This is a genomic window from Olivibacter sp. 47 (genome assembly GCF_030372825.1).
Taxonomy (GTDB): domain Bacteria; phylum Bacteroidota; class Bacteroidia; order Sphingobacteriales; family Sphingobacteriaceae; genus Olivibacter; species Olivibacter oleidegradans.
In genome coordinates, this window is record NZ_JAUCNR010000001.1 from 3,808,542 (window position 1) to 3,866,212 (window position 57,671).

Consider the following 57,671-nt stretch of genomic DNA (forward strand, 5'->3'; position numbering starts at 1 on the left):
CCCCAAAGAAACCATACATTAAAAGAATCTAAACCCCTCTTATGCCAACCTTTTTTTGAAAGGGAACCGACCACCGAACACATTGAAAAGAGATCCAACTATGACCAATATATTGACCATAAACTAATAAAGCTACTTTCTGGCAAACAACCACAACCCTCAGATATCCTAGCACGTTTTTTCGTCCGTTATGGACTAAAGGAAACGCTAGACCTTTTGGCCTCTCTTAAAAGCGAAACTTCTGATCGCAATGAAGCCGTTAAGTTCAAAAGGGATTTAAAGCACCTCCTTTTCGCCCTATATACCATCTTTAAAGAAGAAACTTTACAATCATGTATAAAAAAGAAAGGAGACTGCCATGTCAAATAGGTATCTCCTTTACACTCGATTATTTGCACAAAAGCATTTTAATAGCAAACAGCTCTACAAGAACCTAATAAAGTCGCCCGTCTAATACTCTCTTTTACTCTCACTTAACAAACAATTTAATCGTAACCAGCCTAATGAGTAAAAGAAATGAACTTAAATTTCATAATGGGATTTTTATGCCCCAACCAATTTAATAACACGCTTATCTATCAATATAACGAACTGTGTTTGTTTGCCGCCACGGATGAGCAGGCTCTACTGCGACATAAAAATGAGCCTGCCGCCAAGGCGGTCCTTATTTTAAGCGACAACATAGCATCACGGAAAGGGGGAAATGTAAAGTGAAGATATTTCTCATCTCTCTAAGCTTTTTCCTTGCTAGTTATATAGTAAAAGCACAGGATTACCCAATCAGAGGGACGATTCGCTCGTCTAAAGATAGTACCTTTCTAATTGGAGCAACTGTAAAAATAGATAACGGTGTTACCAAAACAGATCAGAAAGGGAATTTCAATTTTATTGCCGATGAAGCAAAAGGGTTTATCCATATCACATTCACAGGTTATCAAAGTAAAGATGTTGAGTATGATGCCTCATCCGATTTATCCTATGATATCTACCTGTATCCGAAGGAAAATGCTTTAGACGAAGCGGTAGTGATTGCATACGGCCAAACGACCAAACGCTTGAATACCGGAAGCGTAGGAAAGGTTACAGCGGCCGAAATTGCAAGGCAACCTGTTGCAAACCCAATAGCTGCGATGCAAGGTCGTATTCCTGGAGTAGAGATAACACAACAAAATGGCCGTACAGGTGCTAATTTTAACGTTTTGATTCGTGGACGTAACTCCATAACAAATGGTAATGAGCCTTTATACCTAATTGACGGTGTGCCTTGGCTGAGCACAAGTCTTTCAAAAGTTGCTGGTCCATCTGGTTCCCAAAGTCCGTTCAATAGTTTAAATCCACAGGATATTCAGAGTATTGAGATATTAAAAGATGCTGATGCAACAGCTATATATGGAAGCAGGGGTGCCAATGGCGTAATTCTTATCACTACCAAAAAAGGTTCAATAGGAAAAACAATAGTCGACTTAAATGCCTACACAGGTGTTAGCAAGGTTGCCCATACCATGCCTTTAATGAACACGGAACAATATCTGGAAATGAGAAAGGAAGCCTTGACCAATGATGGCATCAATCCTACAGAAGCAAATGCTCCAGATGTCCTCCTATACGACCAACTACGGTATACTGATTGGACGAAACTTCTTATCGGCAATACAGCAAAATTTACTGATATTCAAACGGCACTGTCGGGAGGTAATATAAATACCCAATTCCGTTTGGCAGGAGGATATCGGAGAGAGACAAATGTTTATCTTGGAAATTTTGCTAACAAAAGAGGCAATGGTCAATTAAATCTCACGCATAGATCAGAAGATAAAAAACTACGTGCTTCCTTAACGCTTAATTATTCCAATGATAACAATTTGCTACCATCCTCTGATCTTATGTCAGGGATTTATAGCGCGCCTAATTTAAAAATCTATGAAGAAGATGGATCATTTGCCTGGAACGAAAATGGTTCTGCAAATCGAAATAATCCAATTGCCCAAACTTTGCAGACTACACAAACAATAACAGACAATCTTGTTGGCAATCTAAACCTAGAATACGCTATTGCAAGAAATTTTCAGGCAAGAATTAATGCCGGATATACTTTTATTCAAATGGATGAAACACAGATATATCCTCTAAATTCTTTTATCCCATCAGCTACACGAACCAGTGGACAATCTCAATTTGCAAATTCTCAATTAAGGAGTTGGATCGTAGAACCCCAAATTAGCTATAACAGATCTTTTGATAAACATAAAATTGATATTCTGGTTGGCGTGAGCTGGCAAAAAGAAAAAAATACAGGAACCAGCATCAATGCAAGTAATTACAGCAACGAATCACTTTTGCACACGACTTCCGGAGCAGGAAGAATAACCACTTCGGAGACATATAGTCAATATAAATATCAGTCTGCATTTGGCCGGATTAATTACCAGTATAATGGCCGTTACCTATTAAACCTAACGGCAAGAAGAGATGGGTCTTCACGGTTTGGGCCTGGTAGGCAATTTGCCAATTTCGGTGCAATAGGTGCAGCCTGGATTTTCAGTGAAGAAAACTGGTTAAAACAAGGATTTTCCTTTGTAAGTTTTGGAAAAATCAGAGGGAGCTTTGGGCTAACTGGCAATGATAAAATAGGAGACTACCAGTTTATGAATATTTATGGTAGTGCCAAATATCCCTATGATGGAATCAGTGGATTGATAGCTCAACGACTATTTAATCCCAATTATGGATGGGAAAGTAACCGTAAATTAGAACTAGCCTTAGAGTTAGGTTTTTTAGAAGATAGAATTTTAATCTCAGGTGGCTGGTTCAGAAATAGAAGTGGAAACCAATTACTGCAATATACCCTCCCATCTCAGACCGGCTTTTCCAGTATAACGAGAAACTTACCTGCTAGAATCGAAAACCGCGGTTTAGAGTTCGAGATCAATACGATCAATATAGTTCGAAACGATTATAAATGGAATACATCTTTTAATTTAACATTATTCAGCAATGAATTATTGGAATTCCCTAATCTGGAAAATTCAAGCTATGCTGCCAAATATTCGATAGGAGAACCATTAAATATCGCAAAAGTTTATCCGTACAATGGAGTTAACGTTGAATCTGGCCTTTGGGAAGTTGATCTACCGTTCGGACGAAATGTCGCCATGGCACTTGATCCAAAATTTTACGGGGGATTGGATAATAGTTTTATCTATAAAAATTTCCAGATCGATATCTTCTTTCAATTCGTAAAAAAACATGGATATAACTATTTATATTCTCTACCATCGGTACCTGGTGCATCCAACACTAATATGCCTGCCAAACTTCTTGAAAGGTGGCAGGAACAGGGAAATGTAAGCCAAACACAAAAATTTACTACAGGTGGTGCAGGGGCTACGGCTTGGAGCAACTACAGAATGTCCGAAGGCGCGTTCACCGATGCCTCCTTTCTCCGCTTAAAAAATGTTAGGCTGAACTATAAACTGCCAAAGAAGATGATATCGAAATTTGCCCTTCAGAACTTAAATCTTTATATGCAGGCCCAGAATCTATTAACCATTACCTCTTACAAAGGTAACGATCCTGAAGTTATAAGTTTGGGAGTTTTACCGCCATTAAGGAGCTTTTCAATCGGAATAAATTTAACCTATTAGATATAAAAGAATGAAAATGAGATTATGTATATTTTTGTTTTTTGCCAATTGTATTTTGCTTGGCAGCTGTAATGATTTTGTAGATGTTGATACTCCACCTAATCAGCTAACAAGACAATCGGTCTTCATTAATGCCACCTCTATAGAAGCAGGGTTGGCAGGGATCTATAGCAATCTTTCAGGTATTAATCATTCCTTAAACGCTGAAATGCATATAGGAACCTCCCTTTATTCTGATGAACTACATTATTCAGGATCATTACAGCAATATCTGGATTTTGAAGCTAGCGCTATTCAGACAAATAACACCATCATCTCAGGCGTTTGGGCAGATACATACCAAACTATCTACTCAATAAACGACGCTCTGGAAGGAATAGCTAACTCTCAGCTTGCCGAGAGTATTACCAATCCCTACATCGGTGAACTGAAGTTCCTTCGCTCTTTCTGTTATTTTAACCTTATAAATTTATATGGAGATGTCCCCCTCATCACAGGAGTGGACTTCGAAATAAACAGCAGTTTACCCAGAACTCCCACTAACGAAATATATGATCAGATTGTTATTGATTTAAAAGATGCACTTACTCTTTTACCAAGGCTATATGTAGGGAGCGAAAAGAGAAGCAGGCCTAATTATTTTGCGGCATGTGCATTAATGGCAAGAGTGTCTTTATTTATGCAAAATTGGCAGGATAGTTATCTTTTTTCATCTGAAGTAATAAACGATGACAACTATAGTTTGGGAGATTTATCACAGGTGTTTTTAAAGGATAGCCCAGAAACTATCTGGCAACTGATTCCTGTTACAACTCCATATAACACAAATATTGGAAGATTAACAGTTCCGTTAAATGTAAACAATAATGCAATACCCGATTTCTTTCTTTCTGACAATATGTTGTCCAATTTTGAACAGAAGGATTTAAGGGCTGCTAACTGGATAGGTATAAAGACAGTAAACGAGCAAAAATATTATTTTCCGTATAAATATAAAATCAACACGAGTAGTGAGGTAACAGAATTTCTTATTGTGTTCCGTTTGGTTGAACAATACCTCATAAGAGCAGAGGCTTTAATAGAACAAGGTAAGCTTCCCGAAGCCAAAAGAGACTTGGAGATTGTCCGGTCACGAGCGGGTTTACCACCTCTTACCATAGAACTGGATTCGGAGAAGTTAAGGTCAGCTTTGATGCATGAAAAAAAATTGGAACTATTTCTTGAATGGGGTTTGACGTGGTTCGACAAAAGAAGATTGAGACAGAACAATCTAGAAGACTATTGGCCAATACCTTTAACGGAGTTAGAACGGAATCCTAATCTTGAACAAAACACTCAATATTAACCTTGAAAAAAACAGAGATATGAAACAGGCAATTATAGCGGTCTGCGTTTTAACCATTTTTTCACTAGACCCATTTAAGGGATATGCCAAGCAAATGGCTAGAGAAGATACAATTCGTGAAAAAAGAATAGAAGATATATTGCCGGAAAAACTTGATCTAAAATTGTATAATTCTAAGGATGAAAGCATATTATCCGGTTCTTTAAAAGGTAAGTGGGTCCTTTTAGATTTTTGGGAGACGTTCTGCGCGGCATGTATTAATTCTATGCCACACCATACTGCATTGAGAGATAAATATAAAGACAGTTTACAGATATTTTTGGTTACTAAAAGTAAATCGTCACAATTGGATGCTTTTTTAGGACATAATCCCATTGCGTCTAAATCAAACCTTCCTTTTATCATCGAGGATACGATACTGAATAAACTATTCCCCCATAGAATAATTCCCCATGTGGTATGGATAAATCCAGAGGGTAAAATTAAAGCTATCACCGGTGGAGAGGAAGTTACTGAGGATAATTTGAATAGAATGATGGAAGGAAATACAATCCTAACCATAAAAAAAGATGATGTAAAATGGGATTATAGGAAACCAATTGGCGGGCAGAACAGTGATGATCAAAACACGTTAAGGAGGTCTGTTCTAAAGCAATATGATCCATCTATTGGTTCTGCTATTACCTTTAGGACGTATAAAGCTACGGCAACCGATGGCAATTATAACCATGTTTATTTTTCAAACATCAGACCTATCCAAATGTTCTACAACGCATTTATGATCAGAGAGGGTGCGGTAGGAAATCTTAATCCGAACCGGATTATAACAAAAGTAAAAGATTCAAGCATATTTCTGCAATATTCAAATGCTAATTTAGAAATGCCTTTTTTCCCTATGAAATTTCCATATATGAGGTGGAAAGATCGAGCAGGTTATCTACAGGAAAATAGTTTTTCTTATGACTTGATTATTTCTAAAGATTTGAGTTCCAGATCGTTCTCTAAAATATTAATTGACGACCTTAACCAGTATTTTCCAATTAAAGCTAAAGTTGAAAAAAGGGATCAACTTTGTTTAGTAATTTTTGTAAAAGATGCAGAAAAGGCGAGCAAATCCCTGAAATCTACATCAGAAGAAAGTACATTTACTGTTGACGGCGAAAAGATTTTCTTCACCGGAAAACCTTTTAGCGCTTTTATTGCGGAAATGAAACACTTTAACGCTATACCAATAGTAGATGAAACAGGAATTGAGTACCCCGTTGATATAACGGTAAATTTTTCAGAGTCTAAATATTTAAACCGAAAACTGGGTTCTGTAGTAAATATGGAAACTTTTGATTATGACATTTTTAAACAGGAGTTGAATAAATACGGACTGGATTGCAAAAAGGAGAAAAGAAAGGTTGAAATGTTAATAGTTCACGATTGATCGGGCAGATCTATAGGGAGCTTATATATTGCAAAATAATTGTTATTGTACAATATATAAAGAACTCCTTTTTTCACAATCATATTCTTCGCCAGTTTATTCTGTATAGTTGGGATGTAAAATGACCCAACATATTTCGCAGAACACACATTATAAATATCTATCGGGATATTTTGCTTATAAAGTTTGGGATCTTCATTGTCTGCCTTTAGGTTTGAGCAGACAAATAGAAATTCTCCGGATAGAGCAGCTGTCTGATTGGTAGTTAAAATTGACTTATTGGATATAGAAGGCTTATAGGAAATGGTATCGATTGTATTAAATTTACTGATAAGATTTAAATTGGTATCGAAGCATATTATATTATTGCTATAATAATGTACGTAGGAAATTAATTTGGTCTGAGGATCAAAACGGAGTATACCGTCATTGCTAAAACCTCCATCGTTACTGGCAAATGAAATGTTTTGCTCAACCTTTTTGGTGTTTTTAGATACATTTATTTTAACAAATCTTTTGTCTTTATTATCCGAAGTAAATTGACGCAAAATATAGGTTTCCTGTGATAAGGGAATACCATAGGAAAATTTTCCACTTTTTATCGATTTGAGGGTATAGTTGTTATTTTTCAAATTCCCTAGAATAATGTTCTGATTATTTCCCTGAAATACGTAAAGAATTTCTCCTCTTTTAAATATACCCGTAATTGGAAAGTTTAAAGCTTTGGATTCAGAATGTGTTAAGAAGTTCATTTTTGACACCTGATTATCCTTAATATTGTAGCTCACAATTAATCCATTTTGAGAGGCTGAAAAATAAATTTTATCAGCGTTGATTGAAAGAAGCTGAGATAAGCCCAAATCAGATTTCCATAAATTAATTCTCGTAGGATTGGAACCTATAAAAGTTCTGTCGAAACCGTTTTTTGTTTTATTGGGAAGATCAGTATTGATATATAGCAATACAATTGCCATGAAACCTAAAAAAATGGAAATGAATATTTTTGTAACTACTACCATCACTTTTTATCATTTGCGAATCAAAGGGGTAAGGAGTTTTCCTTACCCCTTTGATTTAAAACTTACTTGCTGACGGAGTCCAGAGTACTATATCGGTTGGGTTCTCAGTATTTTGAGCACATTCCCGAGTATCTCCTGGACATTCATCTTCTAACTGTGATTCATCAACTACCTGTCCGAAGTCTGGGTGGCTCGAATCGGTTATTTTATACTGATCCTGTTGAACGACCCGTGATGAATTAGCTTCTGCGTTGTTCGCATAAAAATAAACTGTAGTCGCTAGCCCTGCTGCGAATACATATCTGAATACTTTTTTCATCGTATTGAATATTTGGTTAAAAAATAAATGATTATTATGCTAATAGGCAAAGTCCCTCTTTTCCAATTATGGCGGAACGTGCGGAAATATGTTCAACAATTTTTTCATGATCTATTTGTCTATCTTCTTTTGTTTGTTTTCCTGAATTATTACTCCAATGGTTGTGAGCACCAGAAACACGATATTGAATATTAGATGCTGTTGCCAGGAAAGAGATTCTATGGCTGCCGAACACAGGCACGATGTAAAATAGCTGTAATGCACGAGCATGTATATGTAAGCCGTAAATAAGCTCATCAAAAACATGGATATATATAGCGCCTTTAATCTCCATTTATCCAAGCCGAGCATAACAGCAACAATAGCTTCTATAAGAGGGGTTCCTACTGCTACAATCAGGGCATAATTCATCAAAAATGGGGATTTGCCCAATTCGCTATAAAACCTTTCAAAACGTATGGTTTTGTCCATAGCAGTAAGACCAAAAAGAGCTATCAACAAAACGCAGATAACCTCTATAGTTACCGTTTTCCATCCAATGTTTTCCCGTTGTTGTGCCAATACTATCATAATTAAACCGGTCCTGCAATTACTTTCATGATCAGATTCCAATGATTCTACGTTCTTTTCACTATCTATTTATTCGCGTTTTATATCACCAAAGTTAAGCTCATCCCTTAAGGATTGAATGTCCAAAATTTTACATGCACCTGTAAAATTTTGGACATTCAGCTATCAACATTTTTTATTATAGCTCGGTTAACTAATATTATACAATGTCTGTCTGGATATTCCCAAAAAAGAAGCCTTTTCAATCTGGGAAAGCTTTCCAAAAGCGTTTGAATAACGAATGGATACCTCTTCCAGACGTTTTTCCGGAGGAAGACAGGAGAGCCGATAATTTTGGTCTTCCATTTTTTTTAAAGCTTCTGCCAAAAAATATTGCACCATAAACCGTGCATCGCCGTGCCTGTTGCAAAGTTTGATAATATCCAAGGTGTTCAGAACATAAGTAGACGACGGTTCAAGGAACTGAACATATATTGCCTTGTCCTTATTTTCTCCAAAAATATTATTCCCGCAAATGATTATCTCCCCTTGCTCCCATAGGTTGCATACCTGCCTTTTCCCGTCAAGCGGGCGAAAACCGACAGCAGTCCCTTTATGGAGGAAGGGGATTTCCATCGCAGGATTTTGCTCTCGCTGCCATAAATCGCCCTTTTCAAAATACCTGATCATCAATAAGTCCCTGATCTGTTGACGGAAATCATTTTTCAACATTCTCTTGTTATCCAGAATATCAAAGAAATCTTCAAACTGCATATCATCTGACGGTTTAACTGTTGATACTAATAAAAACGGAATGCGTAAATCCGTCAAGTGGCAAAAGTTAAAAATGGTTCAGCTTACCACGGGTTTATTACTGCTGAACACTATTTAAAGCCAGTTTTTCGGGTGGTATAAAGTGGCATCAATTTGTCATCATCATAATCTTCAGTGTAACTGAAAGGGGGCTAAAAGCAGTTCAAAAATCTATTTTGGTTATCGGCAAAGAGATTACAAAACAATTCTATTAGCGGCAGCAATTTTAGGCTTAAGCGTTACTAAATATTTTAGTAACAAGCAGCTATTGGCTTTAGCAAAAAACACCTTTTACCTTACGCTGGTTAAATATTTTATTATTTTCTACTGAAATGAGTTCTATTTTGATAGAATTCCGCACTGACCATCGAGTTTTCCTAATGGCACTTAATAGGGAGCCAAAAAAATGGAGGCGAACAATGCCACAATTTTTTGGTGTTAAGGTGCGTGATTGCCTGATTTCGCGTATGGAAGCGGTTTATCCCACCACTTTATCCACTTTTTTAAAAGGGAATCAAGTCTTTTTTTTGTCCTGAGTTCTGGGTTTTACTTAATATGGTGGATATGGGAGCGATTTACTCTTTTAAATGGTTGGACAACCTGATCATCAATAAACTTTCAGCAGCGGGTTCCGCAGTCACTCCCCTAAATCGGGAAGAAGTTATACTGGTAGCCAGAACATTGGCCGAAAATAAAGAAACACTGCCATTTGAATTTCTGCAAAAATTATTATCGCTTAAAAATGAGCGGCAATGCAAGCGTTTGGTTAACCGGTATCATCTTCAATTTGTACTGCTTCGGGAACATATCAGACGTAATCTAAAACATACGAAAACAACCTATCCGCGGATTTATGAATTGAATCGTTATGCCGAGGAGTTTGTAGAATATCTGTTATCTCTGATTGAAATGAGATTTCCAAACTATCTACGTAATGACTCGCCGGTATCGGATACATTCAGGAATATCACGGTAAGCGGTCTGAAAAATCTTTTAAAGAAAGTTAAAGAAAAGGCTTTTTTTAGACATGAACCCATCATTGATCGGATTGTAATCCCATCTGCAATATCAACTCTTGAAAACAAAGAGGTGACCTTTGGTCAATTGAACTATTGGCAGGAAATGCTCGGGGGACTGTTGTCTATGGAGGCTATACAGCAAATTTCCCATTTCAATACCCTTGAAGAATTTTTGATCAATATGAATTTCAACCATGCACATTTCGTCTCCTATTTACAGCAAAAGATTTTGAAAGGAGCAAAGAATAACATTGATGGCCGAAAGTATTTTCGGGAAATAAATATACGAAGGGATATCTATTACTCTAATACTCATCAATCCCTTCATAGAATTATGCATAACTGGTTTACACGGAATCCGTATACCCCCATGATTGAAAGTTCATCCGTCCCGGCCGTAAAAGAAAGTCCACTATCGCGAAAAACAAAGAATACAAAGGTGATTCTCAAACTTTCTGTGGATCAGTACGGTATTCTTCTGCGGGCGGCCGATCAGACAAAACTACTCGATGCACCATCCTTTAGCCACGTCTGTGAAACAATGGCTCCGATATTTGCAACAGCAAATCAGGAAGAAATCTCTGCGAACAGCCTAAGAAGCAATGCTTATCCAACAGAGGAAAACGATAAACTGGTTACTATCCGTTCGCTGGAAAAAATGATCCGATGGATCAGGGAGTGTTGAAAAACAGTATTTGGTATAGATGATAACAAACTATCGATTAGCCAATCATTTTAAACTATGGATGAAATATTCTTTGATTTACCGCATCAAAGCCTTTCTGGCCCCCTCATAAGAAACAATATCTTTATCTCTGAAACAGACTGCCAAACCATCCCTCAGCCAGCTTTTGCACGGTTAGGTAAGATTTTAAACAATATTGTTTGCTAAAGATCTAAATAGGAATTTATAAATAGAAAAACTCAATATTATGCCTACAATACTTGACAGCTGGTTTCTCTATTCAACCAAAAGCAATGGCAAAAACATCTTGTTTGCTAAAATTATTAGTATTAGTTTTGTTGTCCTAATTTGTAATGATATGGTTATGATGTCAGAAGATAAGCGTGCGTTGATAAGCAGGTTGAAAAAGGACATGTTACTCTGGCAGGGATTAAAGCCAAAAGAAAGCCAAGAGGACAGTATTGGCCTTGGACCAATGGAAGAGGCTTTTCCGAACGGCATTTTCCCTAAAGGAAGCGTGCATGAGTTTATCAGTACGAATCGGGTAGAAAGTGCCGTTTCATGTGGCTTTATGAGCGGGTTACTGGGCAATCTGATGAAGAATGGTGGCGTTTGCATCTGGATCAGCAGTTTCAAAGCGCTGTTTCCTGCATCACTTAAAACATTCGGCGTAACGCCGGAACATATCGTTTTTGTCCGTATGAAACACGAGAGAGATATTCTTTGGGCAATGGAGGAGGCGCTTAAGTGCGAAGGACTCGCTGCAGTTATTGCCGAGATCCATAAACTCGATTTTGTACAATCACGTCGCCTTCAACTGGCCGTAGAGAAAAGCAGGGTTACAGGGTTTATACTTCGGCATAATCCACGTTCGCTGGATTCCACGGCCTGCGCTGCACGGTGGAGGATCACTCCCTTACCAAGCAAATTAAAAGAAAACATGCCGGGAATCGGCTTTCCGCGTTGGGAAGTGGAACTGTTAAAAGTGCGTAACGGCAATCCGGGCAAATGGCAGGTGGAATGGTCGGCAGATGGACTGATTCCGCTGCGCAAACAAAGCCAATCAGAAAATAGGTCGCAACGGATTCAGCATTTAGGATAAAGATGATGAAAAGACGATTTGCTTCGATATGGTTTCACCACCTGACCACAGATTGGATGACAGTCCGTAGGCCTGTATTGAAGGATGTTCCCTTTGTCTTTGCCGCTCCCGTACATGGCCGGATGGTAATCTGTGCCGCCAATCCGGTAGCGGAACAACAAGGGGTCACCCGCGGTATGGTAGTTGCCGATGCCAAGGCTTTCCTTCCATCGCTGCAAGTCATCGATGAACGTCCAAGGCTATCCGAAAAACTGCTTAAAGCGATCGGTCATTGGTGTATACGTTTCACACCAATTGTTGCGCTGGATGATCCTGACGGTCTTATTCTGGACATCAGTGGCTGCGCCCATCTTTGGGGCGGGGAACGGAAGTACCTGAAAATTCTCGTTTCAAGGTTAAAGGAGCGCGGTTATGATACCCGCATGGCCATAGCCGATACCATCGGTACCGCTTGGGCTATTGCCCGCTTTGGCAAGGTAAAACCGATCATTGAAAGCTGTGACCAACTTGACGCCCTGATGCCCCTACCTCCTATCGCATTGCGGCTGGAACCGCATACGCTGGAGCGATTGCAACGTTTGGGATTAAAAACTATCGGAGGCTTTGCCGCGATGCCGCGTACTGTTCTGCGCAGGCGCTTCGGTGACACATTCCTGTTACGGTTGGGACAGGCTCTCGGCTATGAGGATGAATTTATCACATCTTTAAAACCTATCATTCCTTATGAAGAACGGTTACCCTGCCTGGAACCAATCAGCACGGAAAAAGGAATAGAAATAGCTCTTCAGAAATTGCTGGAAAATCTCTGCAAACGCTTGTCCGGCGAAGGAAAAGGGTTGCGGGAAGCTTTGCTCAAGTGCCACCGTATCGACGGAAAAATGGAACAGATCAGCATCGGCACCAACCATGCAACGGCTAATGTGCCGCATCTCTTTAATCTGTTCGCATTGAAGATATCACAGATAGAACCGGCATTGGGTATTGAACTGTTTATACTGGAAGCTCCTAAAACAGAAGATGTCGATCCCGTACAGGAGTCGATATGGAGCAGCCGAACAGGCATGGAAAATACCGCAATAGCAGAGCTGCTGGATCGTTTAAAAAGCCGCGACAGCTCATGCGAAATCTCCCGTTATTTGCCGGATCAGTATTATTGGCCGGAGCGGTCAGTGAAGGAAGCATCTTCCATTAAAGAAAAACCGATTATCAATTGGCCAACGGACAGGCCACGACCAACACGACTGCTATCTATACCGGAGCCGATTACGGTTACCTCTCCCATACCGGATTATCCACCTATGTTATTCCGCTATAAGGGGAAAATGCACACCATCAAAAAAGCAGATGGTCCCGAGCGTATCGCAAGGGAATGGTGGATGGATAAGGGCGAACACCGGGACTATTATTATGTCGAAGACGAGAAAGGCCAACGTTTTTGGTTATATCGCTCAGGCCACTATGGGAGCAGCCAGTCCGGCCAATGGTTTCTGCACGGTTTTTTTGCCTAGCTTATGGGATACATTGAATTACAGGTAACAACTAATTTCAGCTTCTTACAGGGAGCCTCGCATCCGGATGAGCTGATGGAACAGGCTGCGGAATTGGGATATACCGAAATCGCAGTTACTGATCGGAATACTTTAGCGGGTATTGTCCGTGCACACATAGCCGCAAAAAAACACGGCATCCGTCTTATTCCGGGCTGCCGCCTGGACTTATTGGATGGGCCCAGTTTATTGGCCTATCCGACGGACAGGGAAGCTTATGGACGGCTATCGACACTGCTCACGGTGGGCAACCTGCGTACAGAGAAAGGCCAATGTCATCTATATAGAACTGATGTTTACCAACATAGTGAAGGCATGAAGTTTATCGTCCTTCCGCCCGACAAACTCACCCCCTCATTTGAGCTTGAAACCGGATATATGCAGCACATTCAGGAATACCGGGAAATGCTAGGACATGCGCTTTATCTTGGAGCAAAACGCCTTTATAGGGGCGATGATGCCAAGATGCTGTTCCAGCTCAACCAACTGTGTGAACGACTGGACATCGGGATGGTTGCTATTGGAGATGTATATTATCATGTGCCCGAACGGAGGGAGTTACAGGATATCCTGACCTGTATCCGTGAGAAATGCACCATTCATACCGCAGGTTTCAAATTGCATCCGAATGCAGAGCGTTATCTTAAACCGACGCAGGAAATGGAACGGTTGTTCCGTCAGTATCCTGACGCCATTTATCATACCGGAGAGATTGCAGCAGCATGCAGGTTTTCACTCGACAGTCTTGAATATGTGTATCCCCACGAGCTGGCTCCAAATGGCCGTACACCACTGGAAGAACTGGTCTACCTGACGTGGAACGGTGCCAGAGAACAGTTCGGAGAGGATATCCCTGAAGCCATTCGGGATACCATAAATATGGAACTGGATTTTATCGAACGGAAGAATTATGCTTCGTATTTCCTGACTGTTTATGATTATGTGCGCTTTGCACGGGAAAGGGGCATCCTTTGTCAGGGCCGTGGCTCTGCGGCCAACTCTACCGTTTGTTATTGTCTTGGTATAACATCAGTAAATCCTTCGAAATTCAGGTTGCTCTTTGCCCGCTTCATGTCCGATGCGCGGGACGAAGCCCCTGATATTGATGTGGATTTTGAACATCAACGCCGTGAAGAGGTAATCCAGTATATCTATGAAAAATATGGCCGCAACCGTGCAGCAATTGTAGCCACGGTAACGCAGGTACATTCGAAAGGGGCGATACGGGATGTGGCAAAGGCGATGGGATTATCACTGGATGCCGTAGGCCGGTTGTCGGGCATTATCAGCAGCCATTGGGATGACCATATCGATCTGGAAAGATTGGCTGAACAGGGCTTTAATCCCGATGATCCGCATTTACGGAAAGTGCTCGAATTGACGCATCAATATATCGGATTTCCAAGGCAGCTGGGTCAACATACCGGAGGCTTCGTCATTACGCAGGGTAATCTCCATGAACTTTGTCCGCTCATCAATGCCCGGATGGAAAACCGTACAAATCTGGAATGGAACAAGGATGATCTGGAAGCGTTGGGTTTTTTGAAGGTTGACGTATTGGCCTTAGGCATGTTAACGTGTATCCGGAAAGCTTTTGATCTTGCCAAACAACATTATAACCTGGATCTCACTTTAGCAAACATACCGCAAGACGATTCTGACGTATACGAGATGATAAGTCATGCCGATACATTAGGGGTATTCCAGATTGAAAGCCGTGCACAGATGTCGATGCTGCCAAGACTAAGACCAAAAGTATTTTATGATCTGGTTATCGAGGTAGCCATTGTCAGGCCCGGACCGATACAGGGAGATATGGTACATCCTTACCTTCGCCGCCGCAACGGCGAGGAACCGGAGGACTATCCTTCGGAGGAAATCAAAAGTATTCTTAAGAAGACGCTCGGGGTTCCGCTCTTTCAGGAGCAGGCCATGGAAATCGCCATCGTAGCCGCTGGATTCACACCGGCAGAGGCAGATGGGCTCCGGCGCAGTATGGCTACCTTCAAAGCAAAAGGACAGGTATCCGCATTCCATAAAAAGATGGTAGAAGGTATGGTCAGAAAAGGCTATACCGAAGACTTTGCCAATCGCGTGTTCAGGCAACTGGAAGGGTTCGGTAGTTATGGCTTTCCTGAGAGCCATGCCGCCTCATTTGCCCTGCTGGTGTATATCTCTTCCTGGCTGAAATGCTATTATCCCGATATTTTCGCCGCTTCCCTACTGAACAGCCAGCCCATGGGCTTCTACCAACCTGCCCAGATCGTTATCGATGCGAGGAAACACGGTGTAAGTGTATTGCCTGTCGATATCAATCATTCCCATTGGGACAATACATTGGAAGGTGAAAGAGGCAGACCACACGCCCTGCGGTTGGGTTTACGTCAGATAAAAGGTTTTCGGGAAGAAGATGCTATTATATTGGTAAAAGCGCGGTGTAAAGATTATACTTCCATAACTTCCCTGATGGATGCGGGCCTATCCTTATCCGTAATGGAAAGGCTTGCAGACGCGGATGCTTTTCGCTCGCTCGGTATTGACCGTAGGCGGGCATTGTGGGAGATATCAGCATTGGCTGACAGACCAATTGCACTTTTTGAAGGACAACTGTCCGAAAGCGCCAGAGAAGGACAGATCGAATTGCCTTTGATGACCGCAGGTGAACATGTAGTCCATGATTATACCACTACAGCCCTTTCTATCAAAGCACACCCTGTCAGCTTTCTTCGTGCAAAACTGGATTTACTGCATGTGGTGCCAACGGAAAAGTTAGGTCTGATGAAAAATGATATGCCTGTAAAGGTTTGTGGGCTCATTACCGTGCGCCAGCGTCCCGGCACGGCAAAAGGCGTCCTGTTTGTCACCATAGAGGATGAAACGGGCTTTGCCAATCTCGTAATATGGGGAAAGGTTTTTGAACAGTATCGGAAAGAAATCCTCCGGTCGAAACTGTTTATGGTAGCGGGTAAAGTACAGCTAGCGGGGGAAGTCATCCATGTGGTGGCTCAACGCTGCTTCGACATGTCCGGATTGTTAAAAGGCCTGACAGACGATAAAGATGGTGCGAGCGGTGCTTTCCATAAAGGACGGAACTTTCAATAGTACTGATCAACTGAACTTTGACACAGTTGCCGTTTATTTCCATCGCATATCTTATCAGCGCAAAGGTATGGTTTCAAACAAGTTTATAGATTACAGACAGTTTTATGGAATTTCTATCTCAACTTTCTTCTTTTCCAGTAGAGCGAGTAGGCAATGGCATTTACACTAATAACAGCTACCACTAAAGCAAATTGGATATTCCGAGTAAGGTCCTCCTGATATATTATCGGAACTAAGTGTCTTGTAATGAAATCTTCTTCGTAGGTTGAAAGCCCAGCATGATAACCAAAATAATTTCAAGCGCAGTAAGGGGGCATATCACGCCTGACGATAATTCCGCGTATACACCCCAAATAACTGAGGACGGATGTAGAATACTGATCCACAAGCTTTTATTTAGAAAAAAACCGCCAATAACAACAAAAAATATAAATAACAAATGGATGATTACCGTAAGTTGCGTGAGAAAAAGATAGATATATTTTTCCATCGGCTTTAGCTTTAACTATTGTAAATATCGACACTCTTTCCCAAAAAGGGAAAAACGTTTATAAAGACATTGTTCAGGAAAGTCCTTCCCTCGAAATCTTATGATGAATCGTCCCAGATAACATCACTATATTTAAGGTCGCCTTTACTTCTCAGTACTTCACTTTCCAGCTCCGCACCGAACAGAAATCTTCCCCTTGCAACCTTTCTACTACTTCCTGCCAATCCATAACTTAATCCATTTTCGTGGAACCATATGGATTATTGGTATATGCGCAACCAATGGCACATATTTTTTACCCCCTCATAATATAAAGATAATTCCCTGATTTACAAAGGATACAGGGATACAATTTTAGGATACAGCAAAAGTTGTATCCCTGAGCCGTTTCTGCTCTTGCCACCTTTGTTCCAACAAAACGAAGCAAACAAAAAAGTTATGTTAAACGGAATCACCTGGTCGGAGTATTTAACGGCATTGTTCATAGCAGTGATTATTTATTACCTGCTTATCGCCTTGCGGTACTATCCGAAAGAACTAAAGCGCTGCCTTTCCGGAAAGCGAAAAAGAAACGAAGAACAAGAAGAGGATTTTGATACAGAAAGCGGGTCTGCGACGAAAGCGGATGAAGTACACAACCTTTTTTCGGATGAAGAGTCAACTGAAAAAGCCTTTGCTTCTGCCGAAGAACTATCGAATCAGATTCGGATTACCGTAAGGGAGGCTGTTGATAAAAGCCTATCCAAAGATAATCTCTGCTTATTGCTTGGTACCTTATTGGATGACTATCCACAGTTCCGGGACAACGCTTTTCAGGTTGCTATCAATAACGTGATCAATACCGAATTGGAAAAATACGGTTCCGTCCCCCTCAGTGCTGTAGAGCTAGATGGGTTGTGGAAAGAGGGAAGCTGACGGAAGCCCGCTCCGTCCCCTGCCCTATCCGGCAGGGGAAAACGGGGCAAAGCGCAGGAATTTAACCTTTAACAAGTGAAGTATGGGAAAGTGGAGAAAGATGGAAAAGGGAAAACTACGTGCAGTAATGACAGCAGCGCTGGTTGTAATGTTTGTGGCAGCTGTAAAAGCGCAGAGCGGATTGGATGGCATTGAACAGGCCAATACGGAAGTGAGAGGATATTTCGATGCGGGAACAAAATTGATGTACGGGGTGGGCGCGATGATCGGTTTGATCGGCGCGGTCAAAGTGTATCAAAAATGGAACGGCGGAGAGCAGGACACGAATAAAGTTGCGGCCGCCTGGTTCGGAAGCTGCATCTTTCTGGTTGTGGTAACCACGATTATCCGCTCGTTTTTTGGGATCAATTAAAGTGATTTATGCAGGAAATATTAAAGGAACGGTTATACAGCTATCTGGTGGACAACAGGGTCGACCTTTTTCTGGACTTGCAGCACAAAGGCGGGCTGAAGGAGTACCTGAACTCAAGTGTGTCGGCCATTGCACCGCAGATCAGGGAAATGCAGGAATCGGGAGAACCCGATCTGTACATCGAGGAATACTGTATGGATGAGCTGACCAGGAAACTGCGTCCATCCCCGTTCCTTTACCTCTACCGTGTGCTGGAAGAGGAATTCGAAAAGGATTTTTACCGCATGCGTGAGGATGGTATCCTCACCTATGAGCTGATCAATATACTCGGCTGCTGCCGCGACATTTTTGACCGAAATGCCTTTTCGGAGGAAACGGAAGAAGACCGTTACCTGCGGTATGAAATTACGGGCGCCGTCGGGGATTATCTATCGGGATCATAAACCAGAGCATTGGTGATGGAAGGGAAAGTGCGATATGGGATACAATGTAAAGGAGAAACTGAAAGATAACCTGGCGGCTATCCGTATAGCTTTTGACTACCGTAATGGCAGGGTACCTGCAGCGGATGATGCAGCAGTATTATCGCGTTACAGCGGCTTCGGGGGGATTAAAGCTGTCCTCTACGACTGGAAGGACCGCGAAGACTGGATGGAGCAGATTCCTTCGGAAAGGGACCGGGAGCTCTATCCGCTCTTGGATGATCTCCATACGGTACTGAGGGAAAATTTTACCCCGGATGAATGTCGCAGAACACTTTCCTCCCTTAAACACAGCGTCCTAACCGCTTTTTATACGCCGGACTTTTTTCCGGAAATCCTTTACGGAACGATGGACAAGCTGGGTATCAGCCTGCGGAATATTTATGAGCCAAGCGCAGGAGCGGGCGTCTTTGTCGCCGGTGCTGTAAAAATGGTACCTGAGCTTGAAAGCGTGACAGCTATCGAAAAAGATCAGCTGACGGCAATGGTGCTGGAAGCATATGCCTCTACATTTCCCGTAAATGTACAGGTTCAGGAAAAAGGTCTGGAAGAAACTTCCCGTGAGGAGAACGGTCGGGCTGATCTGGTGATCAGCAATATTCCTTTTGGAAACTTTTCGGTGTACGATCCCCTGGTAACGGATAAGAACCTTACCGGAAGGATCCATAATTATTTTTTTGCCAAAGGCCTCGATAAACTGAGGGACGGCGGGCTTCTTGCCTATATCAGTACGGACACCTTCCTGAACAGTCCGCTGAACCGTGCCGCCCGGGAGCATTTATTCTCCCGTTCTGATCTTGTCACCCTTGCCGTGCTGCCTGAGAACCTGATGCGGGATACGGGAAATACCGACGCTCCCTCCCACCTGATCATTGTCCAGAAAAACAACAATAAGAAAGCCCTTACGGAAACGGATAAAATCCTGTTGGAAACCGTGAGCCGGGAAAATGACTTTGGCGGCTATACGCTCAACCGGTACATAGCCGAGTATAGTGATATCATTTTGGGTAACCGGATGGTTGAAGGAAGAAACCAGTATGGCGAGGCGCACCTTAAGATCCTGCAGGAGGGTGAGATCAGCGGTATCAGCAGGCGCCTTGAGGCTCTTCTGCTGGACGGTTTCGGTAAAAGATTCGAGAGAAGCCGCTACGAAACCGCTCACGACCCCGTTGAGTCGGCAAAGGTTGTAAAAGAGGGTAAAAAACTTACCTTTTTACCGCCGCCCGAAGGTGGTAACAGGGAGCAGGTAACTGTACAGCTCGGGCTTTTCGATATACCACGGGAGGCTCCCGACAGATCTGCCGCCTATCTCAACGAGCTGGACAGGGCTTCGATGCGGGCGGATACGGCCCGTATCATTGCCACCATTAGGACTCCCGAAGAAAACGATCATGAAAGCGTTGTGCTAATTACGGCACAGCAGGCAAAAACGGGCAGATATCTGTACAGGTTATTTTCCAACCTGCGGGAGATCACCTTCCGCTCGATGTGGCACAGCGGTAGGAGCCTCGGCCCTGAACTGGAAAGACTCCGTAACCTTCTTTCGGTTTACGGCAATACCTTCCGTTTTGAGGGTGACCGGAGCCTGGAAAAAGCTTTTGGGCTGTCTGAAAAAAAAGAGGATATCTTCCATGGTCTGCAGCCTTTCCATAAAGAAGGGATGCCGGTTATATACGAAGGGCGGATCGTCCGACTGCTTAAGCCGGATTTTGGAAAGGACCGTGCGGGTTTTGAGCCACTGGAAGTCGATAAAAACAGTCTAGAAGCCGCTCACGCCTATATCGGCGTGCGAGACAGCTACCTGCGTCTAATGGAGCTGGAAAAGGCAGAACAGGAAACCGGCTATGTCCGCAGCGAACTCAACAATCTGTATGATCGGTTCGCCAGCGAACATGGACAGCTCAATTCGGCGCAGAACAGGCAGCTGGCGACGCTGGATCCGGTATATTCGCACCAAGTGTTTTCCTCTCTGGAACGACGGGAACACGACCGTTTTGTCAAGGCCGATATGCTGGACGGTCCGCTCGGTGCGGACCATGATTTCCACACAGAAGATCCGGTAGAGGCACTGGCGGTTAGCCTTAACGATAAGGGAGGCGTCGATCTTGATTATATTGGAAAGCTTACGGGAAAAGAGCAGCACTTGCTGATCGCGGAACTCAAAGGTCATATCTATTTTGAACCCGGAGAACGAAGATGGGTAACAGCAGATAGCTACCTCAGCGGCAATGTGGTTGCAAAACTTAAAGTAGCCAGGGAGCAGGTATCAGAAGAGGCAGAAACCCCTTTTCTTGCCGACAGTCTACAGGCCATTGAAAAGGTGCAGCCCGAAAAGATCCCTTTTGAACTGCTGGATTTCAACCTTGGGGAACGCTGGATACCGCAGGAATACTACAGCCGTTTTGCCTCCGGCCTTTTCGGAACACCGGCAACGGTCAGTTATTACCGTTCGGTGGACATTTTCAAGGTTGAGATTCCGGATGCCAATCTGGCCGTGACCGAAGAGTATGCGATCAAGCCCAAAAGTGGCAGGACAATGTACGGCTACACGCTTTTCGAACACGCACTGGAAAACACCTTTCCCTCCTTCAGTTACCCTATTGCCAATGCCGAGGGAAAGGAAGTGCGGGTCCCCGACAATGAGGCCATCCAACAGGCGCACGAAAAGATCGAAAAGATACGGGACAGGTTCCTGTTGTTCATGAAAGAGCTCCCGGGTACCGAAAAAAAAGCGATTGAAACGGCCTATAATGAACTCTACAATTGCTACGTCCTGCGGAAATTCGATGGTAGTCACCTGAAATTTCCCGGGTTAAGCAGAGACGCGCTGGGAATAGAGGATCTTTACGACTCCCAAAAAGATGCGATATGGCGTATCATCCAGTCCCGGGGTGCCCTGATCGATCACGAGGTCGGTCTGGGGAAAACACTAACCATGGTAGTCGCCAGTCGAGAAATGAAACGATTGGGTATTGCGCATAAACCGCTAGTTCTGGCATTGAAGGCCAATGTAGCCGAGATTGCCGTTACTTATCGGAAAGCATATCCCAACGCCCGAATACTTGCCCCCACTGAGAGTGACTTCGTACCAGCCAAAAGAACACGGCTCTTCCACGAGATTCGTAATAACAACTGGGACGCTGTTATTCTGACCCATGACCAGTTCGGAAAGATATCGCAGTCACCCGAGATCCAGCAGCAGATTTTACAGACCGAGCTTTTCAATCTGGAGCGGGATCTGGACGCCATGGAAAAAGGTAATGGCAGGACCGGCAAGCAGATCATGAAAGGATTGGAGATCAGGAAGAACAATCTGCAGAACCGTCTTTCGGAGGTTCAGCGCAGTATGGATAACCGCAAAGATCAGGACATTTACTTTCTGGATATGGGCATTGACCATATTTTTGTCGATGAATCCCATAAATTCAAGAACCTGACCTTTTCCACGCGGCACGATCGCGTAGCAGGTTTGGGGAACACGGAAGGTAGCCAGAAAGCACTGAATATGCTCTTTGCCGTACGCAGCCTCCAGCAGAAGTTCCAAAGTGACCTCTGTGTCACCTTCCTGTCGGGTACACCGATCAGTAACAGCCTGACCGAGCTTTACCTGATCTTCAAATACCTGCGCCCCAATGAGCTTCAGCGGCAGAACATTTCAAATTTCGACAGCTGGGCTGCCGTTTATGCCCGGAAGACCACCGACTTTGAGTTCTCAGTGACCAATGAGATCATTGCCAAGGAACGTTTCCGCCATTTTATCAAAGTGCCCGAGCTCGCCCTGTTCTACAATGATATTACCGATTACAAAACAGCCGAGCACATCAAACTCGACCGTCCGCAAGTGGACGAAGTGCTCGTCAATATCAAACCTACACCCGAGCAGGAAGCGTTTATAGCTAAGCTGATGAGCTTTGCCCAAACGGGGGATGGAATGCTTCTGGGTAGGGAACCCTTAACGGAAACGGAGGATAAGGCCCGCATGTTGATTGCGACCAACTACGCCAAGAAAATGGCCGTGGATATGCGCCTGATCAGTCCGGAATATGAAGATCATCCCGATAATAAGGTCAATACGTGTGCCCGTAATGTCGCTTTGCTTTACGGGGAAACTGCTGCATTCAGGGGAACACAGCTCATCTTTTCCGATATCGGCACACCGGGTAATAAGGGGTTCAACGTATACGATGCGCTCAAAAAGAAGCTGGTGGAAGATTTTCACATTCCGGCTTATGAGATCACTTTTATCCATGACTGGACCGACCGGAAAAAACCGGAGCTGTTCCGCAAGATGAACAGCGGTGAGATACGCATCCTGATAGGCAGTACCGAAAAGGCCGGTACCGGCCTGAACGTCCAACGGCGGATGACAGCCCTTCACCATCTGGATATCCCCTGGACACCAAAAGATCTGGACCAACGTGTGGGCCGTGGTGCCCGTCAGGGTAACGTGGCCGCCAAGGAACACAAGGGAAACAAGATCAAGAATTTCATTTATGCCGTTGAACAGAGCCTGGACAACTACAAGTTCAATCTGCTCAAGAACAAACAGCTGTTCATCAGCCAGATGAAAAATTCCGGTCTCTCGGTAAGGAGCATCGACGAAGGTGCTTTTGACGAGAAGAGCGGCATGAACTTCTCGGAATATATTGCCATCCTGTCCGGAGATACCACGCTACTTGAAAAATCACGTGTGGAGAAAAAGATCACCGTACTGGAGAACCTCCATCACTCCCACCGGCAGGAACAGGCTCGGCTGCGCTATGAACTGGAAGACCTGCAATCGGAACATGAAAAAACCGGTTCCACGCTCGAAAAGCTCAGGGCGGATGAAAAACATTACAGCGAAAATCTGCTCCGGGATAAGGACGGCACCAAAATGAACCCTATTCAGTTGAGTGACCTGAGTGCGGGTGATCCGGAAATCATTGGAAACGCACTGATCAAAATCCATTCGGGCTGGAAACCGAAAGGAGGTTCGGGAGACCGTGAACAGATCGGCTCGCTGTACGGTTATGATCTTTACGTGCACCACCACTGCGAAACCAATGGTTTCGGGAAAAATGGCTGGACGTACCGGTATTTTAACACACTTTACGCCGAAAGTCCCGCTACCGGGATACGCTATACGTATTCGGGCGGAGAGCCCAACAGAGATAACCCGAAAACCGCATCACGCTATTTTCTCAGTGCTATTGACCGTGTCGGCAAACTCCGCGAGAAATCTGAGACAAAATATAATCAACAGGACGAAAAGCTCAAAGGCCTTGCCTCCCTGATGGAGAAACCCTTCCAGCGGGCCGAAGAGCTCGCTGCACTGAAAGAAGAGTTAAAAGATCTGGAGGAAAGACTGACAAAGAAAATGGAAGCCACACAAAAGATCCAGGAAGGAACGGAAGTTTCCGACAAAAAGCAACGGGAAGATATGGATGCGCAAGTACCTGTCATTCCTCTGAAAAAGGAAGAAGAACCAGCAGGACGTAAGACTTCTGCCGTACGGTTATGACACAGTACCCTTTAACTATAAACAGCCATGGCAAACAGTGTATACGAAATCAATAAAGGGGTAAATGCCCCGGTAGAATTCAAAGGTCTGAAAGCACAGTACATCTGGTACCTTGGAGGACTGATCGTTGTGCTTCTTATCCTTTTCGCGATACTTTATATGGTCGGTATCCCTTCGCTGATATGCATTGTCCTTACCGGCGGAGGTGGCACACTTGCCGTCATGCGGATCTACAGGCTATCGGAAACCTATGGGCCACATGGCCTAATGAAACTGACGGCCAGCAAAAGAATACCTAGGGTAATCAGGTCAAACAGCAGGAAAATATTCAGACAGAGAACCGGTGGTCCAAATGTTAACCGTTAGCAAAAAAAGATGGAAGAGCAAAAGAGAATTTTCTTAGCCGATATCCTGTTTAGGATTGATCCTATTTTCGGACGCTTCATACAGGTAGGAAATCCCGACAATGAGATCCATTTCGACAGCTTACAGGATCGATCAGGTTACTACTCGACGGTAATCGACAAGGCCAAATTCCAGATTGACCCGGCAACGGATGGGGAAACACCAAGCGAAATCCAAAAGATCAATATTCCAGAGGCAGTTATCTATGGAGAATATGAAGAAGGTTCCGACTATGCGCAGAACTTCAACAAGGAATATATCCCGGAGTGTAATATCCGATTGGTCGACAGAGAAACACTGGCGGAACTGGAAGAATACCCATTGACATTTAAACACCGCCACCTTCCCACAATCGATATCGGCGGATTTGAATATGAGATTGATGTATCCTTTGATGTACTAAGACAAAAAGAGGACCCGCTCTCCGTGATCGAGTTCTGTGATATGGAAAAAGAGGAACAGGGATATTCTTTTGTTTTTGACAGGGAGAGCCAACTAATCAATTATTTCGAAGAGGGCGTTGAAGACCGGATCAAAATCCATCTGCCTGAAATGGTCGAACTTGATCCTGAAGGGATGTCGCTTAAATATGGTGTACCGGTAGAAAAACTACCGGAAAAGGACAAAGACCTGGAGTGCAGCCACCAAATGATCCATCATAGGATACACGAGGGGAATCTTTCGGTTATCCGCATTGTTGATAAGGACTATTATGTTGATCTGCGCATGGGTCAATTAAGGGCAACTGATCAATTCTGGAAAACGATTGATCTAAACCGTACCGAAGAAGCACGTGATTCATCATTACTTTTTGCCTACAACTACCATCGGCATGAGCTGGTGGACATCGACGAAAATATCACTGCGTATCCAAAAAATACGGTTCTGGTAGCACTTCCACATGATTCTAAACTGGACCCTGTCGGCGCGGGCAGAAAAGACTGGGGTGACGAGCTGGCTTTACTGGATCAATACCCGATCCAGCAGCGGATGGAGGCCCGGATTTTTCCTCTGGAAAAAATAAAGCCCATTGCAGAAATGATCGAAGAGAACCTGAAAAAACAACAGGTCAAACAGGATAGAAAAAAAGGAAGGAGAATGTAATGCTATTACCACGCATCATTATTGATCAGGCACTTTTTTATATTGATATCTCAGGTAAACAACTTGTTGAGACCGATAATCCGCACAATATTATTCCGTTTGCCGAAATGGAAAGACGCGCAAGACATTACGATCTAGTCTACGATGCGACTTCAAAGAATGTAGGAAATCTCAGTGCCTTCCCTATGAGCGATATACCGCCGTTTGAACTCATTAAAATCCCCAGGCGCTTGCTGGAAAAGGGATATAAAGAGGGCTCCGAGTATGCTGACACTTTCAATGAACGGAGCTATGAAATAGATGCGGGTGTTCTGCTAGTTGACAGTTATATGGAAAAAAGGCTGTCCGGTGAACTTCCGACCGTCAGTATCGCCGCCATAAGTTATGAGGTAGACGTTTCAAATGGTGAACTGACTGGCGTGGGCCATTCCGCTACCATTTCCGTTCACCATTTCACCGAGGTTGACGACCACCTTCTCGGCTTTTTCCAGAAAGGAGTTCCTGTCATACCGAATATCAATTCGATGGCGGAAATCCCAAAAGACCTGTCAATCATCGAAATTCCAAAAATGGAAGCTATGGACCCGATAGGATATGCCGATCACCGCTTCGGCAGATGGTATAAGTCCCTGAGAAAATTTTCAGGTGAAGGCGCATCATTTGCCGGATGGGGATTTTCTCCCGATCGGACAATTCTGAGCGACATTGTCCGAGGCAACCGCGAAAAGATAAATGCTGTGCACACAGGGGTCCAGATCAGCTCTGGGAACTCCGGTCCACAAACCGAAGAATATCCCTCCGATCAGATAAGTGAATCGCTGGTCACACTGAAGGAAACCGGCATGCCGAGGATTATTATCGACCAAGCCGTTTTCGGTATCGATGCTGTCCGTCAACATCTTATTGAGCTGGGAGATCCCAGTAATACAATTTCGTTCGCTGGATTGGAGTCCGGTAACTACTTTGCCTTTGAGTATGATAGAAAAACAAGGAATATTGCCCAAAATCCGAGCTTCAGTGATAGTCTGCACACCAAGTTAATGCATATATGTATCCCCGTGGATCTGCTCAGATCCGGTTACAAAGAGGGTTCGGCATATGCTTATGCATTTAATCTCGAGTGCAAACATCAAGGCGTTCCCGTACAGCTCGTGGACAGAACCATACTTGATCGGTTTGACGGTCATCTTCCTATACTGGAAATCGCACACAAGCCATATTTCATTGATATCGCGAATGAAAAATTTGAGGCATGCGATAAGACCGGTACGCTTCATTTCGGTCAATTCGAGCAGTGGGATGGGCTGTTAAAGGGGTTTATGGACATCGAAAATGGCACCATGTCCGATGCCGGTAAATTGACGGAAATTCCCAGAGGATTACGTCTTTTGGAAATACCCCACCCGATGAACCTGGATCCGATCGGTTATGCCGCCCGCCGCTGTGACTGTTGGGCATATTTGCTGAATGACAACAATATCTATGAGATGAAACATGCAGTTGAAATCAACCCAAAGGAAACAATGCTTGTCAAAACCGTCAGAAAAAACCATTTCGTAAAGAAATACAGCGATGATCTGAAGCTCAATCCGAGAAAACAGTATAAAAGAAAGCTATGAACAATGCTCCGGTTTATGGAACAGATGATTTATCAGAAAATATGACGAATATGGAAAGGGGACTACCGAAATATTACCTGGAGGACTGCTGGTTCACGGTCGATGTAATGAAGGACGAACTGCGTCAGGTCGACAGGCCGGACAATACCATATCATTCAAGGATATGACCTATGAAGGAAAGTGGTACCAGTTCTGGTATGACCGGCAGACCCACAACATTGCCCGCCATTTCCCCGGTATTGATGACCTTTTCGCGCTTGTCCGCCTTCCACCGCTGACCGTGCTTGACCCTGAAGGAATGGCAAAGCTGAGCGGATTGAACGAGGCGGAGATTAGGGGACGAACGGATACGGAACTGCTTACAGACCCCGGTATGCTTGAACGCAGACGTAACGGGGAACTGCCCGTCATTCACGTCGGAGGGCATGACTTCGAGATAGATTGGAATGAAAGAGTATTACGTCACGTCTATGATAGCCGAAAGATTATCAATCTGCGGTCAGTCCCCAGCAGCTCAGAAGGTAAAGAGATAGACTTTTATTTCTGCATCGGAAGTGGTGAACGGATATACCTACCGGCGGCACCGACCAGACTGCCGGAAAATGTAGTACTTGTTACACTTCCCAATGAAATTCACCTTGATCCGCTGGGTGTGGCAAGGAGTCTGGGTCTGGACGATTTGTATTTTATGCGGAAATATCCATTACAGATGCGGCACGTTGCCAGGGTAACGCAGCTGAAGGATACCGCGCTGCCCGAAATCGTACGTAGAAACCAGATCGAAAAAGAGATTGCGATCGGCGAGAGACAAAAGACAAAGTCAAGAAGAGCGAAACATATCAAATAATAAACAGTCGGGATCAGAAGAAACCGGTTTCCGCTTTATAAACTGAACAGAATTCAGTGTGGGTTCAATATCCCCATCACTGAAGATAAAATAATAAGGCAATGGTGAAAATGGAAAAGTGGTTGGAAGAAGTATTGCCCATCATGGATGTTGAACATAACTGTATTATATCCAAAAAAGGAGATATTACCATCGGATATCGGATGGAATTGCCAGAACTGTTCACCTTGGTAGGTGAAGATTACGAAGCCCTGCACCAGTCATGGATCAAGGCGATAAAAGTACTTCCAAAGCACTGCGTAGTGCACAAACAGGACTGGGTCATTGAAAAGTCATTCAGCTATCCACATGACAACCGAAGTTTTCTGACCGACGCAGCTGCGCGCCACTTTAATGGCAGGAAATATTTCGATCATACGGCCTACCTCTTCCTCACCAAGAAGCCCGAGGGACGCAAACCCGGTTCTTCCATGGCGTCCCATCTGATCGGTCCAGGCATTATTCCCGAGCAACTGATAAATGACCGGATGTTGCAGGAGTTTTCTGCCAGCTGCCAGCAGTTCCGGCAGATCATCAATGATTCGGGTCTTGCTTCAATGCAGCGATTAAAGGATGGCGATCTGCTCAGCACAGGCAAAAAAGCGGGTATCATTGAGCGTTACTGTTATTTATCAGAAAAAGAGGATAGCCCGATTGTAAAGGACATTCAGATAGAAGGAGAAGAATTTAAGATAGGCAGACAGCGCGTTGAACTCTATGCGCTTTCAGATGCAGCAGATCTGCCGTCATTGTCCGGAAGCAGGATTACATATGATAGGTTCAGTACGGACAGGAGCAGTTTCAGTGTCGGTTTTGCCTCTTCCCTTGGACTTCTATTGCCCTGTAACCATATCTACAACCAGTTCATTGTTCTCGAAGACCCACAGAAAACGATTGTAAAACTGGAAAAGAAAAGGTTACGCTTGCAGTCTCTGGCAGCCTATTCACGAGAGAACGCCATTGCGTGGGAAGCGACCAACGCTTTCCTGAACGAGGCGATCGGACAGCAGCGCCTCCCCGTCAAGTCCCATTTCAACGTGATCGTTTGGGCCGAAAACAGGGAGGAGCTTAAAGATCTGCGTAACCAGGTAACTACGGCCATGTCGCGGATCGATGCCTCTACCAAGCTCGAAACGGTTGGTGCGGCTCAGCTGTTCTGGGCGGGTATCCCTGGGAATGCTGCCGATCTTCCCTTGAATGAGTGTTTCGACACCTTTGCCGAGCAGTCTGCATGTTTTCTCAATGTTGATACGAATTACCAAAGCGACCCGTCCGGTACGGGCATCCGTTTCTGCGATCGGCTGAGCGCGCGTCCTGTTTTTACGGACTTTTTCATAGGTCCGAGAAAAAAGGGAATCACTTCGAACATGGGAACCCTCATCTGCGGTTCAAGTGGTGGCGGAAAGAGCATGACCACCAACCACATCCTACATTCGCTGTATAATCAGGGAGCGCACTGTGTGGTGGTGGACATTGGCGCAAGTTACCGCGCACTGTGTGAAATGCTGGGAGGCTATTACTTCACTTATACCGAAGATGATCCGATCCGGTTCAATCCGTTCTATCTGCCTGCGGGTCAGGTATTGGATACCGAGAAAAAAGAAAGCCTTAAAGCCCTGCTCGTATCCCTATGGAAAGAGGAAAACGAGAGCTTCAATCGTTCAGAATATGTCGCGCTATCTAACGCCATCAGCGGTTATTATCGGCTTCTGGCCTCCGATAAAAACATTTTTCCCTCCTTTGATACTTTTTACGAATACCTACGGGACACTTATCGCCATACACTTGAAGAAAGCAGGGTAAAGGAAACCCGCTTTGATATCGACAACTTTCTATACGTCCTGCAACCATACTATCGCGGGGGTGAATTTGACTTCCTGCTGAATGCCACGGAAAATCTCGACCTGCTTGACCAGCCTTTCATCGTGCTGGAACTGGACAATATCAAGGATCATCCCACGATTTTTCCGGTAGTAACACTCACGATTGTTGAGCTCTTTATTTCCAAGATGCGCAAACTTCCCGGAGTGCTCAAGGTGCTTACGGTTGACGAGGCATGGAAAGCTATCGCCAAATCGGGCATGGCCGAATTCCTGAAATATGCGTTCAAGACCATCCGTAAATTCAACGGTATTCCGATGGTCATTACACAGGAACTCGATGACCTGATCAGTTCGGAGATCATAAAAGAGGCGATCATTAACAATGCCGACATCAAAATCCTGCTCGACATGCGCAAGTTTATGAACAAGTTCGAAAAGATCCAGGATACGCTCGGGTTCTCCGAAAAAGGCAGAACGCAGCTCCTGTCCGTCAACCGCGACAACCACGAAATATTTGTGGACCTCGGCGGTCAGGTGATGAAGGTTCTACGCAACGAACTCTGCCCGGAGGAATATTATGCCTTTACGACCGAAGGAAAGGAACGTGTGGAAGTGATTGAGTATGCCAGAAAATATGGCAGTATGGAGGAAGGGATACGGCACCTGGTAGAAGATAGTAAAAGAAAGGAATGAACATGGATCTGATCAGAAAATTATTTATCGGAACGGCACTGTGTGTCCTTGTTCTATTTCCGCGGAACACGGGCGCAGCTGTTCCGGCAGCTATCCTTGCGGTAATACAGGCAGGGGTAAAGCGTGTGATCAAAGCAGTCGACCTTAAGATACAGCGTGAACAGAACAAGATCATCTGGCTGCAGAATGCGCATAAAACCATTGAGAACACATTGTCAAAACTTAAACTGGACGAGATCACCGACTGGACGGAGCGGCAGCGTACCCTCTATGCAGACTATTTCGATGAAATGTGGAAAGTAAAGAGTGCGATCAGCTATTACGGACGGGTGCGTGACATGGTGCAGCTGCAGGTCGATATGGTCAATGAGTATCAGCGGGCATGGAACCTGTTCAGGCAGGACGACCATTTCAGTCCCGACGAGCTCAGTTTTATGGAGGAAGTCTATAACGGGATGCTGGAACAAAGTGTTAAAAACCTCGATCAGGTAGAGCTGGTAATACAGGCGTTCAGCACGCAGATGAGCGATGCCAAGCGACTTGAAACGATCAACGCAGCAAAGGAGGTGATGGAAGAAAACCTGTCGGACCTACGGCAGTTTAATCGCGGGAATACACTTTTGAGCCTGCAGCGCGCGCGGGACCGGGGCGACATTGACCGCGTGAAACAGCTTTATGGAATCAAAAATTGAAAGGAGTATTGATGAGAAACGATTTGGAAAGACTGCTTGAAAATATAGATGGTTTTGATCGCTTGCTAAAATCGAAAGGTTACGAAGGTTATTTTCTAACCAATGCGGCGTGTCCGGGCAGATTCCGGGAAAGTATCATGGATTATATCTATGGTATTATTGCAGGAACCGAGTCCCACGCGAAGACGGGATTGTCTTTCTCAACCTATCTGCGCTGGAGTGCAGATCCGGAATATTCCTCAATCCATCTGAACATGGATGTCGATTACTCAAGGATGCAGAGCTTTCAGGTAAGAGAAATGACCATCAGAACGGAAAATATTTACGGCGAGACCGGAAACGAGAAAAAGATAGAAAATATACAGGGCAACCATAAAATACCCGATTGTAACCAGGCGATGAATATGGTTTTAAATAAGCCAAAAAAACAAAGTAGGATAAGAAAAATATAATAGGATGAATGGAAAATCCATAATGTTAACTGCAACCTTGGGATTACTCTCCTCTTGGGGCTGCGCGCAAACCTTCTCGGAGTGGTTCTCACAGAAGAAAACGCAGAAAAAGTATCTGGTCCAGCAGATCGCGGCTTTTGAAGCTTATAAAGGAGTACTCGCAAAGGGATACGAAATAGCCCGTACAGGACTGAATACCTTTTGGGACATACGCAACGGGGAATTCAACCTCCACAATGACGTATTTAACCGGCTTCTCGGACTCAATCCCAAAATTAGAGACTATGCGCGGATATCAGAAATCATATCCATGCAGGTTGAAATCCTTGGGATGCGCCGTAAATGTCTTGGCAACGTCAGCGCTTCGGGGATATTCAATGAGCAGGAGATGAACTATGTATCCTCGGTTTTTACAAAGCTGACGGAAGACTGTGCGGAACTGATCGATGAACTGGCCGACCTCAGTTCCGCCAGCGGACTGAGCATGTCGGATGATGAGCGACTTAAACGCCTGGACGAGCTATACCTGAGAATGCAGGAAAACAAACAGTTTTCGGCTTATTTCTCCACAGAAACAGGCCTTCTGGTAGCCGCCCGCACCAAAGAACTTAAGTCGGTAGAGAAAGTGAAAGAATTATACAAAACAACAAATGAAGAGTAAAATGGGAAAGTGTAAAATTGCCGTTATTATCGTCCTGGCACTGACGGTGTTTCAACCTATGGCTAGGGGGCAGAGCCAGGAAATTACACAGCTGCTGCTGAACGTGACGAAACTCGAGGCTCTGAACGGTATCCTGAAGAATATGGAAGACGGCTGGCGTCTGGTCAGTTCCGGCTATCAGGCAGTAAAAGATGTCTCAGAGGGAAATTTCAGCATTCATAACGTTTTTCTGAACAATCTGCTGAAAGTAAACCCTGTCGTCAGGAATTACCGGAAAACAGGGCTGATCATCGGTGACCAGCTGACGATCGTCCGGGAATATAAGGCATCCTTTAAACGGTTCCGGAATGCCGGTACTTTCAATGCCGATGAAATTGCCTATCTGGGAAGGGTGTACGATAAGCTGTTCAGTGAGAGCCTGAAGAACCTGGATGATCTTGCTTTAGTTATCACTGCCGGCCAGCTACGTATGTCAGATGAAGAACGGCTGGAGCTGATTGACGGAATCTATGAAGGTACGCAGGACCAGCTTGCCTTTCTACGTGATTTTAATAGCAGAACCTCGGTTCTTTCTGCGCAACGTCACCGAGAGAATAACGATGTGCTCGGAGTCGGGGATATCTATGGTATCAATCAAAAGGTCAGACCATGAAAAAGGGAAAGAAATTTTTCAGCTCCACGGTTGGGATGCTCCTTCTCCCCTGTCTCGCGTTCGCTCAGGGATTTGAGGGAGAGGTCAATGGACTCCACGGCATACTTTCCGACCTATATCAGGAAATGATGCCCTTATGCGCGGATATGATATCCGTAGGTCAGGGTATTGCGGGCTTTGCCGCACTGTGGTATATCGCTGTGAGGGTATGGCGACATATTGCCAATGCAGAGGCCATTGATTTCTTTCCACTTTTCCGGCCGTTCGTGCTGGGATTTGCCATCATGAACTTCCCTGCGGTTCTGGGCATCATAAACGGGGTAATGGAACCTGCGGTCAGTGTGACAAATGCGATGGTCCAAAATTCCAATGAAGCCATAACCGCTCTGCTCAAAGCCAAAGAGGAAGCGATCAAGGAAAGCAAATATTGGGAAATGTACGTCGGTATGGAAGGTCAGGGGGACAGAGAGAAGTGGTACAAATATACCCATGAGGGAGAGAGTTCCGAGAATGAAGACTGGTTGGACGGCATAGGCAACGATATCCGCTTTGCCATGTCCAAGGCGCAGTACAATTTCAGGAACTCGATCAAGGAATGGATGTCAGAAGTACTCCGGGTGCTTTACCTGGCCGCATCGCTATGCATCGATACGATAAGGACCTTCAACATGGTAGTCCTTTCCATACTTGGCCCTCTGGTTTTTGGTCTGGCAGTGTTTGATTCGTTCCAGAACAGCCTAGTCGCATGGCTCAGCCGTTTCATCAATGTCTATCTATGGTTACCCGTGGCGAACCTGTTTGGTACGATAATAGGCCGTATTCAGCAGAAAATGCTGGAGCTGGACATCGGGCAGATCCACGATGCGGGCGATACATTTTTCAGCAGTACTGACACGGCATATATGATTTTCATGATTATTGCCATCGTGGGTTATTTCACAGTTCCATCTGTGGCGGGCTATATAGTCAATGCCGGAGGTGGAGGCGCAATGCTACAGAAAGTCACCAGTCTTATGACCAGCTCCGTGTCTGCGGCGACTCACACCGCAGGTACCCTTGGCGGACGTGCCATGTCAGGAGCTGGCAATATAATACATGCAGCTGGTCAATATGGTGAGGGTAGATCAGGAAAAAGTGACGGTGCCGGAATTTCCGGTTCCATCGGACGCAGCCTGGGCAAAAATGGGGCATGGATGCACGACAAACTTTCGGGAAAATAAAATATTGAAATGATGTTCACTAAAGCAAAAAATATAGACACGACTTTCCGGCAGTTCAGGCTATTCTGCTTTTTGATAACGTGCTGCAGTAGCGCGATCACCTGCTTTACAATCTACAGGAGCATAAGCGTGGAAAGCAGCCGCAATGAAACAGTGCTGATCCTGCCGACCGGAAAAGTAGTGGAAGCGGTAACAACCGACCGCAAGGAAAATCTTTCCGCAGAGATCCGCGACCATATCCGCACTTTTCATGAATACTTTTTCTGGCTTGAGCCTGATGACAGACTGATCCAGTCCCGTATATCAAGGGCGCTTTATCTGGCGGACGGGTCAGCAAAAAGGGAGTATGAAAATCTGAAGGAAAGTGGTTTTTACACTAATATCATCTCAGGAAATGTGAGCCAGCGGATCACGATTGATAGTATCCAAGTAAGCAACAACGGTTATCCCTATACCTTCAGGTGCTTTGCAAGGCTTGAAATTACCCGCCCCACCACTGTGGCGCTAAGGAACCTGGTGACCGAAGGGAGACTACGGGAAGTGAAGAGATCGAACCTCAATTCCCACGGTTTTCTTATCGAAAACTGGTCAGTAACGGAGAACAGGGATATAAGCGTAAAACAACGGTAAATGATGAAGATAAGTAACGGAGGAGCGGGCAGAAAACGGGAAAAAGCGGCGCAGAAATTTGCGGATCGATTGACAGGTTTACAATTGAAGTGGGCGCGTTTTATGGGACGCACATTCGGGAGTCTTTCTTCCAGAACACAAAAGATACTGATAGCATGCTTTTTCGCAGCCGCCGTATGTTGGAATCTCCGACTGATGTCCGGTAGTCCTGCGCAGCACGCCATATTCAATATGCTTGAAAATCGGCACGACGGCGTGAATCTCCGGCCGGTAAAAAAACAGGCATCTACCGATACGGGCATTATCCGGCGTACAAAGGATTTTCTTTACTGGTTTGACAGCTTGGATAATACGGTCAGAGGAAGATTTAAAAGAGATAGTATACAGCGCAGCCGTCCGGGACTGATCGATAGCGCCAGACAGCTAATAAATCAAGAGAAAAGCAACTTCTAAAATTAAACGCTTTATGGAAAATCAAGATAAAAACAGTTTTTTAAGGGAACGGCGCTTTATGACCGCGCTTCCTATTCTGGCACTGCCTTTCCTTACCCTGATGTTCTGGGTACTCGGTGGAGGCAGTGCGGCCGAAATAGCTGCTGGACAACCGGATGCAAAAAGCGGGCTGAATCCGGATCTTCCCGCTGCAAAGCTTAAGGACAAACAGCTTGACAAATTCAGTTATTATCAACAGGCCGAAGCGGATTCGGCCAAACTGAACCAGCAGCAGCGACGCGATCCCTATTATAATGAAAATAACAGCACAGATGAATCAGCGACGACCGGTAAAACGGGTTATTATCGCGCTCCTCTAGGTACTCCCTATCCTACCGGAGACGGATACAGCGCAAGCGAAAGGAAAGTTTACGACAAACTTGCCAAGCTGGACCGCACACTCAATACGCCCGATCCAATGGTAACTGCGTCCGCTCAGCCCCCAAAAGAGTCAGCTCTGGCACCCCATGATGTAGACCGGCTGGAGGGACTTTTGGAAAAAATGCAATCGGATAGCAATACCGAAGATCCTGAAATGGGGGAACTGAACAGTATGATGGAGACCATTCTCGATATCCAGCACCCGGAAAGGGTTCAGCAGCGCCTTGTTGAAAAATCTGTTCAGAACCGGGGTAAGGTATATCCCGTTTTGGCTGCGGGTAGAAATGCCTCTGTTACGCTACTTGGCAGAAGCAACGGGAAATTACCTGACTCCGTCGTAGCCAGAAGTCAGGGCGGCTTCTATTCAATGGAATCAGTTCAGGAACGGAAAGAGCAGAACGCCATTCGTGCGGTTATACACGAAGATCAGACCATTGTAAGCGGCTCCACGGTCAAATTCCGGCTGATAGATGAGGTTGTCATCAATGGAGTGCAGGTTCCCAAGAATACGTTTGTTTTCGGTGAGGCCGCGTTAAGTGGTGAACGTCTGAACTGCACGATAAAAAGCATTTCGTATGGGAACTCGATTTTCCCGGTTAACCTAGAGGTGTTCGGAGCCGACGGAATGAACGGCATCCATATCCATGGAGCTATTTCAAGAGATGTTTCCAGACAATCGGGAGAAAGGGCGGTACAGGGCGTGGGAATGACAGGAATCGGTACTTCCCTTGAAACCCAAGCCATGGGCGCTGCGATCGAAGGCTCCAAAAGTCTCTTCACTAAAAAACTCAAACTGATAGAAGTCGACCTGAAAGCCGGTGATATTGTATTGCTGAAAGATCGGGAACAGAAAGATTGAATAATTAGATTGATAAACATTAATTACCTGCAAGATGAAAAAGATAATAGTGCGTGTGATAGCAGGACTACTCCTTATATCCACATTTCCGGCAGTTGCCCAGACCGGTATTGAAGCGATGAACCTGGAAATATCCGACAACAAGACCACCAATCTGGTCTATCCCTACCCCGTCATCAGTGTTGATCGTGGAAGCCCCGGTGTGCTGGCGCAAAAGGCTACCGGAGTAGAGAATGTCCTACAGATAAAAGCGGCTACCACAGATTTTGAGGAAACCAACCTGACCGTTATTACGGCCGATGGTAAACTTTACTCTTATCTACTTAGCTATAACTTTACTCCCTATCCTCTGAATGTGAACTATAAAGGAAATGGAACTGACCGCAGCCTAACGGAAGTATCCGATGGACTGAACGCCTCTGTTCTTGAAAAGACCGCTGCATCTGTGGCACCGAGAAAAAAGACCGTTTCCGGTCTGGCCGATGATGCTTTTGGTATCAACCTGTCTGTGACAGGGATTTATTCATCCGGAGATCTGTTCTATTTTCAGGCAAATATAGAGAACAGCTCAAACATCGATTTTGATACCGACCAATTGAGGGTTTTTATCCGGGACGACAGCCGGGCCAAAAGAACTGCCACACAGGAAACCGAGATCCAACCGGTCTATCGCTATGCCGAGCCATCCAAAGTTCCCGCTCAGGCCTCACAAAACTTCGTGCTTGTCCTGCGGAAGTTCACTATTCCCAATAAAAAACATCTGGTATTCCAGCTCTTCGAATCCAGAGGTGGGAGAAATCCGGAACTGAAAATCAAGAACCGCAAACTGGTAAAAGCAGTTTGCCCACTGCCGGACACAACAATTCTTTAACCATAAAATAGTTTAATCATGAACATTGAAAATTTAGAATTCCTGAAAACTCAGGTAATGTACACCGGATTTGGTGAGATCCCTGAAAGAGATCTTGTAGAGAATATCATTTCCGGTAAAAAAGAGTTTAAAATCGATTATAAAAAAGAATTTCCAGACGGGAAAGCTGTCGCCGCAGAGCTCAATTTCAGAAAATCGGACACACAGGACCGCTATTTCTTCAATAACTACGATTTATTTAGGAGAAATGAAGATGGTCACATAACAAAACAGCGTTTCCGTGTGGAACTCGGCAACACTTATACTTTCCGTGAGGCGGTTAATATGATGGAAGGCAGGTATGTGGGAAAGGAGCATACAACAAAAGCAAAAGAGAAGTATGAGGCATATTCCTATATAGACTTCCAGGATAAAGATCAGTACGGAAACGGGAAAATCAAAAAACTGGGCAGCAAGAACGGTTTCGACCTGTCTAAACTTTTAAACGAGTACCCTATTAAGGCTTTAAAGAATGAGGCCGAACTGGCAGCATTGCAAGGCTCTCTGAAAAAAGGTAACAGGCAATCCACAATTTTTATAGATGCCGAAGGAAAAGACGTCACACGATATATTGAAGTTGATGCCCGGTACAAAAAGCTTAATGTCTATGATGAGAACCAGAAGCTTATGCTCCTATCACAGAAAGGTTCGTTGGATGAGAATCTGGAAGCTGGTAAAAAAAAAGCGGAATCACAGAATCAGAACCCCGAGGCTGAAAACATCACTTCCCCAGAGGAAGAACAGAATAATAGGAGAAGGCGAAGAACTCAGGGAGTTTAGCAATTATTCAAGATCATTTTTAAATGATGGAAGAGCCAATGAACAGAGTGGAACGGGATCTGCTGGTATGGCGGTCTAGGGAAGAGCGGTTTGAAACACTCTTCCCCGGCAGCCTAGCTGGGAACCGGCCATTTCTCACGGATAAACTGCTGTTTCTGGAAAGGTTAAGCCTGCTCTATAACAAGAGCGAAAACGAGGATGAGCAGCTTACCCTACGGATACTGAATGCAGAAAAACGTGTGATTGAAAGAAAACTGTACCCGAACCGTTTGCAAAGGTTATTCCGCAGGCTCTGGTTTTACCTGACAGCACCTCGCAGGTCCGGTAAATTAAAAAGCCGGATAAATGGAAATTTAACCGAGTTAAAAGCTAACGTTAGGAAAATCGGGTTCAAAGGATTGGATCGAATGATCGATCGGGAAGTTGCGTTGGGAAAAAACACTTTTCATTTGCCCGTATCCTACTATGTAACAGATACCATCAGGATGGACTATCAAATCCATGTTATTAAAGAAGGAAACGAAAAATTTCTTGTGAAGGATTACACGGCCTCCCTTTACGACGAAAGGAAACCATCAGAGTTACGCAAGCAAACCTTTGTAGATGAGGACGGCCATTGGGTAAACGCCAAACAGGCACAAAAATTACTTGAAGGGAAAGCCATCGCGTTGGAAGAAGCGGGGTTAATGGGTTCTTCGGTAACGGTATGGAAGCAGCTTGATTTCACCGATAAAGATAATAACGGAAATTTCAGGATAAAGGAATTCCCACCGGCCTATGGTTTTGACCTTCTGCAACAGTTGGAGAGGTTGCCTTTTACCGAGGAAATAAAAGATCAGATAACAAAGGCTTTGAAGATGGGTGAGGAAGAAAAGGTTACCGTTCAGCTTGAAGGGAAGTCCGTTGACCTTTTTATAAGCGCAGACCCCCAGAAAAGAGCGCTTTACTTAAAAAACCAGAGAGGTAAACGTCTCGATTTTGGAGATCTTATACGCGAAAAGATCAATAAATCGATCCGGACGAGAACGCCTGTCACTGAAAAGAATGATGAGGTCGGCAAGATAATTAAACTGTCCCGTTCAAGGGGAAAATCAATCTGATACTATTATGGAAAAATCAAGAGACGTGCTGTTGAATTTTCTTATCGCTGCAAAAAAGGATCCTTTTCTGGGTACTGTTCATATTGCTCTGTACATGGCAATTTTCCGTAAGTGGATAGAGACTGGATTCGACAACCCTATTTCAATCGCTAGCAAAGAATTGATGCCCGATGCTAAAATACAAAGCTCAATAACCTATTATCGGGCACTCAAACAACTTCATGAGAGTGGCTATATTAGATATGTTCCGTCTTATAAGAAGAAGATAAATAGCTGTTTATATATTGATGTGTAACAATAAGATATTGAAAACCGAATGACTGTAAATTTTGAAAACAGAACAAAAGGTATTTTCTAAAAGTGATAATTTTAATTCATTACCTGAGTATGTCATGATATTTTAGATTAATCTAAGTTTCAAAACCAGATATCCTGATAGTTTACCATTGAGTCACCCAGTAGGTAGAGTATCGCCAATATCAACTTAATAAATATTTAAGGATTTTTATAAATTGATTTTTATACTATATCTTTACCTAAATTAACCATAGCTTAAAGAATGTCAAATTTCACAGAAGTCCGTCTAACTCTTGCCGCATTCATTTATGGAATTGAGATCGATTTAAAGGAACTTATAAAAAAAAATATAATCCCTTATTTTTCAGATTTGACATTCCTAAGAAATGAAGAATTAGCGGAAACTATTCTTAAAAGATTTAAGAAAGATAATCCCGGCTTGAATGTAGCTGAGAATTTAGACTTAATAGTTGAATTCTTAGATTTCCAGGATACTTTTACTGTATTAAGGCAAAACAACGTATTTCTGACCAAGGAAGCATCAAACTATCTTCAGTCAATATTCCCAACATTGCAAGATATCACTCCTATAAGAAATCGAGTAATGCACACCCGTCCCTTATTAGGTGGCGATTTTGCATTTGTTAACGACTTTATTGCTTCACTAAAAAAGTCTGATCCCATACATTGGTCAACTTCTTTGGAGACCAGAGAAAGCGTATCAAAGGATCCTCTTTACGTTTTAACTTTATCAATCCCAAGTCTAAGCGAAGAAAAGGCTGATATAATACACAATTTACCTATTCCAGATTTCGATGAAACAGGTTTTATCGGCAGAAAAAAGGATACCGATGATATTAAAAAACTAATTTTGAGCAACAAGGTTGTGAGTATAATAGGAGATGGTGGGATCGGAAAAACAGCATTAGCGCTAAAAGTTGCGTATGATATTGTTGACATGGGAGAAAAGTGTCCTTTTGATTTAATTATTTGGACGTCTGCTAAAACCACAATGCTGACAGTTAGGGGTATTGAAGACATTCATAATACAATCCAGGACTATACAGGTCTTCTTAATTATATTGAGGATTCACTTCAATCAGATAAGAAAGAGAGCCAAGACGATAAGCTAAAAGGCATTCTAGAATATCTAGACATTTTCAAAACGCTTTTAATAATTGATAATCTTGAGACTATTCAAAATGAAGAAATTAGGTTGTTTATACGGGAAGCTCAGATGAAATGTAACATTGTAATAACTTCAAGGATTGGATTAGGTGAGCTCGAATTCCCGAGAAAATTAACTGGATTATCAGAAAGTGAATCTACAAACCTAATTAGAGAGGTCGCAAGAATTCGGAATAGTGATACACTCTTGAAATTGCCACAATCGACTTTGGTAGAGATAGCCTCCAAACTCTACTTTAACCCTTTGGCATTGAAGTGGTTTGTTAATACTGTACAGACAGGAATTTCACCTTTAGAAGTGTTAGGTAATAAAGATGATTTACTGAATTTTTGCCTAACAAACGTCTATGAAAAGTTAAGCGCTGGAGCGATTAATGTATTAAACACCATCAGAGGTGCAAGGAAAAACCTAAACACCGCTGAAATAATTTTTCTGTCCCAACTTCAGCCTATCGACGTAAGAAAATATATCAATGAGTTATTTACTACGACCTTAATTAGCAGAGAACTTATGGGGCAAAAAACGCTAGAAGAAATCACATATAAAATTACAGATTTTGCAAAGGATTTCTTATCGAAGAACCATCCATTAAGTATTGAAACTGTAAAAAAAGTAACTGGTCGCTTAAAGAATCTGAGTCAAAGCGTCGCGCGACTAGAGCAGGTTAATGAACATAACGAATTTGGCCTGAATGCAATTTCGTTTAGAACACCAAATGAAAAATAGCCGCTAAATTCCTTACAGAAGCGTTGTCCTTTTCAAAAAGGATGATTACATAAATGCATTTATTAAAGTTAACGAAGCAATTGGCATTGTTCCCAATTTTTTTGAAACCTATCGTATAAGCGCCTTTATCAAAGCTACTTCTGGTGATGTTCTAGGAGCTGAAGACGATTACATTACAGGGCTTGAAATCGAACCTTCTGATGTCAGGCTATTATATTATTATTCTCAGTTTCTATTATTTCAAATCGAGGACTATGATAAAGCATATGAGTATATTACGAAAGTCTGCGAATTACGGCCAGACCATACTTATTCTAAATTGTTATTGTCGCGTTACTACACGGTTAATCAGAATTACTCTGAGGCAATTGAAATAAATGAAAGTCTTACTCAAACGATCCTTAATCCTAAAGATAAGATTGTGGTGTATACAGATCTGATATCTCTATATGGTAGGAAAGCATATAACAAAATGAGGGTTGAAGATGATCATCATGGCGCAATCGAAGCTTATAATAAAGGCTTTGATACGTTCGAAATGTGTTCGAATTTAAATATTCTTGACTATAAAATGATAAAGGCATTCAGTGAGATATTAATGCAATTCATAAATATTGTTTCGCCAGTTCATGTGAATGAAAATAAAGAAAGAATTCGCGATTTGATCAATAAATATTCTTCCCAACTTGCCCTTACACCCAATGTTTCAAGAATTATAACAAAGTTTAATGAAAAATTCGAAAATAAATATTTCGAACAGGATTCCTTAAAATATGACTCGTCTAAATTAGTCGGCAAAATTCAACGTAATAACGAGATTTTGGAAAGGCCATTCGTTTTTATCGCATCTGATAATGTGAGATACTATGCTAATAAAATAGATTTCATAGAGATAAATTCATGGGTAGAATGGAAAAATATTCAAAACGGGCAACTAGTTTCATTCGATGTAGGGGAGAATTACGAAGGGGTTTGTGCGAAAAATATAAAAATTTTAGAGGTAAAATAATCTTGCAAAATAGAACAGCTATTAACTTTTGAGCTTTAAGTATGCTTCTGCTTCCCGCTTAAGTTCCTCGTGCGTTTTTAACTTCCCAGATGCTATATAGCTATAAAGCTCTTCCTTATAGAAATAAAGATTCTTTCCTTTCTTATAAACCGGAAGTTGTCTCTTATACACTTTGTCATAAATTGTACGAACCGCTAATCTCAAAAAGTCTGCAGCTTGATAAACATCCATGGGAACTGAAACATCACCGCGATCCATTTTTAGGTCCCTGACAAGTTCAAATAGAATGTCTATTTTACTATGAAGTTTTTTTATAGTAGTGGGCAATTCATCGAACAAATACTCAAAATCCACATTCACTTTTCCCATAACAATATCACATTTAAATTTTCCAAATAAAATGCTATGCAGCCTTAAGTTGAAGCTTGGAAATATCTAACCTCACCCTTAGCGCTGCATCACGTTTCAACTTATCTACGATCTTAACATAGATTAATGTCGTTTCCAGACGCCTGTGGCCAAGCATTTTCGAAACAACAAACACGTCTGTTCCTGCCGCCAACTGGAGTGTCGCAAATGTATGGCGGAAACAATGGAACGAAATATGTTTTTTGATCCCCGCAGCCCTGACCCATTTTGTAAGCGCGTAGCGTACCCTACTATACGTCAGCTTTGGGAATACACGGGTGTCCCAATCCCTTGGTTCACCAAACAGGGAAACAACCAGATCCGAGACAGGCAACATTTCAGCTGCTCTGGTTTTCTCTTGATGGAACTGGATATAATATTCTCCTTCTGAGCCTCTGATTTCTGACCACATTAAGGTTTCTACATCAGAGTACCTTAAGCCGGTAAGCGCCGATACCAGGGATGCTCTTCTAATGTCGTCTTCACACGTGGTATCGGCAAGTACCTGCAATTCATCCTGAAACAGAAACTCTCGATGCGTTTCCTGTGGGCTGATACCTTCAACAAATTTGGCAATATCCTCATAAAGACACTTTTGTTTAAAAGCCTCCTTTAACGTGAACTTAAACTTTATAAAATAACTAACGGCTGTATTTATCCCAATCGGTTTACCTTTTTTTCCCAGCGCCGGTGAAGATTTGAGATAATCGGCATACTCTTCGCAAAAAGTTTCGTTTATCTGTCGAAAGGAGATAAAATCGCCAGTGAATCCTTTAAAATACAGGATGGCGCTTTCCCAATTCACGTAATTAGACCCTTTTCTTTTGTTCTTTAATTTTTCAAAAAGATCTATAAAATTTCCATCCAACTTGGAGTTTGGGACATATGCGTATCGCTTATTCTGTACATTTAGCTGCGTATTAGCGGTAATGTAGTTTGCAAGTTCCAGCGTTTCCCTGTTGTGATTCCTCTCAAGATCGGAAGCCGGCCTTTTGTATATGAAAAGCTCAAGAAACTGATATCGGCTGACCTTGCCCGAAACCGGATGAGCTACAGGAGGATATATATCCAGATATAAGGACATGCGACCTTTACTGATCGGTTTCTTTCTTAAGGTTACCTTCATAATACCCTCCTTGCTCACCCCACACTGAACAATAATAGCTAAATTATTTTTCCATAGCGAGCTTGTTTATTTTTTAATCTACTTATTTTTTATTTCCTCTTCCCCTGCATTAAAAATTTGGTATTCTATGTTAATACCGCTTATATATTGGTATTAAAGAATCAACTTCCTGCTTAAGTACAAAGGTCTTTCCTCCTTTAGCTACGATCTTTTTGATATCATGCTTTTTCAGAATTTCCCGAACATTTGTTTGTGACCTACCAAATAATATAGCTAGTTCCTGAATGGATAATGTATCGACGTCGCTATGCGTTGGTAACCGTTCCAAGGCCCATTGATCGACCTCTCTTTTTAGAACGTAAACAGATTGTCCGATCCGTTCCTTACGTATGCCACGGTTCAATATTCCGTAATAGACGGCGCTAGATGCTAAGTTCAATATCCTTCCCGCCTCGGCAATTGTATAGCATTCCTCAGGATCGAGCGGTAGAAGTCCTTCATTCTCTTTCTGTTCGGATTCTTTCGTCTGAAATCCATTAAACAGCGTATCTATTGCCACTTTTGGTATCAGTACATTCTGGCCATCCTGCTCCTTACGTATATTATGTTCGCGGAGCATTCTTGTCAATACGGGCGGAGATACATTATATTTCAACAGAATTTCCGTGACGGTATAACATTCATTCCTTTTCAAGGGCTTTACCATGTCGATTTCTTGCTGGAGCTGCCATGGTGAAATGATAACCTCGGGGTCAGCGAAAAGCGCATCCAGATCTTCCCTCTTGATCCTAGTCTTCCTAACGCCAAGGTTTGTTGCCGATAGTCTACCGCTGTTTATCATATTATTAACCGCCTGCCTACAGCATCCCAGCAGGACAGCGACTTCTCTGACGTTTAGAAAAGGCTTATTCTTCAGCTCATCCGCTGATGTGCCTTTAGCATTCGAAACTTCGCGCTTTACGGCTTGTATCTTTTCTCCCCGTTTCGCCGCTGTCGAGGCCCGCTTGTTACAGGTTCTGCTGCAAAAACGTGTTACAGTAGTCCTGGCCTCGAATTCCCGGCCACAATACTCACAGATTCGGTTCACGATAAAGTTGGAAGACATAAACAAAAATAATTAGGTACATTAAAGTAAATTAGGGTCCAACAAGGTTATTTAAGGTTAAATAAGGCCAGTTATTCCCCCTGTTTTAAAATGCCATTGAAACTCCCGTTTTGAGTAACAAATGAGTAACAAATCTAACTGAAAAAACCGTAAACAAACAAGGGGGTACCGTAAAGGGAAAAGCCCATGAACGCTTGTCCATGGGCTTTTTTAACACATTTTTATAGGGATATTTACGCCTGTTTCGGTGTTCTATTTTCCAATGCAAAACTTACTGAATATGTTATCCAAGAGGTCTTCCGTGCTTACTTGTCCCGTAATCTCTCCTAAATGATGGAGTGCCTGCCTTATGTCCATCGCTAGAAAGTCTGAGGTAATCGGGTTATCAATTCCGTACAAAACCTTTTCCAGCGATGCCTGCGTTTTAAGAAGCGCCTCTACATGCCGAATATTGGTTACCATTACATCATCTACATTAATATTTCGGAGACTTACCTGATTTAAGAGCTCTTCTTTCAGCGCCTCTACCCCATCTCCACTTTTAGCTGATATAAATACCGGGTTAAGCGGCTCGTATTCGGCTAACGCATCGGGTGATAACAGATCCTTTTTATTGATGACCAGAACAAAAGGCGTTCTCAGTAAAATCAGATCCGCCACCTGAATGGAAACCTCTTCAAATGCATCATCAACCGGATCTACCAAATAAATAACCAATCGGGCCTTTTTCATTTTCTCGCGCGTACGTTCCACCCCTTTCGCTTCAATAATATCTTCCGTATCCCGAATGCCAGCCGTATCGATAAAACGGAAACTTACTCCTTGAATGTTGATTTCATCCTCAATGGTATCCCGCGTTGTACCGGCAATATCAGACACAATCGCTCTTTCTTCGTTTAGCAAAGCATTCAACAGTGTGGATTTACCCACATTTGGTTTACCGGCAATAACGATCGGAACGCCATTCTTTAGCACATTACCTTGCTCAAACGATAAAATAAGTCGGTGTAACACTTTAATGATCTCCAGAATGAGATCCTTGAGTTGACTGCGGTTTGCAAATTCGACATCTTCCTCCGAAAAATCGAGTTCCAGCTCAATCATAGAAGCAAAATGAATCAGCTGTTCCCGTAATTGTTTTAATTCATTGGAGAAGCCACCGCGCATTTGCTGCATTGCAACTTGATGTGAAGCGGCCGAATTAGAAGCAATCAAATCTGCCACAGCCTCCGCCTGTGATAGATCCATTCCTCCATGCAAAAAAGCTCTAAGTGTAAATTCCCCCGGTTTTGCAGCACGGGCACCTTTTCTTATAAAAAGCTTAATAATGCTTTCTACAATATACTTGGAACCATGCGTAGAAACCTCTACTACATTTTCTCTCGTATAAGAATGGGGTGCAATAAAAATAGAAGCCAGCACTTCATCTAAAATTTTCCCACCCTCGTCGCGGATGGTTCCAAAATGCACTGTATGGCTTGCTTGTTTGCTTAAATCTTTTCCCTTAAAGACGCCGTTTACTATTTCAATTGCTTGTGGTCCCGACAAACGGATAACGGCAATGGCACCGCTTCCTGTGGGTGTCGCAAGTGCAACAATTGTGTCAGCACTTTCGGCTTCCATGCTTATTATTGACATACACAAAGATACTTATTTGTTAGGAGATAATTTCTAGCGATGAATTTAAATATCATTGCTCATAACCTCCTATCAAAATGTACGCCATCTTTTATTTAACAGGCATTTTAACTATTCCTCCTCGCTTTGTCCATACGAATCATTGCACCAAAGTCGAGCTGTTTTTCCATTGCTTCTACCGTTAAGGCAATCCGTTTGGTACGCGTTGCTTCCGTTTTGGCTTCATTGATCCATTTGATAAAGTAATGCTGGTGCGACTTTGCCAGGGATAGAAATTGGTTGATCCAAGTCTCCTCCTCACAAAGGCATAACTCAAGATCTTCGGGTATTTCCATTTTGAAGTCGGTATCCTCTTCCAGCTCCAGCTGGATGATATCACCTTCTTCTTTACGGATTTTTTTTCGCAGCGATGCCCTTAATGCTAAAATAAAATTGCCCTCACCCATGGGGGTAAGGGCTAATCCATGCACAGGCTGCTGATCTATTATCCCTCTTACACGAAAACTCTTTCGATAATCTGATTTTAACTGCTCTGCAAGCGCTCGCGGAATTTCGATGTAAGACCAGCCGCTCTTTTCGCCTTTGCTGCTAAATTTTAGTATTTCAGTGTCGAAAATTATCATAAAAAGCCATTAGAAATCAACCGACTGCCATATGATTAAACAGTCCATTAAAACCTAATGTTACGTTTTGTCCAAAACCATGGTGATAAAAGGTCACATAAAATTCTGCACTAAACAAGCTTCCTGATCTAGCATCATATCCCACATTATTATTATAGCTTACAACAGAATATTGAACATTTGAAATATCACGAACTAACACCCCGACAATTGATGAAGTCATAGTATCATAAACAACAGTAACATAAAAATCACTTCCTAGATCCGATATTCTCGTTCCAGCTACTAGAGAAGAATTGATTGATATTTTTGTCGTCAACTTTTCAGCAAACACTTCAGTAGAGAAAGTCCCAAGAGTCAAAACAAACGTCAAAATCAAGATTTTTTTCATAATATTTATAATTTATTAATCAAATATAATAAACATATAAATAAGAATGACTTTTTTTAAAAAAAACTAAACCGAGATCAACGCGTCAGCTTCATTAATTTATAAGCAACAGCTAATTCACTTTATCTTTTGTTGTTTTTTCTACCAGGTCACCGTCTTTCAAGGTTTTGCTGATGGCATTGAACGGCCGTATTACTACTTCCTGCCCCTCTTTCAGTCCTGATAAGATACGGATATAAGCATCGTCCTGAATACCGGTAGTTACCTCTACTTGCTTTACCTTGGTTGTGGCCGGATCATAAACAAATACATATTCCTTTACATTCGATTTAAATCCATCATCTTTTTTAGCGTCATTGGCCGTGCTGTCCTTCTTCGCGGTTGCATCTTCGCGCGTTGTTACCGCTTGGATAGGAACGGCTAAACCGGTATCTTTTTCCGTCAGGATATCAACTGTAGCCGACAATCCTGGTCTAAAAGGAGATGGATTAGGCCGGTTCGGTTTTAACAAATCTTCGTACGACTCCGGTAAGATTCGAACTTTCACTGTAAAATTCGTTACCTGATCCGTGTTGGAAGTGGTTGTGGTAGAGGAAGAAGACAAGGCATTTGCCGACGAAGAGCTTGCAATCTCCGTTACAATGCCCTTAAATTTTCTGCCTCGGAATGCATCGATTTCATGGTAGCTTCATTGTTCAACGAAACCCGGTTGATGTCACTTTCATTTACATCCACGTTCACTTCCATTGAACTCATGTTAGCAATGCGCATAATCTCGGTACCCGCCATCTGCGCAGTTCCTACCACACGCTCGCCCTGCTCGGCCCCCAACCAGGAGATAACGCCATCTACCGGTGCATATATAGTAGTCCTGGCTAAATTGTCGCCTGCCTCTTTCACCGCTGCTTGTGATTGGTCAATTCCATAACGAGAGCCAATTACATTCTGCCGTTGTGCTTCTACACTCGCCAAGGCACTTTCGTAGTCGGTTCTGGCTTTATCAAATTCCGCGGCCGAAATTACTTTCCGATTGTAAAGCTGTTGCGTCCGTTTAAAAGTAGCTTCCATAATATTTAAGGAAGCTTCGGATTGCTTCAATTGTTGTTGTGCAGAAGCTAATGCAGCACGTTGTGAATTTAAAGAAGCAACGGCTTTGTCATACCCTGATTGTAAGATGTCCGGCTTAATACGACATAAAATTTGTCCTTTCGTCACCACTTCTCCCTCCTTCACATTCAGTTCCACAATTTCTCCGGACACTTCCGAGCTCAGCTTTACCTCTTTTTCAGGCTGTACCTTGCCACTAGCCGATACCGTTTCCTGAACCGTCCGCTTCTCCGCTTTCTCGGTGGCAATCAATTCTTTCTTTGGCCCACCGATCCAGCCCATCTTGCCGGCTATAACCACCAGGATAAGCAAAACAACTGCACCAATGATGATATATTTAAGTGTACCTTTTTTCTTCTTCGCCATGGTTTATTTTGATGTTATGATAAATATAATAGCCCATTAATTATTAAAGGTGATGGGGCGACCTAAATAAAAGTCAATCACCTTGCTTCTAAAAATAAAATCGTATCGTGCTTGAATAAAATCAAATTCAGCTTTATTCTTGGCAGTTTGTTGTGTGGATAGCTCTACCGCATTTGCCAAACCTACATCGTAACGCTGTTTCAACACCTCAAAAGCATCCGAAGCCGATTTAAAATTTTCTTGCGTAGAGTAATACTTCTTCTCAGCCGTTCTTAGATCCAATACCGCCTGATTAACCACTTTATTCAGGTTGTTCTTCGCTAAGCGTTCATCATTCACCGCACTTTCGTAAGAAATCTTGGCTTTTCTTAAGGTGATGTTTCTTCTGTAATTGTCAAAAATGGGAATACTTAATTGTGCAAAAACGTTTGTATTCTTGTTACGATCCAGTTGCCTGCCTAAACTAACGGGTGTAACTATTATCTGGTCCCCAACAATATGCCTGTCACCTGCCTGCGATGAATAGTTCGTCCCATAACCAGCTCCAATGGATAATTGCGGATAAAAACCTCCTTTGGCGATGTCTATGTTTTTTAATGCCACCAATGTATTATATTCCGCCACCTTAATATCGGGATATTGTTGCACGGCCTCTTGATAAATGTCTTCTGCTACATAGCTGGAAACCAATTTTGCTACATCCGGCAAGGGCGGTTTTTCCAGGGCAATATCATTTACCGGGTTCATTTCCATTAACTGTTTCAGATCCAGGATGGATAAATCGTAAGCATTTTGCGCGGTAACCAGGTTTAATTCATCGGTGGCTAATTGGCTCTTCGCTTGGGATAAGTCGGCCAGCGTCTTATTACCTACTTCATAATTATATTTCTGCGCTTCTAATTGCTCGGTCGATAATGCCACCTGTTGCTTAGCAGCCGTAGCCATATCCTTATTACTTAAGGCTTCCAAGTATTTGGTTACCACCTGTAGTACCAGATCATTTTTTACTTTATCGACATTGGTTTGATTGGACAGCAATTGGTATTTATTCGCTTTAATCTGGTTTACTTTTTGAAAACCACCAAACAGCAGCATATTACCCGTTACACTCGCACCTGCTTGTGTAACTGATGTATTAATCAAGGTTCCCGCAGTCTGGTCAAAACTTAAACCCCAATTCTTAGACCCTTGTACGGTACCACTAACCGATGGGTAAAGGTCCATCTTCGCCTGCAACACATCCTCTTCACTCAGCGAGCTTTGAAAGACAGCCTGTTTAACCTGTAAATTATTACGTAAAGCCTGATCTAGAGCTTCTCGGATGGTAATGGTTTTCTGCGCGCTGGCGGAAACGGAGATGGCACATGCAATTAGTACTGAGCTGCCATATTTAAAATATTTCATTGCGGGTTTACGTTGTATCATCTAGTAAATTTTTCTCAACTTCTTATTAATGTATTTAATTGTTTTACCTTCGCCCTAAACAAATCACTGCGCCGTAAAATGAATATTGTCAAATCACCTTTATGGTTACGCTTACTTCTACCTAAACTCACCTGGAATCGCAATCGGAAAGAAAAGCATATTTATTTAACCTTTGACGACGGACCCATACCTGATGTTACACCAGAGGTATTAAATATCTTAAAAAAATATAACATTCAAGCTACCTTCTTTTGCGTTGGCGAAAACATTATTAAACATCCTGAAATTTTTGAGCAAGTCAAGCTTCAAGGCCATCGAGTAGGCAATCACACCTATAACCATTTAAAAGGCTGGCAAACACCTTTAGCTACTTATTTGGAAAATGTAGAGAAATGCCAACAGCTTACCCAAACGAATCTATTTCGTCCTCCTTATGGTAAGTGCACCCTTCCACAGTTCAAAAAACTAAGAGATACATACGAAATCATCATGTGGGATGTGATAACCTACGACTTTGATCACAAATTGAGCCCCGAAGCCTGTTACCAAAATGCCATACAGCATGTTACCAACGGTTCTATCGTCGTATTTCACGACAATATAAAAGCCATACCGCGCTTACTTTACGCCCTCCCAAAAGCCATTGACTATTGGCTGGATAAGGGTTATGAATTTAAGCTTTTGTAGTGATAGTTAAGTGGTTAAGTAGTTGAGTGGTTAAGTAGTTGAGTAGTTAAGTGGTTAAGTAGTTGAGTAGTTAAGTGGTTGAGTGGTTAAGTAGTTAAGTAGGAAATTAGCCGATTATTCGTAAGTGTTTGCTTTTTTTGGTACTCATGAGCTCCCTACGGTCGGTTAGACAATGTGATAATAGGTGGTTTGTGCAAGCCTAATGCTTACTGCTTATAGCTTATTGCCTAAAGCCTACTTATGGCTTATCGCCTAAATCCTTTAATAAAATCTTGTGTCCTGATACCTTTGTCTTATGTCTGGGTTAAGTTGAATAGTTAAATCGTTGAGTAGTTGAGTAAGGAATTAACTTATGTGATAATGGGCGTTCATCATTCATCATTCATCATTCATCATTCATCATTCATCACTCGTTATCCCCCCTACTCAATCGTGGTAGATGCCCGTGTTATACTATGAGCACTAAAATACCCTAAAGCGCCATTGCTAAAGTTTGATTTCGGATTGGCGGGTGCGGCAGAGCCCGGGTTGTTCGACTGAATGCCGTTGAAATAGGTATAAACAGCTTGATCGATGCAATGCTGCTCCACCTCTACATAATCGCCCACAGCTAAATCCAGGTCTTCATGATATAAATTTCTTTGCACCTTCTTGCCGTCATTAAACTTATCATTATAAGCAAAAACGAAGTTCGAGGGTTTTCCATTCACGGCAACCAGGTACCGATAATAATTCTTCTCGCCGGGCGGGTCCTGATATACAACCCCCACCGTTTTCTCCTCGTCGCCAAAAAAGCTATCGGTCACCGTCCCGATGGAGTCAATGGCAATAGGCGCAGGCATCGTTGAACTAGCCATATATTGCTCATTCTCAAAGTCGACTGTCAATCTATAAGTCCGGCCTGGATTCGCCTGATAGTTGTTTATTCGATATTGTCCCGGGCTCACCTCTGTAAAGGTACGCTCCGCGGACGTTCCTTCTTCTTGGATTTTCACAACGGCACCGGACTGCGGGTTATTGGTACTGTTTGATGAGAAGGGTACCGTTTTGGATATATAAACATAATGCGTTGTTTCGGTATTCGACACCCCGCCTTCTATCACCAACACCTGATCAGCTTCTTTTAATTCAATATCAATCACTTCTTCACAGGAACTTAAACCAAAAAGAATCATTGAAACAGTTAAAATATTTATATACAATTGCTTATTTAAAAAAGAAAGGGATTTTTTCATAGTTATCATCCTTAAAATTTAAAATTCCACGTTACTGAAGGTATAATACCAAACAAGGCCACTTTATAGGCTTCCGTAACATTCGGGTCATTTTCATTTTCCCTAAAATCAATAATATAAGCGTTTTTCCGGTTATAGGCATTATAGAGACCAAAGGTCCAGCTCGACTTAAAACGTTTTCCGGGTTTCGATTCCAGCGTCGCCCCTAAATCCAAGCGGTGATAATCCGGCATACGATAACCATTTCGCTCCGTATAGTACCAAGTGGATTTACCACCGATACTATATTTTCCACTTGGGAAGGTAACGGCATTACCCGTGTAATATACAAAGGTTCCGGAGAAACTCCAACGATCGGAAAATTTGTACATACCCACAATCGCAATATTGTGGATACGGTCTTGGCGGGCAGCAAACCAATTACCATTGTTGATTTCATCAAATCTTCTTTTACTTCGGGATAATGTATAGCTAACCCACCCATTCAAGCGGCCCGTTCTTTTCTTCATAAAAAGTTCCAGTCCGTAAGACTTACCCACACCATATACCAATTCCGCTTCTACATGCGCGTTTGCCTGTAAATCAGCAGCATTTTTATAATCGATCTGATTTTGCATATCCTTGTAGTACACCTCCGCAGAAAATTCGTACTGATCATCATTAAAATTCCGATAATACCCCAAGGCACCCTGATCCGCTATTTGGGGCTTTATATTGTTACTGCTCAATACCCAGGCATCCGTCGGTAACGATGAGGTTGTATTCGTGAGCTGATGTAAGTTTTGTGTATTGCGGTTATAGGAAGCTTTCACGCTGCTATTCTCATTGAGCATATAGTTGACGGAAAATCGCGGTTCCGGATTAATGTAGCTCTTTACCAATTTACCACTTCCATAAATATCGGTTTGAATAATATCACCTTCTGAATCATAAGTATTAAATTCACCGGGCCCCATTAATAAGAAGGAATTCAATCGCAAGCCATAAATAAAGCTGAGCCGATTACTAGGTTTCCATTCATGCGAGAGGTACGCCGCCAGCTCATAGCCTTGCCTATTTTCAATTCGCAACGAATTGATATCCGATTCTTCCGAGGCGTCGATACCCGCCGGTGAGATTTCCTGCCGCATTAGGTTTAATCCGAAACGTAGATTGCTGCGACTACTTGAAAAGTAATGAAAATCCTGTTTCAAGTTCAAATTCTGTATACGCGAGTTGATTTTCAAATCATTGTTATCGGTATACACGCCCACATTATACTTAAAGTCGCTGTAAATAAATGAGGTGTTTGAGAAAAGTCGGCTATTGAAGACATGGTTCCACCGTAAGGTTCCGGTAGCATTTCCCCAATCGAAATCGAAGTCGTTTGCATAGCCCAGCACGTCCTTTCCGAAATAACCTGAAAGATAGAGTGTATTGTTTTGATCAAGCTGATAATTGGCTTTTAAGTTCAAATCATAAAAATACAGAACGCTGCTGTTTACCGAAGTGTCCGAAGAAAGCTTCAGAAATAAATCAGCGTAGGTACGCCTACCGCTTAACATAAAAGACCCCTTGCCCTTCTTTATGGGGCCCTCCACCTTTAATCGAGAAGCAATTAGGCCGATGCCGCCATCCATACCGAAACGTTGATTATTACCATCCAGCATATTGACGTCCAGTACCGACGCCAAGCGCCCACCGTATTGCGCAGGCATTCCACCCTTATACAGGTTAACATCTTTGATCGCATCGGAGTTAAAGGTAGAGAAGAAGCCCATCAAATGGGATGCATTATAAACCATGGCTTCATCAAGTAAAATCAAATTTTGATCGGTTGTTCCTCCCCGCACAAAAAAACCGCTATTCCCTTCGCCCGCACTTAACACTCCCGGGAGCAATTGAATGGTTTTTAACACGTCGCGTTCCCCAAACAATACGGGCACATTATTCACTTCCTTAATGCTAATTTTGTTGACACCCATTTGCGGGCTTTCGATTTGCTCCCTACTCGAAACGGCATTGATTTCGACTGTTTCGAGTTGATTAGCCGGCTCCAGTGAAAAATCCAGGCGGAGATCCCCGCTTAATTCAACCGCTCGTTCTTGCATGGTATAGCCTACCGAGGATACCTGAATGGTGTACCTTCCTTTTGCCAGGCTTAATGAGTAAAAGCCATACGAATTGGCGCTAACACCGGAAGCGTTCTCTTTCACCTTGATGCTGGCGCCGATCAATGTCTCACCACTGGAAGCGTCTCTCACGGTGCCACTAAGCGTTATTTGTTGGGCGAAGGAAAAGGAAAAGAAATAGAGAGAAATAGTAATTGATAAAATAAAAGCTTTCAAGGCCTTGCGTTTAATATGAATTTATGAGCTTTTTTGCGTGCACTTTATTCCACTAGACGCAGGGCACTTTAAAATGTTACAAATAAATTACAAATTTATTGTGCGTATTAAAAGGCATATCCAATCGAAATGGAGCCAAACTGATGGGCAGTGGCATTACTTTTAACTTCTTTGGTATTAAACTGGAGATGCGCGTCGATCGTTACGTGACGATGCGCATAAGTGAAGCCAACAATTTGACTAAGCATCCAAGGCTTAATGCCAAAGGTAACAGGTCCTTTGTCATCCAGTAACATCCCTCCCTGTATGCTCGCATCGTATAATCGGTAAAACAGCATTGGCCGATAGTAAAAGTAACGCTCTTTATTGACAACCTCGCCTTTTTGAAATAACCGACTCCCGTTATAAGCAGACGCGTACAAAGCGTTCAATTTGCCAAGCCGCAATACCGGGCCCGCACCGATAAAACTTTGATTTAAGCCCAGAGACATGCTTGATTGAAGCTGCAGATCCATTTTACCGGAGGTACTTCGTAGTAGCAGTCGACTATACTTCGCCCGCAAATCCAGTGTTACATGATCGCGCAATTGATACTCCCAACCGCTGATTTCATAAAAGCCGAACAGATTGTGAAAACCTTCCTGTAGCGCCTCGCCAAAAGCACCTTTACCATATAAGCCCACTTCTGCACCAAGGTTTAAGCTCGATTCGTCCCGATAGAACCATGCCTTGTTCACCCGTCCATATAAATAGGCGGTAAAAGGCCTGTCCATCAATACCAACTCGCTGAAACCGTTATATGCATTATATAGTTTATGGCCTATCGCTATTCCCCAGATCTTCTTCTTAGCACTCGCAGCACTAAAATCCTTGTCGACTAATTGACGATAGCTAAAGGATATTCCGTTAGTATAGTATTGGTCCTGATTAATGAACAAATAGGCATCGTTATCACTATGAATAGACAATTCATGTAACAGTTCAGTCTGCGCACGTCCTTTATACGCAATTAAACATAAAAAAATACACACGCCCATCAATAGGACTTGCGTATGGCTGATCGATCGTAAGCTCATGAAGAAGAGCCAAACTTATACAAATTGAAAATATCAGTCAAGGTGAATGAAACAAAGTTGTTAATGAATCCTTAAATATGACAAAACAACTTCAATTTTCCGGAGATTTTTATATCTTGCGCAAAAACGTTTTAACAGTTAACCACAGTAAACGAATCAGAACTAAAGAACAACAAAAACATTAAGAAAAAACAAATGAAGAAGATTTCACTAAGTATCTGTGCCTGTTTATTCCTGGCTACAGCTACCTTTGCGCAAAAGCCAAATGCCTTAAGCTCTAAAGAAAAGAAAGATGGATGGGTGCTTCTATTTGATGGAAAGTCCACTACAGGATGGCACACCTATCAAAAAGACAAGGCCACTGCCGCATGGTCTGTCAAAGACGGTGCCTTAGTTTTCGATCCAACCGTTGATAAGGCGGAAAAAGGCGATTTGGTAACCGACGCCGAATATGAAAATTACGATCTGACCTTGGAGTGGAAAATAAGTGACGGCGGAAACAGTGGTGTTATATTTGGTATCCATGAAGATCCAAAATATGGTGCAACTTACCAAACAGGAATAGAAATGCAAGTATTGGATAACATCAATGCGGGTGATCGCTTTATTCCCAATCACTTAGCAGGTTCATTATACGATTTAATCGGAGGACCTGACGTTTCCAAACCAAAGCCGGTTGGCGAATGGAACCAAGCGCGTATTCTGTATAATCAAGGAGAAATTACTTTGTGGTTAAACGGGGTACAAACTGCTCATGTCAAAAAAGGTTCTGAAGAATGGAATCAATTGATTGCCAAAAGTAAATTCCACGATTGGGAAGGATTTGCCAAGTATCCTAAAGGAAAAATTGCCTTACAGGATCATGGGAATGTCGTCTCTTTCAGAAACATCAAAATCAAGCAGTTATAACAGGGATTACCTTCGGTGAATCCCTGTTGGTCAGCTTCGCCTTTAACATATAGATGAAGGTGTTTAGATTAAAAGAACGATTTTTTTTGTCACTTTCTTCCGCTGACCACGAAGTAGCTTGAATGCCTTTAAAAACGAACGAGTGATGAAAAAAGTAACCAAAACCGACCGTAGGGAGCTCATGAGTACCAAAAATGGACAGAACGCGAATAAACTCATCGCTTGGAACTTTGCTTTAAAGGTAGTGCCTCAACGTAACGTGCAAACCGCAAATTTCCTAGGCGATATT

Annotated in this window: 48 protein-coding genes and 2 pseudogenes (2 of these 50 cut by a window edge); 35 read left to right on the forward strand and 15 right to left on the reverse strand. The window is 42.9% G+C overall.

The features are described from left to right. The 5 genes from QT327_RS16750 to QT327_RS16770 form a co-directional block, all read left to right on the forward strand. A protein-coding gene (locus QT327_RS16750; RefSeq protein WP_289553479.1) for a hypothetical protein crosses the window boundary here: on the forward strand, window positions 1-369 show its 3' portion. The gene continues 237 nt to the left of window position 1, outside the view; the window shows 369 of its 606 coding nt (coding positions 238-606); its start codon lies beyond the left edge, outside the window; its stop codon occupies window positions 367-369. Window positions 370-516: 147 nt separating this feature from the next. Continuing rightward, a complete protein-coding gene (locus tag QT327_RS16755) occupies window positions 517-714 on the forward strand; it encodes a hypothetical protein (protein ID WP_289553481.1) in 198 nt (65 codons plus the stop codon). Beyond that, window positions 711-3,644 carry a SusC/RagA family TonB-linked outer membrane protein gene (locus QT327_RS16760; RefSeq protein WP_289553482.1) on the forward strand — a complete coding sequence of 978 codons (2,934 nt, stop codon included), beginning with the start codon at window positions 711-713 and terminating at the stop codon, window positions 3,642-3,644. Before QT327_RS16755 ends, QT327_RS16760 begins: the two co-directional genes overlap by 4 nt. Before the next feature lie 16 nt (window positions 3,645-3,660). After that, window positions 3,661-4,989: a RagB/SusD family nutrient uptake outer membrane protein gene (locus QT327_RS16765; protein WP_289553484.1), complete on the forward strand. Its 1,329-nt coding sequence runs from the start codon at window positions 3,661-3,663 to the stop codon at window positions 4,987-4,989. A gap of 19 nt (window positions 4,990-5,008) precedes the next feature. Next, entirely contained in the window at window positions 5,009-6,421 is a 1,413-nt protein-coding gene (locus QT327_RS16770) for a TlpA family protein disulfide reductase (protein WP_289553485.1), read from the forward strand. On the opposite strand, the gene QT327_RS16775 is transcribed toward QT327_RS16770, so the two are convergent. From QT327_RS16775 to QT327_RS16785, 3 genes are all read right to left on the reverse strand, one after another. After that, entirely contained in the window at window positions 6,412-7,440 is a 1,029-nt protein-coding gene (locus QT327_RS16775; RefSeq protein ID WP_289553486.1) for a hypothetical protein, read from the reverse strand. The two genes, QT327_RS16770 and QT327_RS16775, sit on opposite strands and share 10 nt — an antisense overlap. 430 nt (window positions 7,441-7,870) lie before the next feature. After that, on the reverse strand, window positions 7,871-8,329 hold the full coding sequence (locus QT327_RS16780; RefSeq protein WP_289553488.1) for a MauE/DoxX family redox-associated membrane protein: 459 nt from the start codon (window positions 8,327-8,329) through the stop codon (window positions 7,871-7,873). Between the two features lie 189 nt (window positions 8,330-8,518). Then, entirely contained in the window at window positions 8,519-9,139 is a 621-nt protein-coding gene (locus QT327_RS16785; protein ID WP_289553489.1) for a Crp/Fnr family transcriptional regulator, read from the reverse strand. A gap of 546 nt (window positions 9,140-9,685) precedes the next feature. Here QT327_RS16785 and QT327_RS16790 point away from each other — a divergent pair. The 4 genes from QT327_RS16790 to QT327_RS16805 all read left to right on the forward strand — a co-directional run bounded on the left by QT327_RS16790 (window position 9,686) and on the right by QT327_RS16805 (window position 16,576). Beyond that, entirely contained in the window at window positions 9,686-10,825 is a 1,140-nt protein-coding gene (locus QT327_RS16790) for a hypothetical protein (RefSeq protein ID WP_289553490.1), read from the forward strand. Between the two features lie 247 nt (window positions 10,826-11,072). Beyond that, a complete protein-coding gene (locus QT327_RS16795; RefSeq protein WP_289553492.1) occupies window positions 11,073-11,927 on the forward strand; it encodes an ImuA family protein in 855 nt (284 codons plus the stop codon). A 2-nt stretch (window positions 11,928-11,929) separates the two neighbouring features. Next, entirely contained in the window at window positions 11,930-13,435 is a 1,506-nt protein-coding gene (locus QT327_RS16800; RefSeq protein ID WP_354004783.1) for a Y-family DNA polymerase, read from the forward strand. A gap of 3 nt (window positions 13,436-13,438) precedes the next feature. Beyond that, a complete protein-coding gene (locus tag QT327_RS16805) occupies window positions 13,439-16,576 on the forward strand; it encodes an error-prone DNA polymerase (protein ID WP_289553493.1) in 3,138 nt (1,045 codons plus the stop codon). A gap of 113 nt (window positions 16,577-16,689) precedes the next feature. Here the strand turns inward: QT327_RS16805 and QT327_RS16810 are convergent. Continuing rightward, window positions 16,690-17,066 (reverse strand): annotated as a pseudogene (locus QT327_RS16810) (DUF2784 domain-containing protein). Window positions 17,067-17,504: 438 nt separating this feature from the next. Here QT327_RS16810 and QT327_RS16815 point away from each other — a divergent pair. The 23 genes from QT327_RS16815 to QT327_RS16925 all read left to right on the forward strand — a co-directional run bounded on the left by QT327_RS16815 (window position 17,505) and on the right by QT327_RS16925 (window position 42,959). Continuing rightward, complete coding sequence (locus QT327_RS16815) at window positions 17,505-17,981, forward strand: hypothetical protein (RefSeq protein WP_289553497.1); 477 nt, start codon at window positions 17,505-17,507, stop codon at window positions 17,979-17,981. 82 nt (window positions 17,982-18,063) lie between these two features. After that, window positions 18,064-18,393: a DUF4134 domain-containing protein gene (locus QT327_RS16820; RefSeq protein ID WP_130857528.1), complete on the forward strand. Its 330-nt coding sequence runs from the start codon at window positions 18,064-18,066 to the stop codon at window positions 18,391-18,393. A gap of 8 nt (window positions 18,394-18,401) precedes the next feature. Beyond that, entirely contained in the window at window positions 18,402-18,836 is a 435-nt protein-coding gene (locus QT327_RS16825) for a hypothetical protein (RefSeq protein WP_289553499.1), read from the forward strand. Window positions 18,837-18,870: 34 nt separating this feature from the next. Next, window positions 18,871-24,378 carry a helicase-like domain-containing protein gene (locus tag QT327_RS16830; protein WP_289553500.1) on the forward strand — a complete coding sequence of 1,836 codons (5,508 nt, stop codon included), beginning with the start codon at window positions 18,871-18,873 and terminating at the stop codon, window positions 24,376-24,378. A gap of 27 nt (window positions 24,379-24,405) precedes the next feature. Beyond that, window positions 24,406-24,744, forward strand: coding sequence for a DUF4133 domain-containing protein (locus tag QT327_RS16835; RefSeq protein ID WP_289553502.1), 339 nt, complete (start codon window positions 24,406-24,408; stop codon window positions 24,742-24,744). 9 nt (window positions 24,745-24,753) lie between these two features. Further along, window positions 24,754-25,887 carry a hypothetical protein gene (locus tag QT327_RS16840; protein ID WP_289553503.1) on the forward strand — a complete coding sequence of 378 codons (1,134 nt, stop codon included), beginning with the start codon at window positions 24,754-24,756 and terminating at the stop codon, window positions 25,885-25,887. Beyond that, window positions 25,887-27,506, forward strand: a complete 1,620-nt coding sequence (locus QT327_RS16845; RefSeq protein WP_289553504.1) for a hypothetical protein — start codon at window positions 25,887-25,889, stop codon at window positions 27,504-27,506. Before QT327_RS16840 ends, QT327_RS16845 begins: the two co-directional genes overlap by 1 nt. 299 nt (window positions 27,507-27,805) lie before the next feature. Then, window positions 27,806-28,354 carry a hypothetical protein gene (locus QT327_RS16850; protein ID WP_289553506.1) on the forward strand — a complete coding sequence of 183 codons (549 nt, stop codon included), beginning with the start codon at window positions 27,806-27,808 and terminating at the stop codon, window positions 28,352-28,354. A gap of 101 nt (window positions 28,355-28,455) precedes the next feature. Next, window positions 28,456-30,909: a TraG family conjugative transposon ATPase gene (locus QT327_RS16855; RefSeq protein ID WP_354004784.1), complete on the forward strand. Its 2,454-nt coding sequence runs from the start codon at window positions 28,456-28,458 to the stop codon at window positions 30,907-30,909. A 2-nt stretch (window positions 30,910-30,911) separates the two neighbouring features. Continuing rightward, on the forward strand, window positions 30,912-31,601 hold the full coding sequence (locus QT327_RS16860) for a conjugal transfer protein TraI (protein WP_289553508.1): 690 nt from the start codon (window positions 30,912-30,914) through the stop codon (window positions 31,599-31,601). An 11-nt stretch (window positions 31,602-31,612) separates the two neighbouring features. Next, complete coding sequence (locus tag QT327_RS16865) at window positions 31,613-32,053, forward strand: hypothetical protein (protein ID WP_289553509.1); 441 nt, start codon at window positions 31,613-31,615, stop codon at window positions 32,051-32,053. Window positions 32,054-32,057: 4 nt separating this feature from the next. Further along, entirely contained in the window at window positions 32,058-32,714 is a 657-nt protein-coding gene (locus tag QT327_RS16870; RefSeq protein WP_289553510.1) for a hypothetical protein, read from the forward strand. A gap of 103 nt (window positions 32,715-32,817) precedes the next feature. Continuing rightward, complete coding sequence (locus QT327_RS16875) at window positions 32,818-33,366, forward strand: TerB family tellurite resistance protein (protein ID WP_289553512.1); 549 nt, start codon at window positions 32,818-32,820, stop codon at window positions 33,364-33,366. After that, window positions 33,363-34,586, forward strand: a complete 1,224-nt coding sequence (gene traJ, locus QT327_RS16880) for a conjugative transposon protein TraJ (protein ID WP_289553513.1) — start codon at window positions 33,363-33,365, stop codon at window positions 34,584-34,586. Before QT327_RS16875 ends, traJ begins: the two co-directional genes overlap by 4 nt. Before the next feature lie 12 nt (window positions 34,587-34,598). Further along, window positions 34,599-35,216: a conjugative transposon protein TraK gene (gene traK / locus QT327_RS16885; RefSeq protein ID WP_289554443.1), complete on the forward strand. Its 618-nt coding sequence runs from the start codon at window positions 34,599-34,601 to the stop codon at window positions 35,214-35,216. After that, on the forward strand, window positions 35,217-35,669 hold the full coding sequence (locus QT327_RS16890) for a hypothetical protein (RefSeq protein ID WP_289553514.1): 453 nt from the start codon (window positions 35,217-35,219) through the stop codon (window positions 35,667-35,669). Window positions 35,670-35,682: 13 nt separating this feature from the next. Next, window positions 35,683-36,948, forward strand: coding sequence for a conjugative transposon protein TraM (traM, locus tag QT327_RS16895; RefSeq protein ID WP_289553515.1), 1,266 nt, complete (start codon window positions 35,683-35,685; stop codon window positions 36,946-36,948). Between the two features lie 34 nt (window positions 36,949-36,982). Continuing rightward, window positions 36,983-37,819, forward strand: coding sequence for a conjugative transposon protein TraN (gene traN / locus QT327_RS16900; RefSeq protein ID WP_289553517.1), 837 nt, complete (start codon window positions 36,983-36,985; stop codon window positions 37,817-37,819). A gap of 18 nt (window positions 37,820-37,837) precedes the next feature. After that, complete coding sequence (locus QT327_RS16905; protein WP_289553518.1) at window positions 37,838-38,638, forward strand: hypothetical protein; 801 nt, start codon at window positions 37,838-37,840, stop codon at window positions 38,636-38,638. Between the two features lie 23 nt (window positions 38,639-38,661). Further along, complete coding sequence (locus QT327_RS16910) at window positions 38,662-39,738, forward strand: hypothetical protein (protein ID WP_289553519.1); 1,077 nt, start codon at window positions 38,662-38,664, stop codon at window positions 39,736-39,738. Window positions 39,739-39,745: 7 nt separating this feature from the next. Beyond that, on the forward strand, window positions 39,746-40,033 hold the full coding sequence (locus tag QT327_RS16915) for a hypothetical protein (protein ID WP_289553521.1): 288 nt from the start codon (window positions 39,746-39,748) through the stop codon (window positions 40,031-40,033). Between the two features lie 264 nt (window positions 40,034-40,297). Further along, window positions 40,298-41,950, forward strand: a complete 1,653-nt coding sequence (locus tag QT327_RS16920; RefSeq protein WP_289553522.1) for an NB-ARC domain-containing protein — start codon at window positions 40,298-40,300, stop codon at window positions 41,948-41,950. A 472-nt stretch (window positions 41,951-42,422) separates the two neighbouring features. Beyond that, window positions 42,423-42,959: a hypothetical protein gene (locus QT327_RS16925; protein ID WP_289553523.1), complete on the forward strand. Its 537-nt coding sequence runs from the start codon at window positions 42,423-42,425 to the stop codon at window positions 42,957-42,959. Window positions 42,960-42,980: 21 nt separating this feature from the next. Here the strand turns inward: QT327_RS16925 and QT327_RS16930 are convergent, their stop codons facing one another. The 8 genes and pseudogenes from QT327_RS16930 to QT327_RS16965 all read right to left on the reverse strand — a co-directional run bounded on the left by QT327_RS16930 (window position 42,981) and on the right by QT327_RS16965 (window position 51,148). Beyond that, window positions 42,981-43,328: a helix-turn-helix domain-containing protein gene (locus QT327_RS16930; protein ID WP_289553524.1), complete on the reverse strand. Its 348-nt coding sequence runs from the start codon at window positions 43,326-43,328 to the stop codon at window positions 42,981-42,983. Between the two features lie 34 nt (window positions 43,329-43,362). Continuing rightward, entirely contained in the window at window positions 43,363-44,493 is a 1,131-nt protein-coding gene (locus QT327_RS16935) for a site-specific integrase (RefSeq protein WP_289553525.1), read from the reverse strand. Between the two features lie 130 nt (window positions 44,494-44,623). After that, window positions 44,624-45,598, reverse strand: a complete 975-nt coding sequence (locus tag QT327_RS16940; RefSeq protein WP_289553526.1) for a helix-turn-helix domain-containing protein — start codon at window positions 45,596-45,598, stop codon at window positions 44,624-44,626. Window positions 45,599-45,850: 252 nt separating this feature from the next. Continuing rightward, window positions 45,851-47,236, reverse strand: a complete 1,386-nt coding sequence (gene mnmE / locus QT327_RS16945; protein ID WP_289553527.1) for a tRNA uridine-5-carboxymethylaminomethyl(34) synthesis GTPase MnmE — start codon at window positions 47,234-47,236, stop codon at window positions 45,851-45,853. Window positions 47,237-47,343: 107 nt separating this feature from the next. Then, a complete protein-coding gene (locus QT327_RS16950) occupies window positions 47,344-47,859 on the reverse strand; it encodes a YdeI/OmpD-associated family protein (protein ID WP_289553528.1) in 516 nt (171 codons plus the stop codon). A gap of 16 nt (window positions 47,860-47,875) precedes the next feature. After that, the gene (locus QT327_RS16955) at window positions 47,876-48,250 is read right to left on the reverse strand and encodes a hypothetical protein (protein WP_289553529.1); all 375 of its coding nucleotides are present in this window, start codon (window positions 48,248-48,250) and stop codon (window positions 47,876-47,878) included. Window positions 48,251-48,362: 112 nt separating this feature from the next. After that, window positions 48,363-49,723 (reverse strand): annotated as a pseudogene (locus tag QT327_RS16960) (efflux RND transporter periplasmic adaptor subunit). 36 nt (window positions 49,724-49,759) lie between these two features. After that, the gene (locus QT327_RS16965) at window positions 49,760-51,148 is read right to left on the reverse strand and encodes a TolC family protein (RefSeq protein ID WP_246860297.1); all 1,389 of its coding nucleotides are present in this window, start codon (window positions 51,146-51,148) and stop codon (window positions 49,760-49,762) included. A 78-nt stretch (window positions 51,149-51,226) separates the two neighbouring features. On the opposite strand from QT327_RS16965, the gene QT327_RS16970 reads away from it, so the two are divergent. Beyond that, window positions 51,227-51,835 carry a polysaccharide deacetylase family protein gene (locus QT327_RS16970; RefSeq protein WP_289553530.1) on the forward strand — a complete coding sequence of 203 codons (609 nt, stop codon included), beginning with the start codon at window positions 51,227-51,229 and terminating at the stop codon, window positions 51,833-51,835. A gap of 422 nt (window positions 51,836-52,257) precedes the next feature. On the opposite strand, the gene QT327_RS16975 is transcribed toward QT327_RS16970, so the two are convergent. The 3 genes from QT327_RS16975 to QT327_RS16985 all read right to left on the reverse strand — a co-directional run bounded on the left by QT327_RS16975 (window position 52,258) and on the right by QT327_RS16985 (window position 56,473). Further along, window positions 52,258-53,070 carry a DUF4249 domain-containing protein gene (locus tag QT327_RS16975; RefSeq protein WP_165446943.1) on the reverse strand — a complete coding sequence of 271 codons (813 nt, stop codon included), beginning with the start codon at window positions 53,068-53,070 and terminating at the stop codon, window positions 52,258-52,260. 11 nt (window positions 53,071-53,081) lie between these two features. Next, window positions 53,082-55,397 (reverse strand): TonB-dependent receptor, encoded by a 2,316-nt coding sequence (locus tag QT327_RS16980; protein ID WP_130855548.1) that lies wholly within the window; start codon window positions 55,395-55,397, stop codon window positions 53,082-53,084. A gap of 107 nt (window positions 55,398-55,504) precedes the next feature. Then, a complete protein-coding gene (locus QT327_RS16985) occupies window positions 55,505-56,473 on the reverse strand; it encodes a lipid A deacylase LpxR family protein (protein ID WP_130855547.1) in 969 nt (322 codons plus the stop codon). 195 nt (window positions 56,474-56,668) lie between these two features. On the opposite strand from QT327_RS16985, the gene QT327_RS16990 reads away from it, so the two are divergent. Both QT327_RS16990 and QT327_RS16995 read left to right on the forward strand, forming a co-directional pair. Then, window positions 56,669-57,382 (forward strand): 3-keto-disaccharide hydrolase, encoded by a 714-nt coding sequence (locus QT327_RS16990; RefSeq protein WP_013667389.1) that lies wholly within the window; start codon window positions 56,669-56,671, stop codon window positions 57,380-57,382. Window positions 57,383-57,527: 145 nt separating this feature from the next. Next, window positions 57,528-57,671, forward strand: partial view of a hypothetical protein gene (locus QT327_RS16995; RefSeq protein WP_130855546.1) — the 5' portion only. Its footprint extends 42 nt past the window's final position; 144 of the gene's 186 nt are visible here — the first part of the coding sequence; its start codon is at window positions 57,528-57,530; the stop codon falls past the right edge of the window.

Excerpts from the sequence above, each read along its gene's own strand:
- QT327_RS16775 (WP_289553486.1), bottom strand. The coding sequence starts at position 7,440 with ATGGTAGTAGTTACAAAAATATTCATTTCCATTTTTTTAGGTTTCATG.
- traN (WP_289553517.1), top strand. The coding sequence starts at position 36,983 with ATGAAAAAGATAATAGTGCGTGTGATAGCAGGACTACTCCTTATATCC.
- QT327_RS16930 (WP_289553524.1), bottom strand. The coding sequence starts at position 43,328 with ATGGGAAAAGTGAATGTGGATTTTGAGTATTTGTTCGATGAATTGCCC.
- QT327_RS16935 (WP_289553525.1), bottom strand. The coding sequence starts at position 44,493 with ATGAAGGTAACCTTAAGAAAGAAACCGATCAGTAAAGGTCGCATGTCC.
- QT327_RS16985 (WP_130855547.1), bottom strand. The coding sequence starts at position 56,473 with ATGAGCTTACGATCGATCAGCCATACGCAAGTCCTATTGATGGGCGTG.
- QT327_RS16800 (WP_354004783.1), top strand. The coding sequence starts at position 11,930 with ATGATGAAAAGACGATTTGCTTCGATATGGTTTCACCACCTGACCACA.
- traJ (WP_289553513.1), top strand. The coding sequence starts at position 33,363 with ATGAAAAAGGGAAAGAAATTTTTCAGCTCCACGGTTGGGATGCTCCTT.
- QT327_RS16850 (WP_289553506.1), top strand. The coding sequence starts at position 27,806 with ATGGCAAAGCTGAGCGGATTGAACGAGGCGGAGATTAGGGGACGAACG.
- QT327_RS16915 (WP_289553521.1), top strand. The coding sequence starts at position 39,746 with ATGGAAAAATCAAGAGACGTGCTGTTGAATTTTCTTATCGCTGCAAAA.
- QT327_RS16940 (WP_289553526.1), bottom strand. The coding sequence starts at position 45,598 with ATGTCTTCCAACTTTATCGTGAACCGAATCTGTGAGTATTGTGGCCGG.
- QT327_RS16950 (WP_289553528.1), bottom strand. The coding sequence starts at position 47,859 with ATGATAATTTTCGACACTGAAATACTAAAATTTAGCAGCAAAGGCGAA.
- QT327_RS16845 (WP_289553504.1), top strand. The coding sequence starts at position 25,887 with ATGCTATTACCACGCATCATTATTGATCAGGCACTTTTTTATATTGAT.
- QT327_RS16920 (WP_289553522.1), top strand. The coding sequence starts at position 40,298 with ATGTCAAATTTCACAGAAGTCCGTCTAACTCTTGCCGCATTCATTTAT.
- QT327_RS16860 (WP_289553508.1), top strand. The coding sequence starts at position 30,912 with ATGGATCTGATCAGAAAATTATTTATCGGAACGGCACTGTGTGTCCTT.
- QT327_RS16770 (WP_289553485.1), top strand. The coding sequence starts at position 5,009 with ATGAAACAGGCAATTATAGCGGTCTGCGTTTTAACCATTTTTTCACTA.
- QT327_RS16965 (WP_246860297.1), bottom strand. The coding sequence starts at position 51,148 with ATGATACAACGTAAACCCGCAATGAAATATTTTAAATATGGCAGCTCA.
- QT327_RS16865 (WP_289553509.1), top strand. The coding sequence starts at position 31,613 with ATGAGAAACGATTTGGAAAGACTGCTTGAAAATATAGATGGTTTTGAT.
- QT327_RS16825 (WP_289553499.1), top strand. The coding sequence starts at position 18,402 with ATGCAGGAAATATTAAAGGAACGGTTATACAGCTATCTGGTGGACAAC.
- QT327_RS16840 (WP_289553503.1), top strand. The coding sequence starts at position 24,754 with ATGGAAGAGCAAAAGAGAATTTTCTTAGCCGATATCCTGTTTAGGATT.
- QT327_RS16870 (WP_289553510.1), top strand. The coding sequence starts at position 32,058 with ATGAATGGAAAATCCATAATGTTAACTGCAACCTTGGGATTACTCTCC.
- QT327_RS16970 (WP_289553530.1), top strand. The coding sequence starts at position 51,227 with ATGAATATTGTCAAATCACCTTTATGGTTACGCTTACTTCTACCTAAA.
- QT327_RS16755 (WP_289553481.1), top strand. The coding sequence starts at position 517 with ATGAACTTAAATTTCATAATGGGATTTTTATGCCCCAACCAATTTAAT.
- traM (WP_289553515.1), top strand. The coding sequence starts at position 35,683 with ATGGAAAATCAAGATAAAAACAGTTTTTTAAGGGAACGGCGCTTTATG.
- traK (WP_289554443.1), top strand. The coding sequence starts at position 34,599 with ATGTTCACTAAAGCAAAAAATATAGACACGACTTTCCGGCAGTTCAGG.
- QT327_RS16780 (WP_289553488.1), bottom strand. The coding sequence starts at position 8,329 with ATGATAGTATTGGCACAACAACGGGAAAACATTGGATGGAAAACGGTA.
- QT327_RS16835 (WP_289553502.1), top strand. The coding sequence starts at position 24,406 with ATGGCAAACAGTGTATACGAAATCAATAAAGGGGTAAATGCCCCGGTA.
- QT327_RS16765 (WP_289553484.1), top strand. The coding sequence starts at position 3,661 with ATGAGATTATGTATATTTTTGTTTTTTGCCAATTGTATTTTGCTTGGC.
- QT327_RS16905 (WP_289553518.1), top strand. The coding sequence starts at position 37,838 with ATGAACATTGAAAATTTAGAATTCCTGAAAACTCAGGTAATGTACACC.
- QT327_RS16975 (WP_165446943.1), bottom strand. The coding sequence starts at position 53,070 with ATGAAAAAATCCCTTTCTTTTTTAAATAAGCAATTGTATATAAATATT.
- QT327_RS16990 (WP_013667389.1), top strand. The coding sequence starts at position 56,669 with ATGAAGAAGATTTCACTAAGTATCTGTGCCTGTTTATTCCTGGCTACA.
- QT327_RS16955 (WP_289553529.1), bottom strand. The coding sequence starts at position 48,250 with ATGAAAAAAATCTTGATTTTGACGTTTGTTTTGACTCTTGGGACTTTC.
- QT327_RS16805 (WP_289553493.1), top strand. The coding sequence starts at position 13,439 with ATGGGATACATTGAATTACAGGTAACAACTAATTTCAGCTTCTTACAG.
- QT327_RS16925 (WP_289553523.1), top strand. The coding sequence starts at position 42,423 with ATGAGGGTTGAAGATGATCATCATGGCGCAATCGAAGCTTATAATAAA.
- QT327_RS16795 (WP_289553492.1), top strand. The coding sequence starts at position 11,073 with ATGCCTACAATACTTGACAGCTGGTTTCTCTATTCAACCAAAAGCAAT.
- QT327_RS16830 (WP_289553500.1), top strand. The coding sequence starts at position 18,871 with ATGGGATACAATGTAAAGGAGAAACTGAAAGATAACCTGGCGGCTATC.
- QT327_RS16790 (WP_289553490.1), top strand. The coding sequence starts at position 9,686 with ATGGGAGCGATTTACTCTTTTAAATGGTTGGACAACCTGATCATCAAT.
- QT327_RS16815 (WP_289553497.1), top strand. The coding sequence starts at position 17,505 with ATGTTAAACGGAATCACCTGGTCGGAGTATTTAACGGCATTGTTCATA.
- QT327_RS16820 (WP_130857528.1), top strand. The coding sequence starts at position 18,064 with ATGGGAAAGTGGAGAAAGATGGAAAAGGGAAAACTACGTGCAGTAATG.
- mnmE (WP_289553527.1), bottom strand. The coding sequence starts at position 47,236 with ATGTCAATAATAAGCATGGAAGCCGAAAGTGCTGACACAATTGTTGCA.
- QT327_RS16855 (WP_354004784.1), top strand. The coding sequence starts at position 28,456 with ATGGTGAAAATGGAAAAGTGGTTGGAAGAAGTATTGCCCATCATGGAT.
- QT327_RS16910 (WP_289553519.1), top strand. The coding sequence starts at position 38,662 with ATGATGGAAGAGCCAATGAACAGAGTGGAACGGGATCTGCTGGTATGG.
- QT327_RS16890 (WP_289553514.1), top strand. The coding sequence starts at position 35,217 with ATGATGAAGATAAGTAACGGAGGAGCGGGCAGAAAACGGGAAAAAGCG.